Genomic DNA, 57,671 nt, shown 5'->3' on the forward strand with positions numbered 1-57,671 from the left:
TTCTTAAGCTTGCAGGTGTTTTGGATAACTTTATTGGATTTCCTCCTATTTTAATCTTTCCAGCAACAGGATGTGTAACTTCCCAAAACATTTCTCTATCTTCTGAAATATGGGGATCATTAACAACTTGGTCAACAGAGTATATAGGAGCACAGGGTATTTTGTTAGAAAGAAGCTCAGATACTACCATATTTACTTCTTTGTTTGATGCCCACTCCTCTACTATTTTTTTAATTTCAGCATGGTTCTTAACCCTATTGCTGTTAATATTAAACCTTTCATCTTTAGATAAATATTCTTTACCAATAAATTTACAATACCTCTCCCAAATATTGTCATTACCTACCCCTAAAACAAACCAACCATCTTTAGCTTTAAAAGAATCATAAGGATAGATAAACTCGTATCTATTTCCTTCGCGTTTTGGAATCCTCTTTTCTACAATGTATATTTGAGTTAGAGTTTCCATAGCAGAAACTACTGAATCTACTAGGGCAACATCAACTTTCTGTCCTTCTCCTGAAATATCTCTATACCGTAAGGCTGTTAATATTCCTATAGCAGAATTCAAAGCAGCAAGAATATCTGCAATCGCAGTTCCCGTTCTGGTAGGAGGACTATCGGGCCAACCGGTTACACTCATAATCCCTCCCATAGCTTGTCCAATAATATCGTATCCTGGTCTATCTTTATATCTACCAAAATGCCCAAATCCTGATATAGAAGCATAAATAATTTGTGGATTTATTTCTTTTAAATTTTCATATCCTAATCCTAATTGTTCCATTGTTGTAGGCCTAAAATTTTCAATAATAACGTCTACTTTTTTGATTAAATCTTTAAAAATCTCTTTGCTTTCACTCTTTTTTAGATCTAATGTTATGCTTTTTTTATTTCGATTTAGATTCATAAAATATCCGCTTTCCGAACCAATAAAAGGAGGATATTGTCTAGTGTCATCCCCCTTAACAGGAATTTCAAGTTTAATTACTTCTGCTCCTAAATCAGCAAGCAACATGGTACAAAAAGGACCAGCTAATACCCTAGTCAGATCTAATACTTTTATTCCTTCTAAAGCCATTAAATCTAATGGTGATTTCATTTCTATTATTTACCTCTCTATAGTTCTGATTTTTCTAAAATACCCTTATATCCATAAGCAATAATCCCTGAAGATCCATCTTCTTGTATTTTTCTAAACACAAGAGAAACTCTTTTACCAATTTCTAACTCGCTAAAATCACAGTCAACAACCTGGCACATTAATTTTATTCCATTATCCAGTTCAATGATTGCAATGGCAAAAGGCGAATAATCTTTGAACTCCGAAGAGGGCGTTCTAATAATGGTGAAGCTATAGATCTTACCTTCTTTAGGTAATTTAATTGGTATAAACTCTCTATATTTACAATTGGAACAAATAGGCCTTGGTGGAAAAAATATTTTCCCACAGTTTTTACATTTACTTGCCTCCAAACGGTAACGTTGAGGAAATTCTCTCCATGTTTTTGGTACTGTAATACTTGTACTCATCTTTACATCGCCTCCAATATATGAACTATTACGCTTCCACCAGAACCACCCAAATTATGAGTCAGCCCAATTTTAGCATTTTTTACCTGTCTTGCTGCTGCTTCTCCTCGAAGTTGAGTAACTACTTCAACTATTTGTGCTATTCCAGTTGCTCCCACAGGATGACCCTTTGATTTTAAGCCTCCACTTGGATTTACAGGTATTTTACCATCAATATCAGTTAAACCTTCTTCAACTGCTCTTCCTCCTTCACCTTTCTTGACAAATCCCAGATCCTCTATGGCACATATTTCAGCAATGGTAAAACAATCATGAATTTCAGCCAAATCAATATCTTCTGGTCCTATTTCTGCCATTTTATAAGCCTGCTTCCCTGCCTCTACAGTTGCTTTTAAGGTAGTTATATTTTCTCGGTCTGCTAAAGCAATTGTGTCAGTTGCATGACCCACTCCAATTATTTTAACTGGTTTATTAGTAAGTTCTTTAGCTCTTTCTGCAGGACAAATAATAACAGAAGCTGCTCCATCACTTATCGGAGAACAATCCAGTAATCTTAAGGGATCTGCTATTAATGTTGAATTAAGAACCTGTTCCAAAGTCACTTTAAAAGGAAATTGGGCATGAGGATTTTTTGCACCATTCTTATGATTTTTTACTGCTACTTTCGCAAGTTGTTCTCTAGTTGTGCCATATTCAAACATATGCCTTCTAGCTATTAATGCATAAAGTCCAGGGAATGTTACTCCATGAAAAGCTTCATACTCTCTATCTGCAGCAGCAGCCAAACCAAAAGTTGCTTCACCAGTATCAACATCAGTCATTTTCTCTACTCCTCCTGCCAAAACAATATCACTGAATCCTGACGCTACCTCAAGAAAAGCCTGTTTTAAAGCTAACGCACCTGAGGCACAGGCTGACTCTATTCTTGTTGTCGGTACGGAAGTACAACCCAAGTAATCTGCTAATAGAGAGCTTAAATGCTCTTGCCCTACAAAAAGACCACCTGAAAAATTTCCAATATACATAGAATCTATTTTATTAACACCACAATCATCAATTGCCATCAGGGCAGACTCTACAAAGATATCACGTAAAGATTTTTCCCATAGCTCTCCAAATTTTGTTATTCCTACTCCTATAATTGCTACATCTCTCATATAAAATCACCTTTTTATAAAAATTTATTCTTTGATCATCCTTCTATATCTAACATAAGTACCATAATCAATATAAATTTTATCTTCCAACATTTCTCTAACAGTAGGGGCTAAATGTCTCACCTTATCAATTTTCTCTTTTACTCGAATAATAAAAGAATCACTTCCTGCCCCGGATCCAAAAGAGGTAATTAAAATAAGATCTTCTGGTTTAGCTTCATCCAAGGTTGCTGCTAATCCCAAAAGAGAACAACCAGAATATGTATTTCCAACTTTTGGAGCAATTAGTCCAGGTTTCATCTGTTCCATACTAAAGCCTAATTCTTTGCCAGCTTTTAAAGGAAATTTTCCGTTAGGCTGATGAAATACTGCATAGGTAAAATCAGAAGGTTTTAATTGGGCTTTATTCATTATGCCTTTTGTTGCGCCTAGAACATGTTTAAAGTATGCTGGTTCTCCAGTAAATCTGCCTCCATGTTTAGGATAAAATTCACTGTCTCTCCTCCAAAAATCGGGAGTATCAGTAGTGTAAGAAAAAGTTTCTAGTATATCAGCTAATGTATCACTTTCTCCTATAATAAAAGCTGCTCCTCCGGCAGCAGCAGAATATTCCAAAGGCTCTTGAGGCGCACCTTGGGACGTATCTGCCCCGATTCCTAACCCGTACTTAATGAGCCCCGCTTTTACTAAACCATAACATACAAATATGGACTCACTCCCAGCCTTGCAAGCAAATTCATAATCTGCGGTGTGTACTTCTGGAACCGCTCCAATTACCTCAGCAATAATCGAACTGCTTGGTTTCACCGCATAGGGTGGTGATTCAGAACCAATATAAACTGCCCCAATTTCTTTTGGATTGATAAGAGCTCTCTTAAGTGCATTTTGTGCTTCTTCAACACCAATTGTCACCGAATCCTGATCTAAAAAAGGAACTGTTTTTTCTTCTAATAACAGTCCCTTTTTAAGTGCATCAGCGTCTTCTCCCCATACTTTTGCAATCTCTTCAACCTTAATCCTGTATTTTGGTATGTATGCACCATAACCGACAATGCCAATCATCATTCTTACTCCTTTAAAACTATAAATTTTATTGCACAATGTATTGATTAGATATCAATATCTGATATTATTTTTTGGAATATGATATCAAAATGCCTTCTGTCTCTTTCATATGCTTTCGTAAAGCTTGTACAGCTTTCTCAGGCTTCCCTGTTTTTAAAGCATCAATAATAGCTTGGTGTTCAATAGGAATTTCCTCTCTTCTGTGAGGAGCAGAAAAAATGGTAATTAATAAACCGAAAGATTTATACCATAAATTTTCTATAATATTACATAAGCATTTGTTGCGACAGATACAATAAATAGAAAAATGAAATATCTTATTTATATTCTGAATTATAAAAATATCACTCGGCTGTTTTTTTAACTCTAGATTTAACTCTTTTGAAATATTTTCGATATTTCTTAATTCTTCAATATTAATATTTTCACACGCACACCTAATTGCTTCGCTTTCTAATATCTTTCTGACATTATATATTTCTCTAATTTCATCCAAACTATAATCTTTGACTACAAACCCCCGTCTTGGTAATAATTCAATCAATCCTTCTGTCTCCAATCTTCTTATTGCTTCCCTTACAGGAGTCCGGCTAACATTTAATTCTTCAGATATCTTCCTGGTAGATAGTCTACTACCACGTTCAATTTTGCCATAGACAATTTCTTTCTTAATTTTTTCAGCAATGATATCAACCATGGGTTCAAATGTTATTGGTTTATCGATATCACTGCTATCAGCTGTTATTAAACTACTATTCATATATTTGATCTCTTTTCGTTATTTAAAATAATTTGATTATTATTCATCTGGGATATTGTATCCCAGTTAATAATATATTATAATTTTTAAAAGAAAAAAACAAGCTCTTAAAAAATATTTTTTAATATAAGTTCATATGAACTTATATTTATTAGTGATCTTTTATTATGAAAACACTTAGTCCTATTAGAAAGAATATTATTTTCTATAAAGCAGTATCAAAGGAAGAACCAGTTTCTAAGCCTATTTCAAAATGCAAGAAGAAAACAATATCTCTCCAATTTTTTTGCGAAAAAGATAAAAAATTTATTAAATCTGGTAAAATTTCACTTTTAAGAAAGAAAAAAATTTTAGAATTTTGTAAAGAAGCTTTCTTTAAAGGGGCTCTCCTTACTCAAGAAGATCTAGCTTTGTTACTATGTACAAGTATAAGTACAATAAAAAGAGATATATTTGATTTAAACCAAGAAGGATTTGCGATACCTACTAGAGGATTCATTAAAGATATAGGTAGAGGAATATCTTTTAAATCTAAAATAATAGAACTTCATAAAAAGGGTGTGAGCATTAATAAAATCGCTGCTATATTATGGCATAGTGAAATCATAATTAGACAAACTATCGATGAATATCAAAAAGTAGTTGACTTATATCATAGAAACATTCCAATAAAGAATATTCATATTCTTACTAATATTTCTATAAAGTTAATAAAGGAGTATTTGGAAATATAAATTTCTAAATATTAACACTTTACATTGGGTGTAAAAATAAACTATAAAGGCACATTTTCTTTAATTTTAAGTGAATCTCTCTTTATCAACATAATATGTAATAAAAACTTCTAGTTAATTTTATTTTCATTCGTAGTAATCTGTACTATTTCACCCGCCACATATCAAGGAGAAGATCTTTACTTCATCACCCTCGCATAGAATATAATCTTTATCCTGAGGGGTATTGTTGACCAGAAACACTATCCCTATTTTATTGGGAATGGCAAGATAGTCGTTGGTTAATTCTTGTAGCGTAGTGACTTTCTTTAAAATAATACTGCCGTCTCCCAATATCTTGCCCTTGGCATACTTTTTCAAGATAGTGTAAAGCTTAACCTTTACTTTCATTATGGTTAATACCCATTTTCTATTTACTCATACCAGATTTAATCCCAGTTCTCTTAGCTTTTCCTGCTTAGGTATACCAGTCTGGGAATCCCAGCCTCTGGCCTGGTAATATTCTTTTAGCATACCTTCATAATCCTTGATAGCACATTTCTCTTCCTTGTGATACAAACCAAACTGGGGAAGACTTTTTACTCTTTCATGAAGAAGATCATTCTTTCTACCTATACCCTCTCTAATATTGAATAACCTCTGTAAGTTGTTTACTCTTTCCCCAATCCTTAAGAGGTCTGCACCATTTAGCTGCCATCCGGTTAAAGCTGATAAAATTTTAGCATAATGTTCTAAGGTAATTCCGGCATACATAAAGAATTTACAGACACCAAGAACATCAGGCATAATCAAGCCATCCTGTAAAGTTTTGGTAATAGCCCCTTTGCCTTTCTCATCCCAGCGATCCAGTTGATTGGGATCCGGCACACCATAGGGAGTCATGCCCCAGGTGATTTTACCAGAATCGTAAGCCATACCCTCTAAGGGATGGATATGACACATTCCCCTGTTGGCAGTACCATAGGTAACGGCCAATAATTTACCGGAACGAGGATCATGGGCAGGGCCTTCCAATCCTTTACCATGCACGGCATATTCTTCTGCCTGGGGTCCAATTTTCTGTGCTGCCCTTGCTACACCATCTGCCAATAGATTTCCCAATCCCTCTCTTTGAACTATTTTATCCACCAGGATGGGTAGTACTTCAGGATTACCCCAGGACAAATCTAAACCATCAGCTTCTTCTTTTGAGATGAGTTTGTGCTCATAGCATTCCATAGCAAAGGCAATAACGGCACCTGCTGATATGGTATCAATCCCTAATTCATTGCATAGATAGGTACTATGAATAGCTGCATCCATATCCTGGTTGAAGACAAAGGCAGTAAAGGCACTGACTGATTCATATTCTGCCCCTTCATGCTGAGGAGTTTTGAACCTTCCTTCTTCCACTTTGGCCACCCTGCCACAGGCAATAGGACAACCCTTATAGCACATCTTGTTTTTAACAAAATTATTTTTTAGGTAATGGTCATAAAGCTTCTCAGCCTTACCCCAGCTGTTGGATTGCCAATTCTTGGTTGGCCAATCTCCGGCAGCATCATTACCAGCCATATCTCCTATAGTACCAAATTGCCTTAAACCTTTAACAAATTCACTCTCCTTTAATACCTTTCTTACTTCTTTTAAGGCGATGTTAAAATCTTCTGGATTTTTAGGTTGCAGTTTATCTGAACCCTTAACAGCAATAGCAATTAGGTTTTTAGACCCCATTACCGCTCCGGCACCACATCTTCCGGCAGCTCTATCCTCACTCATGATGGAGGCTATGCTAACCAAGTTTTCTCCAGCTATTCCTATACACATGATAGAGATATCCTGGTCTTCCAATTCTTCCCTGATTATTCTGGTTTTTTCCGATACCTTCTTACCTACCAGATGATTTGCATTTCTAAATTCTACCTGTTTATCATGGATAAAGAGATAAACTGGTTGGGAAGATTTGCCTTCTACAATAAGAAAATCATAGCTGGCCTTTTTTAATTCTGGACCAAAGTCTCCTCCACAGCGGGATTCACCCCAGGCCTTGGTCAGAGGGGATTTAAAACAGATTTCGATACTGCCACCCCCCGGAACCTGATAGGAGGTTAAAGGACCAGTGGCAAAGATGAGTTTATTTTCTGGACTTAAAGGATCAATGCCTTCATTTAATTCTTCGTAGAGTACCTTGGCTGCATAACCGACACCGCCGAGATAATTCTGTAGCACTTTTTCAGGAATCTTCTCCAATTTAAAGCTAGCATCACTGAGGGAGATTCGCAATTGATTACTGGAATAGTTTAAAATATTGTTCATAGTTTTTCTCCTTATTAATTATAAAATATTTTAAACAATAATTTCTAGTAATAATAGAATGAAATATAATACTCAGATTATTATAATTACCAAAGAAAATATACTTTATTTATCAACCATATTTTAAATTAAAAAATTAATAGTGTATTTTATAGATAATTTTTTACTATTAATAATTAACCTGACCATATGTTATTTTTTACTCTAAACCCCGAATCTTAAAGATGGTAAGTACATTGCAATCTGGGGGAATATCATGACAAGAATCAATGCTATCAATTGAATAAGAACAAAGGGAGTAACAGATTTATAGATTACTTCAGTAGTGATTCCTTCTGGAGCAATTCCTTTCATTAAAAAAAGGTTATAGCCAAATGGTGGAGTAATAAAAGCCATCTGACAGTTTATCACATAAAGAACACCAAACCACCTAATATCAAAACCTAATTTTAAAGCAATAGGAATATACACCGGAGCAACAATAATAAGCATTGCTGTATCATCTAAAACCATGCCTAAAAATATAAAGCTTATTTGCATTATTATCAAAGTAATCCATTTATTTCCACCAGCAAGGTTCAGCAAGCTTTCTACGCCTTTAACTGCTCCTACTGCATCAAAAACAGAACTAAAAAAGAAGGCAGCTGTTAGAATCCACATCACCATTGTCGTGGTATGCAAACAATCCTCCATTGATTCTTCAATAATATTCCAGTTCAATTTTTTATTAATGGCAGCACAAATTATTGCTCCTATTGCTCCAATCGCAGAGGATTCCACCAATGTGATTATACCCATAAAGAGAGTGCCAAGTACTAATAAAATGAGCAATAAAGCCGGAATAGCCCCTAATGCAGCAAAACACTTATCTTTAAGTGTAATTTTCTGATATTCTTCCAAAGACATAACTTCTGCTAATTCTGGTTTCTTTTTACATACAATTAAAATATATATAATATATAAAATAGTCAATAAAATACCTGGGCCTATACCTGCAAGCCATAAATATGCAATAGATGTTCTGGCAATAACTCCATAAAAAATAAATACTACGCTAGGTGGGATTAAAAAACCCAATGACCCTCCAGACATAATAGTGCCTACTGCCAATTTCTTATCATAGTTTCGTTTTAACATTTCTGGTAAGGCAACTGTAGTTCCAGTTACAGTACCAGCAATATTAGTACCTGACATTGCTGCAATAATAGCGCACATAATTACAGTTCCAATGGCTAAACTACCACGAATACGTCCTGACCATACATAGATTGCTTGGTATATTCGTTCTGCTACGCCTGATTTAGACAAAATTGAACCCATAAAAATAAAAGGAGGGATAGCCAGAAGAGAGTAAAAATCTATAAAAGTAGTACCCTTGCTGAAAGGCATGAAGGTAGCTCCTTCTCCCCATAGAAACAAAGCAACAATCGCTGCAACTGATCCAATAATTATAAAGATTTGCCTTCCCGTCAACAATAATAAAATCATTCCAAGAAACATAATCAGTGGTAGAAACAATGTACTCACAACTTAACCTCCTTATTCTTCTTACTACTGCTATTGATTACACCAGGCAACTCTTTATTGAATAAAACAAGAATATCTCTTATCAGAATACTAATTGCCTCCATCAGCAATAAAAAAGCTCCAAATGTAATTATTATTTTTATTGGTGCCAGTGGTGGCGCCCAGAGGGAGCGTGAAACCTCACTATTTCTAATCGAAAATAGAGTGTTACCAATTCCACCTTGAATAAATAGACCCAGATATAATGCTAATAGGGGAAAGGTGGCTATATCTGCAATCTTCTGTACTTTCCTAGGCCATTTGATATAGAGAAGATCCATCCGAACATGCTCTTCTTTAATAAGAGAATATGCTCCACCCAAAAAAAATAATGTACCAAACATATAACTGCTTAATTCAGAAGCCCAATCAGTCGGAGAGTTGAAGACATACCTTGATATTATTTCATATAGCATTACACCCAAGATAGCAAGGATAAGATATTTACATATCTTTCCCATCATTATTGAAAATTGATCTATAAGGTTTAATAATTTTGATAAAAATTTCAATATTTCTGCCTCCTCCGCTTCAATTTCTTAGCAACTTATAACAAAATAATTCTTTAAATTACTTTACTAAAATTGACTTGCTTCCTCTTTACTTGTATCTTACCGTGATTTCAGTAAAAACGAAGGGGAAAGCAAGTCAATTTTTTAATATTACTTTTTAAATTACTCTTAGGTATTGTTCTAATAACATAATTATTTTATTAATTTATTCTTATATAGCTTAATCGCTAATCAATTGATACTCTTTAATGATATTAACGATGCGAGCAGCTCTGTCACTTTTTGGTGCTATCTCTTCATCCCAATATTTAAAAGTTAATTCCCGTAACTGATTCCATTCTTCTGCAGGAATTGTTGTTGTTTTAAAATGCTTTAGGCTCTCCATTTCTCCCTCATAATAATAAGCCATAAGTCTACCACGTAAATCGTTTAATCCTGTAGTTATAGCCTTCTGCTGACCTGGAGATAGCGAATTCCATAATTTTTCATTCATAATCCAAGGATTAGTAAAAGCACCAGAAATAGGATTGGTTAAAAAATAGGGGCATACCTCATACCAGCTGTTTGTATATCCTTCAGTTGCACCTCCCCAAGCAATACCATCTATCATACCTGTCTCAGCTGACAAATATAAATCATCATATGTCAAGGTCACACTGGTAATGCCAACATCTTTAAAAATGCGGGCAACGTTTGGATCTCCACTTATTTTTAGTCCCTTAAGATCACTTATCGAATTTAATGGTTTCTTACTTATAATATTGAGCGGATCACAAATAGTATGTCCCACAACAACAATTCCACCCAAGGCTGCCCATGATTCACTAACAACTTCCTTCATGCCTCTCATTTCCCATAGTGTCAAACACTCCATTGCGTTATCCCACGCAAAGGGAGGAGCAGATTCGAATGCCACTACATCAATTGGGGCGCCCATATGTGCTCCCATACATGTTGCCATATCAACAGCCCCTGCCTGAACCGCTGGGATTGTTTGTTGCATAGATGTTAATTCCCCTGCAGTATAAGCTTTAATCTGTAAACTACCCTTGTGAATTTCATTAAAATCTTCTTCCCAATCTTTCAGTACATCACCATATTGCACTGGACCCCATAATGTTTGAGCTTTCAAAATCTTTTCCTGTGCCAATGTTAACATAGTTAAACATCCAAAAAACAACATAGTTATTAATAGCAAAATCAATATTTTCTTATTAATATACATATTAAAACCTCCAAATATTTTATTTATTGAAAATGTCATTCTTAATATTATGTACTAGATAGTAAGAAAAATGCTAGTTTTAAAATTTACCACTTCCCTCTAAAGCAACACCTCCTTTCAGTAAGAAATGAAAAAATAGAAAAAAATTTTTGTCTAAAGTATGTTTCAGTTATATTATTCTTTCATTTCATATTTTTATTTAACACTTAGTATTGTCTGAAAATCCTATTTCTAGTAAACTAACTACACAATTTCCTTGGGCTTTAATAATAATTCCTTAATTCTAAAAGAAATACAGTCAGTTTTTATTTATATATAATTCTATTGTTTATCGATTAAATATCTGATTTCGGGATATTCCATCACTTAAATTTGATTCCTGCAAATTACTTGAATCTAAAAATAAAAGGGGCTGTTCAAAGGCTTCCCGGACATCTTCCATAAACTTAGCAGCAGTTAATCCATCAATAACTCTATGATCATAGGTAAAATAGTAGGTCAGGATGGGACTAATAACAATTTTGCCTTCACGAACTACGACTCTGTCTGAAATACCACCAGTCCCGAGAATCGCTGACTCCGGTTGGTTAATTATGGGGGTCTCAAAACGATATCCTGCTCCACTAAAGGATCCTAAATTAGTAACTGTAAAAGTACCACCGGTTACATCCCTAAGTTGTAGCTTTTCTTCTTTTGCTTTTTTTATAAGTTCTTTTAATTCTATACTTAAAGAAGGTAATGATTTTTTATCTACATCCTTTATCACTGGAACAATTAAACCGTTTTCCAAAGATGTCGCAACTCCTATATTTATACTATCCCATAACTTGATCTCATTATCTATGAGACTAGCGTTGATAATTCGATGTTTCTTAAGTTGTTTTGCAACTAAATAAACGAATAAAACTGTATATGTAATCCTTGTGCCAATAATCTTTTCCTGTGCAAGCATATTTTTACGTAACTTTGTCATCTCTGTCATGTCAATCTCCCCCATAAGTGTAAGCTGTGCAGAGACGGATAAGCTTCTAACCATGTGTTCGGCTATCTGTTTTCTCATTTGGTTAAGGGGTATTATTTCTCCTACTTTCCTCCCATCATATAAATCCAGAATTTCTTTCTGTCCATCCTTATCATGAATTAATTTCTCAATATCATTTTTTATTATAATTCCTTCTGGCCCTGTACCGCTGATAGATGTAATATCTATTCCGTATTTCTTAGCAATCCTACGTGCAGCTGGTGAAATTCTTAATCTTTCTTTATCTTCTAAAGAAGATGGGATCAAAGAGCTATCTTTTTTCGTTTCTCTTTCTATCTTGTTCTCACTTTTGGAAGGCGATTCAACTATTGCTTCAGTTATTTTTTTATTCTTAATTTGCTGATATTCTTCTAAGGTTTCAGCAACAATACCAATAACTGTCCCTATGGGAACTTCTTGTCCTTCGCTCACTAAAATATGCACATATCCTGATATTTCTGCTTCTATAGTATAATTTATTTTTTCTGCTTCTATAGTTACAATTTCATTACCCGGTTTAACATGGTCTCCTTCTTTTATTATCCACTGAGCAACAAGAATAGGTGTGTTAGTCATTCCTCGTTTAGGTATTTTAATTTCTTTCATTAACAACTCTCCTTTTATATGAATTTATAACAATAGCTTAAATTATATTCTTTATCTTATATCGTTGAACCACCGTCAATACTCAAGGCTTCACCAGTAATATGATCAGAAACTGAAAGAAAAACTACTGCTTCAGCCATATCTTCAACTGTCTGCAATGCTCCTTGAGGATAATTTGTCTTTACAATTCTATAAAAACTTTGCTTTTCGGTTTCACCATTTTTTGCAAGCTTTTGACTTATTTCATTCCACATTTGCGTTTCAACAACACCAGGACAAATTGCATTAACAGTTATTTTTTCCTTAGCAAGTTCTATTGCTAACGCCTTAGTAAAACCAATAACGCCCCATTTTGATGCACAATAATGTGATAATCCAATTTCTCCTTTTTTCCCAGATTCTGATGAAAAATTAATAATTTTACCCTTGCCTTGCTTCCTCATCTGAGCAACTACAGCTTTATTGGTTATATATGTTCCCTTTAAATTCACCTCAATAATATGATCCCAATCTTGGAGAGTGAGGTTCTCGATGAGTCTAAAAGATATTACTCCTGCACAATTTACTAGAATATCAACAGTACTAAAATTTTTTACTGTTTCATCAATCATCTTTTTTACTTGTTCTTCTTTTGTTACGTCTGCTTCTATTGCCAGCGCCCTAAAGCCTTTTTCTATCAAAAATTTAACAATTTTCTTTGCGGCTGTATATCCTCCAATGTTTTTACTAAAATACTGGTTGCAATCTGATTTAACAATATCTACTCCCACAATTACAAGGTTGGCCCCTTCTCTTGCTAATCGCAGTGATACACCTTTACCAATCCCTGTTCCTCCTCCTGTTACTATGGCAGTTAAGTTCTTTAGTCTCATTATCTAATCCCCCTTATACCAATAAATGTGAATTTCATCATAATACATAAATATATATTTAATAATTTTCAAAAATAAGGTACTGCATAGATAATATAGACTATATTCATTTCATGATAGTTTCCACTCAATTTGTGAATATGAGAGAAAACTATCATGAAATTAGGTAATAAAATGATCATATTGTTTTTAATTTTTCTATCTATACAATATATCAACCAAGCTCAATTAAAGATTGTTTTCTAATCGAGTTGCTAAAATCGAGAAAACAGAATATGAACTATAGTAATTAATATTCATCCAGACAACAAGTGTAATTTTATTATTTTTTATATTATTGAATGTATAGCCTCAATAAGTTTGTTCTCATCTGGTAACCAGTATTTTTCAAGTGGCGGGCTAAATGGAATCGGGGTATTTGGTGCACACACTCTCTTAACTGGTGCATCAAGATATTCTATTGCTTGTTCAGCAATTATTGCCGCAATCTCACTAGCTGCACTTCCTATTTTTGGTTCTTCATCTAATATAACTATTTTCCCTGTTTTCTTAACTGATTCAATTATTGTTTTCTCATCGAGTGGTGCCATACATCTTGGATCAACTACTTCTAAACTAATATTTTCTTGTTTGAGTTTACCTGCAGCAGAAAGTGCTGTATGAACCATATTTCCTATGGCAACAACAGTCACATCATCACCTTCATTCCTGATTACTGCTTCTCCTAGTGGAATAGTGTAATCATTTTCTGGAACCTCACCTTTAAAACCACTAATAGTTAGAAATAAATTCTGGAAAAAAATAACAGGATTATCATCCCTAATTGCTGATTTTAATAACCCTTTAGCATCATAGGGAGTAGATGGTGAAACCATTTTTAATCCTGGTACACTCATTAACATTCCTTCTAAACAAACTGAATGCTGAGCTGCAGCATTCATCCCACCACCAGAAAGACACATAATTGTGACTGGCATCTTTGTTTTACCCCCGAACATATAACGCATCTTGGTAACTTGACTGAATATTTCATCCATAGGCACACCAAGAAAACTAGCAAACATGACATTAGCTATTGGCCTCATACCGGTCATCGCAGCTCCAATGGCACATCCTAAAAATGCAGTTTCAGAGATAGGCGTTTCCCTAATTCTTTCTGCACCAAATTTTGGCCATAATCCTTCAAATTCTTTTACTGATCCCTGCCAGTGTTCTCCTATGTCTTCCCCCATAATAAATATGGATGGATCTCTTTCCATCTCTTCTTTTAGTGCTTCAATTATCGCTTCCCTATAAGTTAATATTCTCATATTATATATCCCCCTTTTTTTTAAGCATAAACATCTTCTAACGTTTCTTCAGGTTCCGGATATGGACTTTCTTTTGCAAATTTAACAGCTTCTTCCACCTCATTTTTCATTTTTTGATTAATTCTTTCAGCTTCTTTTTCAGTTAAAATACCATCCTTAATTAGTCGTCTTTTTAATAATTCAATTGGTTCTTTTTTTAACCATGCTTCAATCTCAGATTTCTTTTTATAGGTTTCCGTATCACCCTCTTCATGACCAAAATGTCTATAGGTCTGAATTTCTATAAGTGATGGTCCTTTGCCCTTTCGAGCTCTATCTATTGCCTTTCCAACTTTTTCATATATTTCCAATACATCATTGCTATCAATAGTTTCTCCTGGAATTCCATATGCAATAGCTCTATCAGAAAGTTTTTTTAATCTAGTGGAATAAAAAATACTGGTAGCCTCCGCATAAAAATTATTTTCAATAATAATTACAATGGGTAGGTCCCATATGGCAGCTAAATTAATTCCTTCATGAAATCTTCCAGTATTTGATGCACCATCGCCAAGAAAACATAGAGTAACTTGGCCACTTTTTCTTAATTTTGCTGAAAGACCAGCACCGGTTGAAATTGTCACTGTGGAACCGACAATACCATGTGCACCCAACATATTAATATCCATATCAGCAAGGTGCATGGAACCACCTTTCCCCTTACAATAACCAGTCTTTTTCCCATATAATTCAGCCATCATAAAATTAATATTGCCACCTTTAGCAATCAAATGACCATGACCTCGATGGTGGCTTACAATATAGTCATCTTCTCTAAGGTTTGTAATACATCCAACTGCAATAGCTTCCTGACCTGCAGATAAATGAATAAAACCAGGAATATCCCCATCAGCAAACGATTTTTTTACTCTTGTTTCAAACTGCCTTATCAAAACCATTTTACTAAACATATCTAAAAGTTGTTCTTTGTTGAGTTTCATACATTTTGCCTCCTTAATATTCTTAGATAAAATAATCATTATTTTGCTATTTTTGACTCATAATACTATAATAAATTTTTATCGTATAAGTTTTACCTCCTTTCCAATCAGACTATTATCCTAACCAATTAGTTCATTCATCCAAAATTATTATTATATAGCTAATACAGAGAAAAAATTTGAAATTTTTTCTCTGTATTAGCTATATCTCATTTTAAGAATTTTGATTTTCAATCTACCTTCTCGTATCTATTGACACTTATTTATAATCATCTTTTTTCTCAATTAGATAAAAATAGAATTAAAAATCTTTTAATTTAGGTATTTTGTTCTTTATTTCCTCAGCAGCTTTATCGAGAGCAACCTTTGGTTCATATTGCCCGACAAGACATCCATTTATGTATCTTGCTAAAATATCATCAATAACTACAGCTTCAGGAAATCTTGGCTGGTCAAAGGCTGCCGGAAATAATTCACCTGTTAAGGGATCTGGTGTTTCAGCATACTCTTTAGGTAAACCCCATGCACTTCCTGGTTCTCTAAAAGCTTTTTTACCATCAAGCTCTAAAATTCTGGCATGGGTAATAAAATAGTGTGATGGTGCATAAGTAAGTTTATAAACTTTAGGATCTTGATATGCCGAATCAGATAAAGAGATACTCCCATTAGCCATTATTTCAGCCTGAACCTCTTTACGTTGGGTCCATTGCAAGAAAAGCCAAGCAGCTTCTTTATTTTTAGATGCTGATGGTATACACAAAGCCCAACCATTTAAATTGGTAGTTTTACGAGCAGCAATTGGCATACCACTATAAGCAACCTTTCCCACAACCCTCGATTGAGAAGGGTCTTCACTAATAGCATAGCAGGCATCTGCCCATAATAAAGTCTGCACAGCAAGCCCAGACTGCATAGCTGCTAATTGTTCATCCCAAGTGTAAGTATCGCTTCCAGGAGGACAGAAATTATCATACAAATCTTTATAGTAAATTAGGGCTCTTATTGCTTCTTCTGAGTTGATTACAACTGGCCCATAATCAAATCCTGTTGGTGCATCAATTATTTTTCCATTAAAGGCAGATAAAACATTTTTAAAATTAAATACAGTGGCAATATGCCTTTTACCACATAATGTAATTCCATATACATCATGATCCAGAATTTCATCTGCTAATTTTTCTCCCTTTTTCCTAGTAAAGAATTCAGATAAATCCCTTAGTTGATCCATGTTGATTGCTGGAACCGGTAATTCATAACCATATTTAGCTTTAAACTTTTCTCTCTCTTCTGGATGTTCAAAAAGATCAACTCTCCAATCATAGATCAGGGTATGAAAAGAGAATGGTAAGCCATATAACTTACCTTTATACTCAAAATTACCATTTAACCACTCTAGATTACTAATATCCATTCCGATATAAAAATTGGGACTTGTAATTTTTTTGTTATCTATAAAAGTTTCTACCGGTTCTAACCAACCATTTTCCGCATCTCTAGATACAGTACTATTGCTAGTCATAGTTATATCATAAATACCTGTTCCTGCTACATAGTCAGCTATAGCCTTTTCGTCTGCTTCATCCATGGCAAACATTTCAAATTCTACTTTTATACCGGTAAGTTCTGTAAACTCTACTGACTTCTGCTTTAAAGCATCTAGGGGGGGTAAGGCTTCTCCAATCATATGTAATGTTACCCCTTTATAAGGTTTTGCCGCTTCTACCAGCCATTCATCTTCTGGATTTTGAGCACTAGAAGACAAAGTAAACAATAAAAAAGATACAATTAAAAATAGAGTAATAATATTAACTTTTTTCATTTTTTTCTCCTTTTATTTAGATTAAAATTAAACAGATAATTTTCACTTTAAATTATGAGTATATTTCTACAATGTTAATCAAGCTTACTATTTTTTAGAAAAAAAATAAATATTTTTTAATATTTATCTCACCTCCCTTTTTAAAGCAACTGCATTAAAAAAGTCAATTTTATGCCCTATTTCTATTTTTTCATAAGTTTTATGGCCATATTCTTTTTTCTGTACCTTCATCAAATATAAGTATATTATCCATATTAAAATGTAAATTAACTTTCTTATTAATTTTTACGTCAAGCTCTTGATCTGATTTGATTTTAAAAGAAAATCCATTTAATTTTATTGAGTAGATAAAGCTATCACCAAAATATTCAATCAATTTAATTTCCCCAATACCAATATTTGAATATTTATTTATATCTACTTCTCTTATTATGGAAATATCAATTGGTCTAATTCCCACAATTACCTGAGATCCTATATTTTTTGTACATAATTGTTCTTTAGCATTATCAGGTAAAACCAGAGGCGTTCCATTTATATTGATTAGTATATTCTCATCTTTAGAATACAATTCTCCTGGAAAGGTATTTATTGCAGGTTCACCAAATAATCTGGCAACAAATAAATTATTAGGGTATTTATAAATTTTTTCAGGAGTATCTAATTGCTGTAAAATACCATGATTAATAATTGCAATTCTATCCCCTAAAGCAACGGCTTCAAGCTGATCAGGGGTTGCATATAGGGTTGTTATTCTTTTTTGTCTTTGAAATCCTTTTAAAATAGCTCTAGTTAAATGCTTTAGCTTTGCATCTAAATGAGCAATTGCTTCATCAAGAAGGTAAACTTCGGGCTTTCTAATTAATGCTCTAGCTAAAGCAACCCTTTGTCTTTGACCTCCTGAAAGCTGGGTAATACTCCTGTTAAGCAGCTCTTTTATTTGAAATTGAATTGCTATTTCATTCACAAGCATATCAATTTCCTCTTTGGAAAATTTATCTTTTCTTATAGGAGACTTCAATGAAAAACAAATATTTTCATATACATTTAAATGTGGATATAATGAGTAATTTTCAAAGGCATAAGCAATGTTTCTATGTCTTGGCTCAACATTATTGATAACTTTATCATTAAGATATATAAAACCTTTTGTTGGTTCCTCTAAGCCTGCTATTAAATTCATAATTGTTGTTTTTCCAGCACCGGAAGGTCCTAGAATAACGAAAAATTCACCATCATTACACGTAAAAGTTAAATCATTAATTACATTATTTTCCCCAAATGTTTTGGTAACTTCTTCTAACATAATTTTGGCCATTTTTTTAAACACTCACATTTCTATTCAGATTTATTCCAGTATTCTGATCAAAAAGATGAATATTATCTTCAATAAATTTTAAATATATCTTAGTATTTAACTCTGGCTTAAATGTTCCATCGGTTTTCACTAGAAGGTAAAAATCTCCTATTTTAACATTAATAACAAACTTTCCTTCGGACCTAGGTTCTATAAAATTAACTTCACCTTCAATTGTATTATCCTCTTTATTGGTGTTAAAACACCTAATATCCCCAGGTCTAATACCGAGCTTTACAATCTTTTTCCCATTCAAACTACTGTTATATTTTTTAAATACTGAAGCATATTTTTCAGGAAAATTTATTTTTTTACTAAATACTTCTAACTTTAAAAAATTATTTTCAGTTAATATTGAGGCATTTAATAAATTCATAGGGGGTTCGCCAATAAACCCAGCTACAAATTCGTTTACTGGATTACCATAACACTCTTTTGGTGTTCCTACTTGTTGAATTTTCCCAAAATTCATTATACAGATCCTCTCTGCCATGCTCATAGCTTCTGCCTGATCATGAGTCACATAAATTGTTGTAACTTTTAAATCATTATGTATACGTAATAATTCTGTTCTCATAGATTCCTTCAATTTTGCTTCTAGATGAGATATTGGTTCATCTAAGAGAAATACCGCTGGTCTCCTTATTAATGCTCTTGCTACTCCTACTCTTTGTTGTTGACCACCGCTTAAAAATCTAACATTGTTATTTAATATATCAGTAAGTTGCATGAATTTTGCAATCTCTTTGACTCGCTTATCAATTTCTTCTGAAGGAATTTTTCTGATTTTTAAGGGAAAGGCAATATTTTTGTACACATTTAAATGAGTATAGAGAGCATAATTTTCAAAAGCTAGTGCAATATTACGTTCGGCAGGAGGAAGATCGGTTACCCTAATATCATCGAAATAAATATCTCCCTTTGTTATCTCTTCTAGACCAGCAATCATTCTTAAAGTGGAAGATTTGCCACAACCAGATGGTCCTAATAAAGCAAAGAACTCTTTGTCTTTTATTTCAAGATTAAGATCTTCAACCGCATTAACATCTCCATATTTCTTACATAAATTTTTTAATATTACCTTTGGCACCTTCTATCTCCTCTGTTTTTCTTAAATTAGATCTTCTGTATTTATATCTTGAAATTATGTAAATAATTACGATGCTTGAAACAATCCAGGCACCCCACAAAGGAATGAAAGATTCAAAAAACTTTAACCAAAACAAAATAATGAGTATAGGACATAGTATTGAATAAAAAACAACATCTCCAAATTCCATAAATACTGCCTCCTATTTTACTAAACATGATTTATTAACCTTTTACTGCTCCTAAAGTTAATCCCTGTACTAAATAACGTTGTAAGAATACAGCCATTAATATTACTGGAATAGCAACAACAGCAGAAACTGCGCAGAGTTGCCCCCAGTAAGTTCCTAAGGCAGTTACCAGACCTGGGAATGCTGAAGGTAATGTTCTTGCTGCCCTTCCTCCCAATATCAAGGCAAATAAAAATTCATTCCAGGAATAAATAAAAGCTAGAAATGCAGTAGATGCTATTGCAGGTTTAGCAATAGGCAAAATAACCTTGGTAAAGACTTGCCATTCTGAATAACCATCTACTAACGCTGCCCGATCAATTTCTTTAGGAATCGCATCAAATAAGCTCTTCATTAGATAAATTACCAGAGCTAAGTTAAATGTTGTGTGAGCTAAAATAACACCAGGAATTGTCCCCAAAATATTTAAGTTTTTAAACCAAATATAGAGAGGTAGCGCTACTGCAACACCTGGACACATTCTGGTAGTTAATATATAAAAATACAGATGTTTCGCTCCTAATATATAATAGCGAGAAAAGGAATAAGCAGCTGGAACTCCTGTAATTAAGCATAATATAACATTAGCAATACCAATAATTAAAGAATTCCTTAAATAGATTGAAAATCCTCCAGATGAACCAAAAGCATCCTTGAAATTAGCTAGTGTGGGCTTAAAAAATAAACTTATGGTGGGACTCATAATATCCATCCTATCTTTAAAAGCAGACATGACAATCCATAAAAATGGTATAACGCTTATCAAGGCTACTATAATAACTAATATAGTTCCTATGATATTTATTAATTTAAGATTTTTTTTATTATTTTTTTTCTGCTTTTTAGTAGTCATAAATATCACCTCGTTTATTATAAACCTATCTTCTTCTATTGCATGGCTTCATTTTTAGAAGTAACCATTTTAACAAAAATCAAACATACTAAAAAACTTACAATGTATAAAAGCATGACCACAGCAGATCCATATCCTAAATTCCAATATTTAAAATTTATTTTATATGCAAAAAAATTTGAATTCTCTGTTGTACTACCAGGTCCTCCTCCCGTCATGATAAGTATAGTATCAAATATTTTAAATAAATCAGTAAACCTCAAGAGTATGGCAATAACAAAAATTGGTTTCAATAATGGTAATTTAATATTCCAAAGAGTTTGCCAGGAAGATGCGCCATCAACTGCAGCTGCCTCAAATGGTTCTTTGGGTAAAGATAATAAACCAGCGGTAAAAATCAAGATAATAAATGGGGTATATTGCCAAATATCAATTGCCATAATAGTAAAAGGGGCTAGTTTAGGATTTCCTAGAATGGAACCCTTTATAATACCTAAATTTCTTAAAGTAATTCCAATTAAACCAAAATCAGGATTTAAAGTTAAATGTCCAATAAGCCCAACAACTATTGGAGAAATGATCATGGGAATAAGTATAATTGGTAAAGTCCACTTTTTAAGTGTCATCTGTGATGATAGACATAAAGATACTAGAAATCCCAACAAAAATTCAATTGGTAGGCAGATTAATATTATTTTGGCAGTCAACCAAATACTATCAATAAACTCAGAATCATGTAATGCTGTTCTATAATTATCCAAACCTATATATTCCCCGGTAGCAGAAGGATCTATATAATTTATATTTCTAAAACTATAGCTACCCATTATTAACCAGGGTATTAAAGATACCAATATCAATAAAATTATTGTTGGCCAGAACCATTTGTATCCTTTCCATGAAGCTTTTCTAAGACCAAAACCTATTTGGGCGTCATTTATATATCGATCACTCAAAATATTCCTCCTATTTAGATATATAATTTTCTAATTTTTAAACCATTTCTTATTTTTATACAAATCTATATACCATTAACCACTCAGCTTATAAATGATAATAATACCCAAACAATCTTTTTCTTAAATCATATCTTTATCTTTATCAAATTACCTTCTTTATTCTCAGCTCTTTTATCTCCTCTTCAGACATTCCCAAGATTTTTTTCAACACTTCTTCAGTATGTTCTCCCATCATCGGAGCAGGATTGATTGAATTATTATCATTTTTTGATAGTCTAATAGGAGAGTTTGCAACCAATACCTTTCCTGCTTTGGGATGGTTCATCTCTACTAACATATTTCTCAATTTAATATTGGGATCCTGGACAATTTTATCTATTGTATTAACTTCAGCAGATGGAACTCCAGCTTTAGTCAATAATTCCACTATTTCTCTGGAAGATTTTTTCTTAGTCCAAGTTGTTAAAAGGGAATTTAATTGTTTGGAGTTCTTACTACGGTTATCATTAGTGATATAAAGCGGATTATTGATTAATTCTTCCATATTAATAGCCTTACAAAGCTTTTCCCAGAGAGCATCGTTTCCTGCTCCAATTACCACCCATCCATCATTCGTTTCATAGGCATCATAGGGAGCTATAGAAGCATGTCCATTACCAAGGCGTGTGGCTATTTCACCAGTAGCAGTATAGCGGACTACTGCGTTTTCTAATACTGAGAAGACTGAGTCCACCATGCTAATATCAATATATTGACCTTCTTTTATAATATTCCTATGGTGTAGTGCGGCTAAGATACCAATGGTAGCGAAGGAACCCGAAAAGATATCTGCAACAGACGTCCCTACCCGAGTTGGAGGCCCATCAGGATAACCTGTAATTGACATAATACCCCCAATAGATTGAGCTATGGTATCATATCCAGCTCTTTGCTGATCAAAACTATAATGCCCAAAACAACAGATTGAGGCATAAATAACCAGTGGATTTATTTTCTTTAATACCTCATAATCCAAATTCAACTTTTCCATTGTATTAGCCCGATAATTTTCAGTAATTACATCAGCCTTTTTCACTAGTTTTTTAAATATTTCTTTACCCTCTTCCTGTTTCAAATCCAAAGTGACACTTTTTTTATTACGATTGACACTCATAAAATAGGCACTTTCACCATTAATAAAAGGACCAAAATAGCGAGAATCATCTCCAATTCCTGGTCTTTCAATCTTAATAACTTCGGCTCCTAAATCAGCAAGCTGCATGGTGCAGGTAGGCATGGCTAATACATGACTTAAATCTATGACTCTAATTCCTTCTAATGGTTTCCTCATTATAACTTTATATCCTTTCTATTACATAATTGATAGTGATGATGATGTTGATTAAATGGTAGAGAGTCCAAGTTCTTTTATCTTATCCACTTTTGGGACGCCACTATCATCCCATTCTCTAATCTGATAATATTCTTTCAACATTAGATCTAATTCAGGTAATACACCAGCTGCTAAGCCATCATTTCTAGTAAGATGTAACAACCGTGAGGGAATGGTATCATCTTTTCTAGTAATACCCAGTTCTACATTATATAAGCGTTTAAGATTATGCAACCTTTGCCCAATTATCATTAATTCTTTTTGATCCATATCCCATCCGGTGACTCTATTAATCCATTCACAGACAATTTTAGGTCCAATCCTACCAGCAAGCAGGAATTTACAGAGACCAAGCGCATTAAACACATTCATGTAATCCTGTAGCTTTACCACTAAATCAGCTTTACCTTCACTACTATGTGGATCTAACTTGTGTTGTTCATCAAATCCTAGCTCGGGTGCTGGTATACCAGACTCAATCATATAACTTAATGATTCAAGATGGCATCCTCCACGATTAGCCGTAGCATAACTTAAGGCCATACCGGTATAAGCACGTGGATCATGCATGGGAATTTCTAAACCTTTTGTATGAATAGCGTAATTTGAGCTGTTATCCTTGAGTTGATATGATAAAGCCTTTACTCCCTGCCCGATAAGTTTTCCTAACTTTTCATTCTTAGCTACCTGATGGGTAATCTTAATAAAAGCTTCTGGATTTGACCACCTTAATTCTATTGCATGTAAGTCTCTCTTTTTTAAAAGACCTTTTTCATAAGCCTCAATAGCAAAAGCAATGGTCACACCCAGTGATATGGTGTCAATACCATAGCGATTACAGAGATCATTCATAAGTACAATGCTATTTAGATCTTCGTTTAGCAAATTTGAACCAAAAGCACTAAAGGTTTCATACTCTGGACCATGTATTATTTCTTTATTAAAATTTACTTCCTTACCGCAAGAAATGGGACAGGCAAAGCAAGCATAATGTTTTTTAAAAATAGTATTAGCAATGATTTGTCCGGTGGTTTTACCAGCTCCTTCCCAACGGCTTTGAGCAAAGTTTTTAATAGGTAAATCACCGGTATATTCTCTTGCTTCAACTGAACCACCAGTCCCAAAATCATGTAAACCTTGGGTATATTTTCGAACAGATGGAGTTGCTTCCTGTATAATCCTCGTCAATCCTTCTTTATCATTTATATCAATAGATTTTTTCTCCATCTTTACTGCAATAGCTTTAAGATTCTTTGATCCCATTACTGCTCCTAAACCACCTCTACCAGCTAGACGTGAATGTGGGGCATCAATTACAATTGACGAAATAGAAATCATCTTTTCCCCTGCTTGTCCAATGGAAGCAATCTGTACCTGGGGATAAATTTTTTTAATATTCTTTGAGGTTTCATAGGTATCTAATCCCCATAATTGACGGGCATCTTCAAAAGTTACTCCATCTTTATCAATCAGAAGATATATTGGATGAATCGCTCTGCCTTTAATAACTATACCTCCATAACCATTCTTCTTTAAGGTTGCTCCCCAATGACCGCCAACTATTGCCTCATTCCATATGCCAGTAAGAGGGGAACGTCCGCAGATAGAGGTTTTGCTAGCCGTTGGAATGGGAATACCTGTCAAGAGACCAGGGAAGAAAAGGAGAGGATTATCAGGATGTAAAGGTGGGATATTTAAATCTAAATGTTGATAGAGATATTTGGCAGCAATACCACTACCACCCAAATATTTTCTCCATTCATTTTCATTTAATTCAAGTTCATGAAAATGTTGCTCAGTCAAATCTATTTCTAATATTCTTCTGCTTATCATAATTATCTCCAATGCGCAAAATTAAAAAGATTTTTCATATATTTTTATAATATCTTCCTTGGAGGGTTTTCGTGCTGTATTATAGGGACTACCGCTGGCTAGTGCATCAGTAGCCATTTTATCCAGTCGTTTCATAAAGGTATTTTTATCTATACCCAAACCTGAAATACTAGGGATCTCAACGTCTTCACATAACTTTTTAATTAATATTAAACCTTCTTTGGCAAAGTCAAGATCTGATAGATTACTATCTTTCACTCCCATTGCCTTTGCTATATTTGCAAACCTCTCTGGCAAGCCCATAATTGCATATTCCAAACAAGCAGGTAGAAGCACTGCATTTGATATACCATGTGGTATATGAAACAATGCTCCCAGTGGGCGCGACATTCCATGAACAATAGTAACAGAAGAATTATTAAAAGCCATACCAGCTTCCATAGCCGCAAGCATCATCTCACTTCTAGCTTCTTCATCATCACCATTAGCCCATGCTCTTCTTAAATACTTGGAAATTCTCTTGATTGATGACAAGGCGAAATTATCTGCCAAAGGCTGGTGACGTCTTGATGTATAAGCTTCAATTGCATGTGTTAATGCATCAATTCCTGTGGCAGCAGTAATGTTTGGAGGGACTGACATAGTGAGAGCAGGATCGTTAATGGCTATTTTTGGAATTAAATACTCACTTCCGATAAGCATTTTCACATCTTTTTTTGTATCAGTTATTATAGTAAACTGAGTAACTTCAGAACCAGTGCCAGAGGTAGTAGGAATTGCCACTATGGGAGGTCCATTTTGTTTCACTTTTCCTAGCCCCATATAATCCTGAATCTCACCTGGGTTGCTCACCATAAGACTGATAGCTTTGGCTGTATCTATAGGACTTCCACCACCCAGAGCAATTACAAAATCACAATAGTTCTCTTTAAAAAGATTTGTTCCTTTTTCTACATAATAATCGGTAGGTTCAGTATTGACTTCGTTAAATAAAGATATTTCAAGCTTTTGTTTTTTCATATAATTAACTACTCTGTCAGCATAACCTATATCAGTCATGATTTTATCTGTAATTACTAATGGCTTATTGCCTATCTTCGCTAATTTGTCACAAGCACCTTCTAATGTTCCTAAACCATAATAGATCATTTGTGGAATTAAAAATCTATAACTGTCCATAGAGATCCTCCTCTCTTCCTCTCTTTATAATACTAACCATAATTGGAATAAGATGAGTAAATTTTAAGTTTATTTTTGAATTATCAAGTAATTTACTTTTTAATAGGTATACTTCTTTTATAAAATAATATTGTATTTGATTATTTTCAAATGTTTAGATAATGTATAATCAATAAATACTTATATTGCTCTTCCTTCTCTCATTTTTCCATGATAAGAATTTGATATTCCATTCGTTACTATAATTTAATCTTTTGGTTGATAACCTAGTGAAACTGATATTTTCTCAGCCGCTTCTTTCACTAAACTTATAAATAATGGAATTTTCTTTTCAGTAAAACGTTCAGTGGGACCTGAAATAGTTAGCGAAGCAACTATCTTATTCGCATAATCAAAAATGGGAGCGCCGATAGTTGTTGCACCCATTACCCTTTCTCCAACAGCAATTGCATAACCTTTTTCTCGAATTCCTTTAAGGTTTTCTAACAGTTTTTCTGGATCAGTAATAGTATTTTTTGTATAAGGAATCAACTGTTCTTCCTTTAAAAATTTTTTAATTTCTTCGTCTGGCAAATTAGCTAATATAACCTTGCCAGAACCACCAGTATACAAAGGTAGGCTTTCACCTAATCTTATTATTCTTCTAACCTCATGGGAGCTTTCAACCCTTTCAACGCTAATTCTCCGTCTACCCAAAATAACATTTAAATAAATACATTCTTTTGTTTTTTTAGCAAGATTCTCCATTATGGGAAGGGCGTATTTTCTGAGCTCCATTTGCTGTTGGACAATGCTTCCCCATCTAAATAAGGACATACCAAGACTATATTTTTGATTATCCGGATTTTTAACTACTACTCCTTCACTCGCTAAAGTTACTAAAATACGATGGATAGTACTTTTATGTAATTTTAATCTATGGCTTAATTCAGTAACTCTAAGCTCTTTTTCTTCAAGTGTAAATGAATTAAGTATTTGTATCGCTCTTTTTATTGACTCAATGTAATAATCTGATTCATTTTTCATCAGTATTTGTCACCTGTTCAATCTTTCTTACTTTTGTCTTGTTGTATGAAACACTGTTTCATTATATTATTTTAATTTTAACATATAAAATAGTTTTGTCAAAAATTTTTTACTATTAACATCTGAAATTTAATATATACTGCCTCAATAACTCAGTTACTTTCTCCAGCTTCTCATAGGGGATCATATAGCCTAATCTACCATGTCTTCTAAAGTGGTTATGATCAACTGAGAAATTGCCCAAATTGTAGATGGGATCACAGACAGGATCAAATGAATTAGGATAGAAGAATTCATTCTTCCTAATCTTCCAGAAGGCCTCTAACTTACCGTTGGTCTTAAGATCTATAGGATCTGAGATGTTTAATGATCTTCTACTGATGCTCGCCTAAGGGATAGCGTTTTTTGATCCGATCCATAATAATGGGTGATAGCGTCTTATCCAGGTAGTAGGGCTTAAAGAGCAAGGCTAGCTCATAACAGTTGGATCCAAACCTCTATAGGCCTTCATGATATTGCGTTCAATCGGTTTGGGTATTCTCCGGGCACCAGTAGGGGCAGGAAGCAGAGATGTGTCTTGTTTATTACCTTCCAGCCATTTGCGGTAATAACGTATGAGTTCTTTATTGTTGATATGATGGGCTCTACAGAGATCTTTGACTTATGGAAAGGAACCGGATGAGGTCTTCTTTAGAATTTTTTATATTCCACTAAAATAGGTCTCCACCTCTTGATGATAATCCTCTGGTTAAAGTTCATGCTTAACTATTCTTTTGGTAGTGAAATCTAACCAAAAAAGTTACTTAATTACTGAGCATGAATAAGTTTCTGTGTCTGTATTATGATAGGCATTTTATATTTTTTAATTTAAAAATTAGAAATACTTGTTTACCTTTTTGTAAGTTCATTCTTTTAAATAGATGGTAAGGCAATTCTGACAATAATGTTATACTCCCTACTTTTACTTTTATCCTTGCAGTTTCATTACTTATATTAAAATCAATAATATTCCCCTTAAATCTATTTATATTAGGACCGGGAGGGAGAGATTCAGAAATATATATGTCCTGAGGTAATAGAGCAATTTTGTTTACCTTTTTATTATCATTAGGAATGACCACAGATAAACCTTGACAATCTGCCATTGCTATTCCATTACCTAAATTAATAAGGTTATTACAACAAAAGATGTTGGGCCTGCCAATAAATTCGGATACATTCTCGTTCATGGGAGAAAAAAATATTTCTTCCGATTTTCCAATCTGTTCTATATTGCCTTGGTGCATAATTGCTATTCTATCAGCAACTTCTTCTGCTTCCTTTAAGCTATGGGTTACATAGACAGTTGTAATTCCTAATTTTTTTTGTATTTGCTTTAATTCTATTCGGAAATATTTCGATGATTGCAGATCAATTTTATTTAATGGCTCATCTAAGAGCAATACCCCTGGATTAAAAGCTAAAGCTCTTGCCAGAGCCACTCGCTGTTTTTCTCCCCCGCTTAACTGTTTGGGATAACGATTTGCTAAACCTTCAATCCTTAACATTTCTAATAATTCTTCAACTCTACTTTTTATATCGTTATGTGATTTTTTTTCAATCTTTAAGCTATAAGCAATATTAGAAAAAACATTCAGATGGGGAAATAGGTGTAAATCCTGAAATAGGTAGCCTATCTTTCTATTCTTAACATTTAATTTATCAATTTTTTCTTTACCAAAAAAAACCGTACCCTGATAATCTATAAGACCTGCAATAATATTTAACAAAGTACTCTTTCCGGCACCATTAGAACCTAGTAAAACAAATAATTCTTTATCCCATATCTTCAAGTTAATATTTTTACAGATATAATTTGAAATGTTTTTCAATTCAATATCTGGCATAAATCATCTCCACTTACTTGTAAATATCATTTCTAAAAATATAAAGAACCTTTCAAATAGAAAACACATCATAGCCAGGATTATTAAACAGACAATAATAATATCTATTCGCATCAAACTCTCCGCACGCATCATTAAAGCACCTATCCCCGTTGGAATGGCAACCATTTCAGCAGCAATAATTACTCGCCAAGCCATTCCGGATTCTAACCTTAGCCCGGTAAAAATATTTGGTAAGGCCAAAGGAATAACCACGGAAAATAGTATTTTCTTATCAGAAGCCCCTAGGGTTTTGGCAACTCGGATATAATTTTTATCTACTGTTTTAATGCCAGTTGAAGTATTATAGAGAATAGGGAAAAATGAACAAATAAATATAATAGTAATAGGCAATATCTCACCTATTCCTAACCATAACATCAAAAGGGGTAGCCAACCTAAGGCCGGAATAGGGTATACCAGGCTTATAATAGGACTTAATGTTCTATCAAGTAAATAATTCCAGCCGGTTAAAATACCAAAAACAATTCCAGCAACAGTACCTAAAGAAAATCCAATCAAAACACGCGAAAGACTACTTATAAAACTTTTTCCTAAAATCCCGCTTACAGTAAGGTTATAAAACTCAGAAACTACCATAGAAAAAGGGGGGAGAAAAAATTTTCCAGATATTAAATGCATTCTTGCCATTAATTCCCATAATATTAAAAAAATAATTATCGGGAAAATTCCCAATATAGATTTAAATACTTTTGAAAAAATCATTCACTCAAAAACCTCAAATCTAATATTTCATCAACCTTAAATACATCTCTTATATAACCTAATTCTGCAACGAAATTTATTGTATCCTGAACGGTTGCAGAATCAATATCCATATTATAATCTAATCTATGCATTGATTTTAATAAAGTATCAGTACTAAATTCAACCATACTCATATCTATATCCTTTATCTGAGCTGGTAAGGTATATTCACCATCCAGGGATAACTGATGGGCGACTATCTCAGCTGCCTTCTCTGGATTTTGATTAATCCAATCCGTCGCTTTTTTGGTTACCTTTACTAATTTTCTGACTATTTCAGGATAATCTTCCAGTAATTCTGTTTTGACTACCAAAACACTTCCCTGCATTTTAGGCCACACCTCTTGGCTCATCAACAACATATGGTAATTAAAATTTTCTGCCATAGTAGCCCATTGTTCGGGAAGAAAAGCAGCATCCAGTCTTCCCATCTGAAGAGCTAAAAGCTGTTTTGGTGGATTCATCCTCTGAATATTGTTTAATACCTTATCTTTGTTCAAATTATATTTATTAATTGTCTTATGAAGAAGTACATCTACGGCTCCTCCCTCTGTAACACATCCGATTCGCATTCCATCTTTTTCAAGGTCTTGCACACTCTTAACTTTATTACTGTCAACAACTAATCCATATCCATATTTATGCGTTCCTGCCACAATCTTTATAGGTACTTTCGCATTGGCATAGGCATTGATTGCCGGAACCAGACAAATATAGGCTGCTTGAATATCTCCCCGCCCCAAGGCAGAAGCCAATGCCATGCCCGTAACATAGTTTTCATATGAATCAATATTTAAGCCTTCTTCCTCAAACCATCCTTGATATTGACTGACATAGGCAGAAGCAGCATGATCCATAAATTCTACTGCCATTCCGATGGGCACGCTTTCTTTTCCTGCACAAGAGCTGGTAATAAAAAAGCAACTAAAAATAAATAATACATTTATAATCAACAAGATTACTTTCTTCATAATTCAATAATTCCTTTCATTATATTTTTCCTCTTAAATCTTGAGCAGCTTAACCTCTCTCCAATTCACTTGTTAAATATTTACCCCTTAGGTACTACATAATGTATAGACAAATCCTCCTTTACTTATTCTTAATGACTGCAAAAGCAGCACTGTTTATAACTCATAAGATAAGCAATCCCACTTATGGTTACTCCATAAAAAATAATGGGTTTTCTATCTAAGAGAGTTGTTAAAGTATTATTTACTACAGTAGTTCCGGTAGCTATAATAATATCTGACCAACATACTATCTCTTCTGTATGAGAAGCATCCTCTATGGTAACGCCATTTTTTTTAAGACCTATATTGTCCTTATCCAAATCTACTACCCTAATCTCGAAATCTGTTAACAGTGATTCAACTATCGCTGGTTGCAATCCAATAAACGCAATTTTAGGATTACCATAATTTACCAAAATATAATCTTTAAAACGAGCAGCGCATTCTGTGGGTTCCTTATCCTTACAATGAATAGTATTTTCGATATACCCTAAATAACGTAATACAGCATTAATACTGGAGACCAAAACAGCTCTTTGAAAATTGTCAATAAGCGGCAATAGGAAAATCTCCCTTAAAGTCCCCTTGAAATTACCGGGCATATCAGTATAGGCTTGCCCCATACTCCCTCTAAAATCGGCTTGCAACATCATTTCTTTCCCTTTTAATAAAGGAAAATCTTTCCTTTCTGGATTTCCTATGGCTTCCCCAGGATTAAGAGGCCTTACCTTTAACACATTTATTTCAGATGACCATAAATCATCATCTAATATAATTTTATAAAATTTTTCTTTAACTGTTTTTAATAAATCCATAATTTCAAATTCCTTTTTAATACTTATTATCAGGTAGGTTAATTTACTTTCCAAAATAGCAAAATGGGTAATGACAGGTAGTACAAGTAGAGCAAAAACCACCTTCGCCCATTTTTACAAAGTCTTTTTTAGATAATATTTCACCTGCGAATATCCTTGGTAAAACAATATCTAAAATGGTATTCGCATAAAATAAGGAAGCACCCGGAATACCTATCAATATTATTTTCCCTAAATAAGCTAACAAAAACATATTACCCGGCTGTACTGGAACACCATAAGTAACAATCCTTGCTCCGCTATCCTTTATAGCGCCGGGTGTCAGATCATCAGGATCCACAGACATACCACCGCTTAAAGCAATCAAATCAATATCTTTTTTAGTAAAAAATCTTATAGCTCCTATAATCTCCTCTTTTTTATCTTCACAGAAAATTTGTTGCTGTACATCTGCTCCAAAGTGAGAAAATTTCTTCCTTAACAGTGGTCCGAATCCGTCTTCAATCAGTCCCTTATAGACCTCGTTACCGGTAGTAATAATACCCACTCTTAAAGGCTTATATTGTTGCACTAAAAAAACTGCTCCTTCTTGCTGACCTAATAATTCTACTTTCTTGATACTTTTTTCCGAAATAGAAAGTGGAACAATCCGCACACCTGCTAATCCTTGACTTTTTTCCACCGCAAAATTATTGGGTAAACTGGCAATGGTAATATTTTTGATAGAATTTATCTGATAGAGTAGTTTACTTCTAACCTTAAATAATCCTTTAGTCTGTGATTTTAAAGTAATTTTTCCTTCTACAGGCTCTTGAAAGGTAATATTTTCTCCGGATACTGCTTTAGATATTCTTAAAGCAGCTTCATTTTCATGAATTTCTCCTGGTTTAGGATGCCAGATATAGAGATGTTCTTTGCCAATTTTTCTTAATTCACCAATATCTTCCTCTCTAATAATATGACCTTTGCAAAAAAGGGGGCCTTTAAATTTTCCGGGAACAATCTGAGTTATATCATGGCATAATTTCATTCCAATCGCTTTTTCTATGGGCACTTTCTTCATTCAGATTTCCTTTCTAACAGACTTTAGATTTTTAAATTTTCTATATTTTTAGGTTTTGTGGAGAACTATTAATAAATATTTACCCTCCAGAGAGTAACTATTCAAAATTTATTAACTATTAATTATACTTTCATAAGTATAACGATAAGAAAAAATTATTTTGTTTTAAATACATCTTGATAAATGGCATTCATATTCTTTTCTGCCTGTTCGTAAAAATTTTTATATTTTTCCTGTAAAATCCTTGCCTCTTCAGTTAATTCTGAACCTCCCCCACTTTCTCCACCTACCTTTCTTTTTAACAGCTTAAAACCCAATTTTTTTTCTAAACTTCTAATTAAATTCCAGGCTTTGGAATAAGACATCTTAATCTCAAAAGCTGCTTGCCTTAACGACCCAGTCCTTTCTATTCGTTTTAAGATATCAGAAGGCCCATCACCAAAAACCTTGCCTTTTTCATTTTCCAACCAAATCTTATAATGAAGTTTCATCACTTAATTATCACCATATCTTATTCTTAATTATAAATAAATCCCAATTTCTATAAATAAATTGTTTTATAATCAACAAAATTATTACTAACTAAATTGCTATCTCTTTTTTAGGACTTTCCTCTTTTGACCTTTATTACTTCTGCTATAATACTTATGGCTATTTCTTCTGGAGTTTGGGCACCTATTCTTAAACCAATAGGAGCAAATACCTTATCTATCTTCTCCTGATTAACTCCCTTTTCCTTTAAATGCTGAAAAATAATAGTATTTTTTTGCTTGCTGCCAATCATTCCTATATATTTAGGTTGATAGTTGATAACTGAAAGTAAAGCCTCTTCATCTTTGAGATGTCCTCTGGTTAAAATTACCACATAGACAGAGTTAAAACTTTTAATTTCCTTAAGAGCCTGACTAGGTCCTGATATGATAATCTGATCAGCTTCTGGAAACCTTTCTTTATTAGCAAATTCCTTTCTTTCATCAATAATGGTCACTCGAAAACCAATCATTTTAGCAAATTTAGATAATACCATAGCAATATGCCCGGCGCCAAATATAACCATTTCCTCTTGAGGGGTAAATACATCAATAAACAATTTTAGACTACCTCCACAAATCATCCAATCTTCTAAGGAAGCCTCTTCTTTGGTCAGCTGATAAGTTAAAAACTTAGCTTTTTCTGCTTTTAAAGCAAGTTTTGCCTCTTCAATAACCTTGGCTTCCACTGATCCACCTCCAATAGTACCGGCAATTAAACCATCCTTATTTACCACCATCTTAGAACCCAGCTTCCCGGGAGATGAACCGCTAACATCAACTATAATCACTAGAGCAATACTTTCTTTATTCCGAACACCTTTTATTACTTCTTCTAAAATAGAAATCATTTCCCCTCTTTTTTAAAAAATTTTTTACCTGAATTGCTTAAATAACTACAAATAGCTTCTAGCGCTCCTCCTCCTATAGAAAGAGCTTTATCAGAGACTGTAAAACAGTACTCCCTTATCCCTCTATGATCAATGTCTCCCACTTTCATTCCCTTAGTTACCTGTGTATTGGGATAAATAAGGCCACGTAATACACCAGATAATTGTGCTCTTAGGGGAATACCATTAACTGTAGCAATTATATCATTTATTTGCACTAAATCTCCTATCTCATGTTCCGGGATAATTTGCCCTTCATCTGGAGATCTTAAAAGACGCTTTTCAGATTCTCCTTCTATTTCGCCAGGTATCCCGGTATCTGGCAAAGCTCCTCCTTGGCATATTACTCTTCCTAAATAATGACCTCTCTTGGTTTCTATAACTGCATCTACATCAATGCCGGCTTGAAATCCCGGTCCTATGCCGATGACCAGTGCTGCCTGATCTTTGCTGGTTCCTAAATTGCGTTTAGCCATGATAGCATCTATTAAAATAAGAGGATGGTAGTATTCAATGGCTTTTCCTAAGGGATCAATTAAAATAGCTATTTTTTTACTATTTACAATTTCATCAGCTTGGTCATAAGTCTCGGCCAACACTCCTGTAATATTATCTATGCTACAGGAACCATGGAAAACTGCATTGGCAAAAGAAACCGGTAAGCGAATAGCCAAGGGATGCATTATTTCCAATATGATTATCTTAAACCCAGCATGGAATAAACGAACAGCTATCCCGGAAGCTAAATCCCCTCCTCCTCTAATTATGATTAATTCATTCTTGATATTCATCTCTCTTACACCATTTTTCTGGTATTTTCAAATAAGTTTTGGCTTTTATATAATCTTCTTCCTTATCAATATCAAATAAAATTGCATTATCTTTCATAGCAACTCTTTTCACCTTATCAGGATATGCTCTAATTAATATCCTTCCCCCTATGTCACCGGTTATTTTCATAAAATCTTCTTTCCAGGCTATATCAAAAAGAACTGGATTCCCAGAATTGCCCTGATAATAAGGAACAATTATCTCTTTGTTCCCCTTCTGGAAAGCCTTGATTAACAAATTGATAATATTAGAATTAATAAAAGGCTGATCACCTAACATTACACAAAAACCGTCAATATTCTGATGGTTATCTAATTCAGCCATGGCTTTTTGAAGGGAGGTACTCATCCCGTCTTTATAATCGGGATTAGAAACAACAGTTACCCTGTATTTTGTTCCTCTTTCTGTAATCTTCTGATCATCCGGTTGCACCACTAGAATAATTTTCCCTAATTTAGATTTTACTGCTGCTTCCAATACCCAGTCAATAACAGTCTTTGTACCTAAAGGTAACATTAGTTTGTGCTGGACAAATCTTTTCCCCTCTCCGGCAGCCAAAATTATACCAGCAATCATGTTATTTTACCACTAACCACTTTTAAAATTGAACTATCCTTCTGTAAGGTATCTCCTATTATAATAGCATTAATACGGGCTTGGTTATTCATCATAACTTGAAAAGCCACTTCTGTAGCAATGCTATCCTTTTCCCGATTGTTGACCTTATTAAGGAAAAGATATCGTCGAGCAAATTTAGGTGAATTTTTAAATAAACCAGCAGGATGGTTAATAAGGGCTACTATCACCTCGGTATTAATTTTTTTACCCCATTTTAAACCGGTTAAACTACTAAAAATAGATGATCGAAAAACATTTTCTTCCCCCAGCCGCAAACCAACAGCCTCTATTCCTATCACTCCCACTAAATCGGTAGTCATTTTAGGAACTACCGGCTCATAATAGGTGGGGGCCTTAATTGGTCTTCCTCTTGCCCCATCAGCCTCTACTATAAAAAAATCTGCTAATCCTTCTCGCCACCAGTAATTCAGATAAGAACGTTTCGGGCCTGTAAATTTCTCTCTCCCGTTTTCTATTAACCGCTGGTTTAGAAGTATTATTATTCCATTTTTATCCTGCTGAAAATAACTTTTAATATTTTCTTCCATTACCTGGGCATTGAAAGATTCAATGACTTGCCCTTCCTCTAAAAAAAGATTTAACTGGTCAGTGAACATTTTAGTGGTAGTAGTTAAAATAATTCTTTTCTTCTTTTCACGTAATTCCTCAGTTAAAATTTGAAGGATAGAACTCTTGCCACCCGCACCAACTAAAGATATGAAAGCCTTATCTTTTAATTTCAGAGCCTCACTTATCAGCATCTTCTTAACACCATAAGAATCTTATTAATTCAAATCAATCTTAAAAATAGTAAATCACTTAAATAATACAGAATTGCATTAAAATTCATCACTAATGTAAAATTATTCTTTTAATCAATTATACATAACAATCTGTATAATTTTTAATCTTTTTGAAGATAACCAACTATTTTTGACAGTTCATTTTATGGGCAGCAGAATTAATCGCTTTAATTATCTTTTTATAACCAGTACATCGGCATAAATTGCCCGATATAGCTATTTTGATCTCCTCTTCTGTGGGATTAGGATTTTTGTCTAATAACGCTTTGGCAGAGAGAATCATGCCAGGAGTACAAAAACCGCATTGTGAGGCACCTTCCTCCATAAAACTTTCTTGGAGAGGATGAAGTTTACCATTCTTTGCTAATCCTTCAATAGTAGTTATATTTTTACCGTTAACCTCTGCTGCCAGTACTAAGCAGGAATTAACGGCTAATCCATCAATAAGCACCGTACAAGCTCCGCATTCTCCAGTATCACATCCCCTCTTAGTACCAGTAAGACCTACTTCATTTCTAAGCAAATCTAATAATAAGGTATTTGGTTTCACCTTAAGTTCATAATGGTCACCATTTATGTTTACTTTTATATTTACCAAATGAGCCATAATCTTCTCCTTTGCTACTCTTCTATTTTCTTTAGAGCTTGGGTCAAGGCACGTCTTACATGAACCTTAACCATCTCTTTCCGATACTCTGCCCGAGAACGAGGCAGGCTTTCATGGGAAGCTATCTCAGCTGCTTGTTTAATAATATCGGCATCTACTCTTTTACCTTTTAGAAAATCTTCTGCTTTTTCTGCTCTCATAGGGGTAGGAGCTACAGAGCCTAATCCAATTCTTATATGGGTACATATTTTCTCTTCCATGTTATTTACAGTAAGTACTACACCTACTCCAACTAAGGTTTCGTCCTCTGCAGTTATTTTAGAATGCCATAGATATACTCCCCTACTATTGGGAGGTAAATCTGGTATTTGTATTTCAGTAATTAATTCTGCTCCCTGAAGAATATTTTTAAAGGGGGCAGTAAAAAAGTTTTGAATTGGAAGCAATCTTTCCCCGGCAGCACTTACTAATTTTAATCTGGCTTCTAAAGCAAGCAAGGCAGGGGGTGTGTCTGCAGAGGGGGAAGAGGTAGCAATATTACCAACAATAGTACCCCTGTTACGAGTCTGCACAGAACCTACTGCCAGAGAAGCCTCTTTCAGCAAACTAAACTTTTCTGGTAATAGCTGTGAACTGGATAAAATACCATGGGTTACTGTAGCGCCAATTCTCAAACCCTCTCCTTCCTTATAGTCAATATTATTCAGCTCTGAAATATTCTTTAAATCTATCACATATTCTGGAGTTAACTTTCTTTGTTTCATCTGAACTAAAAGATCAGTCCCTCCTGAAAATACTTTGGCTCTCTCTTTATATTGTGCTAAAAGAGAGACTGCTTCAGATAAAGTAGAAGGTGCGAAATACTCAAAATTATTAATCTTTTTTAACCTTATCATATTATTTTCCCTTCCTCCCTTTCATATTGTGTGTTACCTTCCTGAAATTTAAAACCATTTATCTCTTAACAATACCAGACTCTGTTTCTGTTTCCTTTTCCCTTTTTATTGGGCAGGAAATATTATGAATAAACTCTATCATAATATTTGGTATGTTTTAGATTATTTAAAATTCTATTTTTTATAATGAATTTCCCTTTAAAGCCTTTAGTATTTTATCTGGTGTAACCGGTAAAGTTTTAATTCTAACTCCCACCGCATTATAAATAGCATTTAAAATAGCGGGGGTAATGATACTACAAGCCGGCTCACCAATTCCTTTAGCTCCATAAGGCCCTAATCCTCCACCTGATTCCAGAACAATGGTTTTCACTTCCGGGACATCAAGTGATGAGGGAATACGGTATTCGGCAAAAGAAAGAGTCTTGGGGAATCCTTTTTCTAATTCATAATTTTCGAATAGTGCGTATCCCATTCCATAGATGGAGCCACCTTCCATCTGTCCTTCCACAGCTGCCAGATTTAGTGCTTTACCAATATCATAACAGGTAACAATTTTGGTAACCTTGACCTGTCCGGTCTCTATGTCCACTGCTACCTCTGCCCCTTGGGAACCAAAAGTAAAATCGGGAAAGGTGGTACCTCTCATGTTGGATAAATCAGGAACAGTGGTAAAGGGGGCATTAAATTGAGCCTCACAAAATAGTTCTATCCCTGCTCCATCACAAGTTCTTATCACCTTACCCAAAGGAACATATTGGGAAGGATCATAAGTAACAATCACATTTTCCTCGATAATATCTAAATTATCCTGATTAACATTTAAAATCTCGGCTGCTTTTTTCAAAATTCTACTTCTAACTTCACGGGCTGCCTTCAGAGTAGCATTTCCAGACATATAACACTGCCTGGTCGCAGTAGTGGTTCCAGCCAGAGGAGTTAAAGCGGTATCACTATGATATATTCTTATCTTAGACATGGGAACACCCAGCTCTTCAGCAGCAATCTGACAGAGCAAAGAAATCTGGCCGCCACCCAAATCAGGTATACCGGATCTAATCAGGACACTGCCATCAGATTCCAGTTTTACATAGCTTCGGGAGGTATCATGCAGGAAGGTCATCCGACCATAGCTCATCAATCCAATGGCTAATCCTTGACCAATTTTGATATTTGCATCTTTACTTATCGCAGGTTTTCCCAGTGCCTCCCAGGCTTTTTCTGCCGCTTCAGGAAGGGCAACATGGGTATTAAAAACCTGACCGGTGGTAGAAAGAGCCTTCCCGGTAGTAAGACAATTTCTACGTCTGATTTCCAAAGGATCGATATTTAATTTATGAGCTAACTCATCCATGATACTTTCATAAGCAACATTAGGTTGTGGGGCTCCAAATCCTCTATTAGCACTGGTAAAAGTATTATTAGTTAAGACACAATTAGCTTTTACTTTAACATTAGGAATAACATAGGGACCAGCAGCATTAACTGTGGCATAGAGAGTAACCCAGGGACTTAAATAAGGATAACCTCCTGAATCGGAAATTAAATATGCTTCTAAAGCAACTAACTTGCCGTCTTTTTTTGCGCCAACCTTATAATGCATAACAAAAGGGTGTCTTTTACTATGACACATAAAAGTTTCATCACGGTTATAAACCAACCTTACCGGCTTTTTAGTATACCAGGTTAGCAGGGCTAAATAAGACTCCACAGTAATATCCTCTTTGCCACCAAATCCCCCACCCATCAGGGTACCTATATAACGGACTTTATTATGAGGTATACCTAAAACATCAGCAACATCTCTGAAGTGTTCTATAACCTGAGAACTTACCCGAAGACATAATACCCCATAATCATCTATCCAACCAATACCGGATTCTGGTTCCATAAAAGCATGGTCTTGAAAGGTAACCTTATAGGTATCTTCAATGATTACATCAGCCTCAGCAAAGCCTTTTTCAACATCTCCCTGCGCACAACCGAATTCTCCAATTATATTGCTATTATTCTCTCCCACCAGATAAGCATCTAGTTTCATAGCCTCTACCGGATCAAAAACTCCAGGTAATGGTTTATAATCTACCTTAATTAAATCTAAGGCCTGTTCTGCAATTTCCTCTGTTTCGGCAGCAACCAGAGCAACTGCTTCTCCCATAAATCTAACCTTTTTGTCTGCCAGCACACGATATAATCCTTCAAATCCTTTACCTACTTCGGTACTCTGACCAAATCTAGTAACGGTCTCATTATGAGGAACATCCTTAGCCGTTAAAACAGCGTGTACTCCTTCTAATTTTTTTGCCACAGTAGTATCAATCGAGATGATTTCTGCTGCCGGATATATGCTTCTCAGAACTTTACCATACAACATGCCCGGTAAAGAAAAATCATCAGCATATTTGAGACTGCCAGTTACTTTTGATCTGGCATCATAACGTGGAATTGGCTGACCAATTATCTTTAATTTAGACATAACATTCACCTTCTTCTTTTTCTTATTCTACCTCTTTCCCTTACTGGTGAGGATAGTGTAATTAATCAGTTAATCAATCTGTTAACTTCTTTGGTTAGAGGCACATTCTTTTATGGCCTTGATAATCTGGGTATAGCCTGTACATCTACAGATATTTCCTCTCATATAATCCCTGATCTCTGCTTCGGTAGGATCAGGATTTTCTTTCAAGAGTGCTATGGCAGTCAGGATCATGCCTGGTGTACAAAAACCACATTGTACTGCTGCATTTTTAAGAAAAGCTACCTGCATGGGGTGAAGTTCATTACCCTTAGCCAATCCTTCAATAGTAGTAATTTCTTTGCCATCAACTGTAGCAGCCAGAGTTAAACAGGCTAATACCGGTTCATTATTTAAAAAAACAGTACAGGCACCACATTCACCTATACCACAACCATACTTTGTTCCGGTGAGGTATAGTTCATCTTTTAAGAGATTAATCAATAGGTCATTGGATTGAACAGATACTTCTTTTTGTTGACCATTAATAGTAAATTGAATAGGAATCTTTTTCAAGGTATCACTCACCTCCATCTTGGGAATCAAACAGGTTTTCAGAATTTGTTCTTGCCCAGGCTAACTTTAAGGTATCAGAAAGCATCTCGCGAGACATAAGAATTCGGTACTCAGCAGTAGAACGAATATCACTAATGGGCTTGATCTCTGAGGTTACCGCCTGGGCTGCTTGAGCGATCAGCTCTTCGGTAATGATCTCGCCTGCTAAGAGCTTCTCAGTCTTGCTTGCTCGGACTGCAGTTGCTGCTACCGAACCAAATACTATTTTGCAACTCTCGCACTTTTGACCATTTCTCTGGAGGGAAACTGCGATATTGATTTTAGCCAGATCGGCCTTCACCCGGCTCTTCTTGAGAAAGGCACTGCCGGCATTGGACTTCACTTCCGGTACCTCGATTCGGGTAATTAATTCATCCGGTTTTAGAATAGTCTTGCCAGGTCCGGTAAAGAATTCTTCTAACAAGACAGTCCGCTTAGATTGTTTGCTCTCAATAATAACCTTGGCACCAAAGGCTATCAGCGGTGGGACCGTATCAGCTGCCGGAGAGGCATTCCCGATATTGCCGGCAACAGTCGCCATATTTCTAATAGCCGGAGCAGCAATGGACTGGATTCCCTCAGAAAGAGCAGTGTATTCTGTTCTTACCTTATCTTCTCTTAACAGGTAGGCAAGGGGAATGGTTGCTCCTATGGTCAGTCCCTGTATGGTATCGATAAAATTGAGCTCTGGTATATCCTTAATATTCATGAGATAATCAACATTCATAGCTATGGTCTTCATCTTAACTAACAGGTCAGTCCCTCCAGCTAAGACTTTAATATTTTTATCTTGATACCTGCTAAGTAAATCTAAAGCCTCAGTTAAAGTTTTGGGGGCTAGATATTCAAATTTATGGGCTAATATTCTGGTATTGAACTGCATTTAATCATCCCTCCTATCTCTCTTTTCTTGTAAAGCCTTCAACATAACCTCTGGTGTGATGGGAAGTTTGGTAAAGCGAATACCTACTGCATCATACACTGCATTGCCGAAAGAGGAGGCTACTGCACTTAAGGCTGCCTCTCCGATTCCCTTGGCCCCAAAAGGACCGGTGGGCTCATAGGTATGAGCATGGTCCACAATAATTTCATCTATATAGGGCATATCAGTGGCAAGAGGTATCTTAGAGTCGGTAAGCAGACCATTGCATCCTAATTTACCGGTCAGAGGATCATAGGGGATGGACTCTAATTTCCCCAAACCGATACCTAAGGTATAGGCTCCCAATATCTGACCTTTCCATAGTTCTGGATTAATAATAGTACCTGAATCACCAAACATCACCACTTTTGGTATGGCAATATCTCCTGTTTGGGTATTTACTTCTACCTCGGTAAAATAGGTAATAAAACAGGGGGGGCAATTTTTCTGTCTCAAGGTGGAGGTATAAGAGAAGGTAGCAACACTGTTGATACGGGCATGATCGGCAATTTGAGCAATAGTCTTATATTTCTCCGGTAAATCTTTAGGATAGATTATTCCCTGCCCTAATTTGTCACTAAGTGCTAAAACCAGGTTTTCCGGTCTATCTTCAAAAAGAGTAGCTGCATAGTCTAACAGCATTTCTTTTACTTTTTCGGCGACAAATTTAATGGCGGCACATCCACAATAAATACCTCTGGTAGCATGGGTATTGACATCGAAGACTGTGGTCCGGGTATCTACCCCATTGTCAATGCTGACCTTTTCAAAGGGTACTTTCAAAACCTCTGCGGCAACTTTGGCTCCGGCCTCCCAGGTGCCCCCTCCGTGATCCATCAGCGCAGTAATAACATCGACTGAGCCATCCTCGTTGATTTTCACTGTTGCCCCGGAATAGTCGATTACTTCCCCTGCCTTAGGGCCACCGGTACCTGAGGTATGAAATCCTCTGGCGACTCCGATACCTCGTCTGATAGGACCTTTTTGAGCATGCAATTCCTTTCTGCGCTCCCATTGAATCAGTTCGGCACCTTTGACCAGCATCTCCTCCACTCCGCAGCTTCTGATGATAGATCTGACAGTGGGTCCCTGCCCCCAGAATTCATCTCCTTTGCCCACATAGTTTTGCAGGCGGAATTGTATGGGATCGATTCCTAACTTCTCAGCCAGGATATCCATCATGTTCTCTACCGGGAAATTGACCTGAGGACTGCCGTAGCCACGTCTGGCACAGGCTGGACCTTTATTGCTATAGTAAGCCTTCCCTTCGTATTTTAGTCTCTTCCATTTATAAAGAGAGGCAAACCAGCCAGCTACACAACCCAGATAGGGATAAGCCTGAATATTGTGACCCCCGACCTCGAGCCACACCTGACAGTGGGCAGCAGTTAAGGTACCATCTTTCTTAGCTCCCACTTTAAGACGGGTTCTCAAAGGATAGCTGGAATGGTCATACATATCCTCTTCACGGGTGGTCACCAGTTTGACTGGCCGTCTGGCCTTTAAAGCGAGTGCCACACAGATGGGAGTAATGGAATTCATTTGAATGCTGGAGCCAAAGGAACCACCTAAGGTGGTACGTTTTACATTGATACGACTTAAGGGAATGGAAAAAATCTGTCCCAAAAGAATACGTACATTGTGAATACCCTGGGTAGTAGTCCAGAGGGTAAATCCTCCATTGGCTTCCGGCTGGCAGACTGCTGATTTCGTCTCCAATTGCATATGGTAGACTCTTTGAACTTCAAAGGTTTCCTCAGCAATAATATCAGCCTGTCTTAATCCTTCCTCAATATCGCCTACCTCAATGTTGCGTTCACAGGCCAGGTTACCGGTAATCTTTACCTTGTCATCACCCAAGTAGACCTGCTCGTAGATAGCAGGGGCAGCAGGTGCCATGGCATCATCTAGGGTGACCAGGGGCTCCCACTTTTCACCCCAGACTACCTTGATCTTCTTTAGGGCGGCAAAGGCCTTCTCTTCTGTCTCGGCAGCACAGGCAGCTATCGCCTCACCGACATGACGTACCTTGTCTTTGGGTAGAACGGTTCTATCACGATAGGTCTTAGCAGGGATACTGACAATCCGCTCATTGTAGAGGACCTCAGGTACATCCTGCGGTCCGATACAGATGGCGCCCATTTGCTCTGCTTCTGAATAATCTACCTCTTTAATCTCAGCATGGGCATAGGGACTACGCAGCACTACCGCATAGAGCTGACCGGGGATATTAATATCACAGGAATATTTTTCTTCTCCGGTTACCTTGCCGATATTCTTGATATCATAATCCTTGCCTAATATATCAAATTTATGTTCGATCTCATCTAACAATAAAAACACCTTCCTTTCTATAAAATTATTCGAGCATCAACTACCTGTACACCTTTTTCATAAACCAAGATAGGATTTAAATCAATTTCCTGAATTTCAGGATTTTCCATTACTAAAGTAGATAACCTAATTAAAACCTCTTTGATTGCGCTAAGATCTTTGGGAGGTTCTCCTCTTACTCCTTTTAAGATAGAATATCCCTTGATCTCAGAGATCATCTCCTCGGCATCCCTCTCTTTAATGGGAAGGATACGAAAGGAGATATCCTTTAATACCTCTACAAAGATGCCACCAAGTCCGAACATAATAACAGGGCCAAAATGGGGATCTTGCATCATTCCAATAATTACCTCTGTGGATGCCGGACACATCTGGTAGGTGATTATTCCATTTATCTGTGCCTTATTATTATATTCTTTTACCTTAGATAGAATATCCTGATAAGCTTTACGGGCATGTTCTTCATCCGGTATGCCAATTTTCACCCCTCCTGCCTCGGACTTATGAATGATATCGGGAGAGACAATCTTCATAACTACCGGATAGCCAAGGAATTCATTTATTTCTTTAATATCCTGTTCACTTTTTATTAATCTAAAGGCAGGTACAGTGATACCGTATTCCTCTAATAGTTCTTTTGCTTCTGTTTCCAGCAGAGGCCTGTGCTCGCCTTTAGCTTTTTCAATAAGTCTGTGCATTATTGCTCCTTTAATTTATTATCAACATTTAAGTTCAGCTAATTAATTTTATTCTCATTATCCAATTTTTTCAACTTCATTGTATATTGGTAGATTTTTTGAATTACTTTAGCACATCTTTCTCCAGTATTATAATTAGGAATACCATAATGTTCTAATATTGCAATCGCTTCTTTAACTAATCTCCCAGCCATAAAATTAGCAAAAATAGGAATTTTAATTTCTTCTTTTATTTTTCCCAATGCAGTGGCAATAACAGTAGAATCCATGAAAGAGGTAGGCACAAATATAGCAATAATGGCATCATATTCTGGGGCAATTTTTTTACTTACTTGGCAAAAATTATCAGCTTCACCATAGGCAAGCAGATCAAAGGGATTACCTAAGGAGACATGGGGAGGAAGAATCTTTTTCAGGTTGTTTCTCAAAACTGCTGATGGCTCAGTAACAATTAAACCTAATTCTTCCAGTTTATCAACTGCTAATACTGCCGGACCTCCGGAATTAGTAATAATTCCAATTCTATTGCCTTCGATTTTCGTATAGTAATTTAATGCTCGGCACAGATCAAACATTTCCTCGACACCTTCTACTCGTAAAATGCCAGCCTGGTGAAAGGCGGTTTCATAAATTTGGTCTTCCCCAGCTAAGGAGCCGGTATGAGAAGAGGTGGCTCGCATGCCAGCCTTACTTCTTCCAGCTTTAATGGCAACTATCGGTTTTGTAGAAACAGTTTTACCAACCTGGTATAAAAATTCTCTGCCCTTAATTAATCCTTCCATATATAGAGCAATAACTTTGGTCTGAGGATCGTTTTTAAAGTAGGCAATTAAATCTATCTCGTCTACATCACACCTATTTCCAAAACTGACAAATTTAGAAAAACCAAAATTTAACTCTTCAGCCATCATTAAAACAGCCCCACCTAAGGCACCGCTTTGAGTTATGAAGGCAGTGTGACCTGGTAAAGCACGTACTTCAATACTGGCAAAAAAATTATTTTCCGTATTCATTATTCCTGCACAGTTAGGACCAATAATTCTCATCTTATATTTTTCAGCAATCCTTTTTATCTTTTTCTCTTCTGCTATGTTACCTACTTCAGAAAATCCTGCAGATATAACAACGATCCTTTTAGTACCTTTTTTGCCTAAATCTTCCAGTAGAGGAGGAATATATTGACCAGGTATGGCTATTATTGCTAAATCAATCTCTAAATCCCGATAATCAGAATATATTTTTACTTGGAAAATTTCTCCGGTACTACCTGGACTTATCGGGTAAATTGCTCCCTCAAATCCTCCTTCAACCATATTTTTTACTATTTCATAGCCTGTTTTACCCTCTTTCATAGAAGCAAATACTGCTACAGAAGAGGGATAAAAGATATTTTTCATATTAATGATCCTTCTGCCATTCTATATCCTTCCAGAAAAGCATCTGTATTCTTTTTTATCTCATGAGGAATATTCTTTTTTAAAACTTCAATCATTAGCTCTTTTTTAAAAGAAGAAACAAAAGAAACAGCCCCCAACATAACGATATTTTCTGCAATAGGAAGTCCAATCTGTAATGCAATATGGGCAGCATCTATATTGATTAATATAGCTTTCAACTTTTTGAAAACCTCTTCAATCTCTTGCCAGGAAGGATATGTTTCCGGATTTATCATAATATCTATGGGATAGACCTTGCTCTTATTTAAAATGACTGTACCCCCTGGTTTAATAAATTCTGCAGCCTTTAAGGCCTCGGACATTTCCAGAGCAGCAACAACATCTGCAGAATAGGGAGGTATTCTTGAACTAAATGCATCACCTATTCTAACTTCACAATGAACTGCTCCACCTCTTTGAGCCATGCCAACTTGTTTAAAAAACTTCACTTTTTGTCCTTCTTCCATAGCATATGCTGCAATGATTTGCCCTAATCTGATTACTCCCTGACCTCCGACACCAACTAAATATAAATTATTCAACATCTTCCATCACCTCTATTGCCCCTGTTGGACAGGTATACTGACATAATCCACAACCAAAGCAATCAGCAGTAATCTCCATAAAAGCTTTGCTATTTTTAGTTTTGGGATGAAAGATCATTGCTGGACAAGCTAATTGATTTAAACAAATTCGGCAACCAGTACATTCACTTATATCAACCTTGAACTTATTAAGTTTCACTCTTCTTCTATTTGCCTGCAGGGCACATTCCCGACGAGAGATTACCACTGAAACACCAGGATATTCTATTGCTTCTTCAATAACTTTTATAGATTCCTCAGGATTATAAGGATCGATAATATTAATTTTTTCTACTCCACAACCCTGGCAGACATTCACAATATCCACTCTTTTGGTATCAGTCTCATTCAAATAAACAGTTCCAGGATTTTCTTCAAAACCGGTCATGGCAGTCCATCCATTATCCAAGATGATTACAGCTAAAGGAACCTTTTGATACACTGCATTAATCAAGGGAGGGATACCAGCATGAAAAAAGGTAGAATCACCTATCGTAGCAATAACAGGTTTTTTTATACCAGCCCACTTAAACCCTTGTGCCATACCGATACTGGCACCCATAGCCACTTCAGTCCAGCAGCTTTCAAAGGGTTTATTCATTCCTAAGATAGTACAGCCAATATCTCCCGTAATAATGATTTCATCTTTTTTATACCTTAAATTTTTAATAGCTTTATTGAGGGCATAATAAGTCCCTCGATGGGGGCAGCCGGTACAAAAAGAGATGGGGCGCTTAACCTGTAATTTTTTGGTATCCTCAATTATTTCCTGATTATTTTCTATGGCAAACTTTTTCTGGTAAAGTGATTCCAGACCTTTCTTGATATCGGTAAAGGAATAGTCTCCTATCAATGATAAGGTCTTATCAAGTTTACCCATAATTTCTACTTTTTTACCTATTTGGAAAGCTAATCTTATTACTTCTGTTTCTATGAGTGGCTCTAATTCTTCCAAAACTAATAACCGGTCAACAGTTTTTAAAAATTCCTTAATTCTATCCTCAGGTAGGGGGTGCACTAGTCCAATCTTTAGCCAGGATATTTCTATTTGAAATCTCCTTAATACCTCACGCAGAGTTCCCTCCACCGCTCCACTATAAATCACTCCATATTTAGTATTACCAAAGTGGGTTTCATTTACCTTAATTCCCGATTCAGTAATATAAGAATCACCAATTTTGAGGGATTCAGCTAACCTATCAAGTGCATCCCGATGTTGTGCCATACATAGAGCTGCGCCTGCTTTTGTATATTTGGTTATATCATGTTCAAAATGAGCTTCTCTTTTTTCCAGCTCTACTTTTTTACCTATTACTATATCAGAGGCAGTATGAGAAATATCTGTGGTTGATCTTAGTAGAACAGGTCCCTGTATTTTTTCAGAAACGTCAAAAGCTGCTTTAACATAATCCAAGCATTCCTGCTGAGAAGCAACATCAAGCATAGGTACGATCATTGATTTAGCATAATATCTGGAATCCTGCTCTGCCATTCCGGCATGTACTCCCGGATCATCAGCCACAAAAATGACTAATCCACTGTTACAACCACTATAAGCAACATTGGCTATAGAATCTGAGGCTACATTCAATCCAGACATTTTCATAGTAACCAAAGCTCTCTTTCCTGCCCAGGCAGCACCCGCGGCTATTTCAAAAGCTACTTTTTCATTTACACTCCACTCAATATGGAAATCTAATTCTTTTCTTTTCGCCATTAGGTTTAAAATGACTTCTGTTGAAGGGGTACCGGGGTAGCCAGCAACCACTTCCACCCCTGCTGCAATTGCTCCCTCAGCAATGGCTTCATTACCAGTAAGTAATTTTTTCAAACCTATTTCTCCTTTCTACTCTTCTACTCTATCTTATTATTTCAGTTAAAACCTGAATAAATTTTTCATTTTCAAAATGAGTGCCAATAGTCACCCGAATAAAAGTAGGAGTCCCATATATTTTTCCAGGTCTAATGATAACTCCTTTTCTTAAACACTTTTCAAAAAATAATTGACTATCTTCTTTCAAATCAATGAAGATGAAATTTGTTTCGGTGGGAAGGTAGAATAAATTGAGTTTATCTAACTCTTGGTAGAGATATTGCTTACCTTCCTTGTTTACTTTTAAAACCTGCTGATAATGGATCTCATCATCTAAGGAGGCCAGAGCAGCAACTTGAGCCAGCCGATTAGTAGTAAAAGGATTAACTACCCTTCTTAGGTAGCCAATTAATTCGGGCTTGGCAATGCCATAACCTATTCTAACTCCAGCTATTCCTGCTATTTTGGAGAAGGTACGCAGGATGATTACGTTCTTCCCATCTAAAACATAAGAAAGACTATCAGGATAGTCTTTATCTTCTACATAGTCATAATAAGCTTCATCAAAAATCACAATGACATCTTCAGGAATCTGTCTTATCATCTTTTCCACTGAATTGGTCTTTACAATTGTGCCGGTTGGGTTATTGGGATTACAAAGATAAATCATTTTAGTTTTCCCAGTAATTCTTTCAGTTATTCCCTCTAAGTCAAAACAGAAATCTTTTAATCCAACTGTAACGAACTCTCCACCCATTATTTTGGTAATAGTTTCATAGGCTGGGAAAGTGGTTTCACTTGTTATTACTTCATCACCCTGGTTAATAAAAGCCATGCCAGTAAGGTCAATAATATTATCCGCTCCATTACCAACAATAATAAAATCTTCACTGATATTCAATTTCTTTGCTAATTTCTCTCTTAATACTCTGCTGGTACCTTCAGGATAAAAATTAATATTTTTAATTTCTCTTTCGATTGCCTCTACCGCTAAAGGTGATGGTCCTAGGGATGTTTCATTGGAAGCCAGCTTCACTACTTCTTTCAACCCTAATTCTCTTTGTACCTCTTCAATAGGTTTGCCTGGAATATAAGGTTTTAAGTCCAGGATACCTTTTCTAGTAAGATGCTTTGCTTCTAACATTTCTTTCTCCTCTTTTTTATGCTTTTTTTTATTTATATTAGCCATGGATACAAGTATAATAAAAATTGGTAAAGATCTTAATATTTAAAATCAAAAAAATAAGGTAGTATTTTGTTTTTATTCTTTCCTAATATTTTTTATTTATTAAATTTATTCTATGAGGAAAACCATGTTTGACCAGGCTATTTGTTAATTATTAACACTGTTAACACTTTTGAAAATAAGCAAATATTAAGATAACTCTAGAAGTCTAGCGGGATTAATTTTAGTCATTATTTCTATTTCCTTTTTACTTATACCATAATGCATCATTATATTTATGAATAAACGCATTCCTTCAATAGGATGAGGATTGGCAAATTGTCCCAAATCTGTTGACATAACACAGTGTTCAGCTCCTATTTTTTTAATTGCTTCTGCCATAAACTCATGGTTAAATTTTGGATTACGTTGTAAAGGAACAATGGGAATAAAACAGTGTTCTATAATTGCTCCCATATCTGATAGTCTTTTTTGATCTTCAATTGTAATACTTAAGATATCTAGTTCAGGGTGAGTTATTAGTATTTTCTCTACACCTCTTTCTTTTGCAGTTTTTACCAAAACATAAGTCTCTTCCAAAGAAAGATGACACGTCCCTAAAATAACATTTTCCTTTGCAATAAGATCTAAAATATCGAGAATTTCAGGAATTAATTTTTTATTTGAGTCTAAAATATTAATCCCCTCTACCCTCTTTCCCGATCTATGTATATTTTTAATTAGTTCTAAATCTGGATAGCCATCTATGCCAAAAAAATCAATATGATTTTTTGAATGAATACTTGGCATCCATACCTCTTTCGCATTCCACGACAATGCAACCTCTACTGCTTCTGGATTAATTCCACCAACTGAGTAATTCAACACAATCCCACCAAATACTTCAAGTTCAGGAGCAGTTTCTCTTACATATAACATCCTATCTGAATTAATTACACCATGAGATTTAAACAATAGCGCTTTATATCCAATATCTTGAGCTTGTCTAGCCAATTCAATTTCATTAAAAGGTCTTTTGAATATATCAGGAGCAGCATGTACATGAAGATCGATGACTCCTTTCATAATTTCCTTGTCATTTTCAGGCAAACTGATGCTCATTTTATCCTCCAAATTTTAATATTATAATCATATTTATTTTTAATAGAAATGATAAACACATAGTTGCAAATAAAAAATTTAATGAGCTTATTTAATTCATTAATCTTTTATTACTTAAAATTTTTTATATCCATCAGATTTATTTTAATATCAAGTATCAATTCCAAATATTTTTAAAGCTTTTTTAAAGCTACAGACTAATTTAAAAATAAATTTTTCCTAACATTCTTTTACTATAAATAATCAGTCTTTGCGTGAAATTTTATAAAAAGCCAAATAAGTTAGGAAGCCATAGTGTTAAAAAAGGAGTAAAAGATATCAAGAAAAGAATGCCAATCTCTATCAATAAAAAAAGTAATATTTCTTTGCTCAGGCTTACTATCTGTACTTTAGCAATGGAACTTGCTATAAACAAAACTTGTCCCACTGGTGGCGTAAGTAGGCCCAGAGTAGCACCAAGAATAAATATCACTCCGAAATGTATTGGATGCAATCCAAATCTAACTGATAAGGGTGCTAATATAGGGGCAAATATTAATATGAGAGGTGGGGTATCAATAAAAGTACCCAATATTAAAATAAGTATATTTACTAAAATTATAAAAGTGAGAGGTGTACAAAAACTAAATAATCTTCCAAATATTACTCCTACCTTATTTATTGCTAATACCCAAGAAAATAGATTAGATGTAGCAACTATTATCATTACAACAGAAGTTGTTATAGCTGACTTTAGTAGCATTTTAGGAACATCAGATATTTTAATTGTTCGAAGAAAAAACACACTCAGTACAAATGCGTAGGCAGCAGCTACAGCGGAAGCCTCAGTTGGAGTAAAAATACCACCTAAAATACCACCTAAAATTATAATAGGCATAAATAATGCTGGTATTGTATTCTTAAAACTAATGAGTATCTTTTTGATACTCATTTTTTCACTTTTTGGATATTTCCTTTTTAAGGAAATATAGTAAACTGTAGCCATCAAACCAAATCCAAGTAATAGTCCGGGAACAACTCCTGCCAAAAATAGACCACCTATAGATGTTCCAGTTGCAATACAGTATAAAACTGCTGGATTACTTGGTGGTATTATTGGACCAATAAGAGCTGACGCACTAGTAATAGCGGCAGAGAACTCTTTATCATAACCATTTTTTACCATCATGGATATCTCCACAGAACCGAGAGCAGTGACATCTCCTATAGCTGTTCCAGTCATTCCTCCAAATATCATACTTGCTATGACATTGGCTAATGCTAAACCTCCTCTGACAAAACCAATTAAAGCAACTGCAAATTCAAGAAGAGCATCGGTTATTTTTCCGTTGGTCATAAACTCACCTGAAAGTATAAAAAATGGAATACAAAGCAAAGTATAGGCATCTAAACCATAAAATATTTTCATTGATAGAACTTCCATAGAGGTCCCCATCATTAATATAGGAATTGAACCAGCTATACCTAAAGTAAATGCGATTGGTACATTCAATAATAGAATAATTATAAATACTAAAAACATTATTAAAATAAATATCATTTATATTTGCGCTCCTTCATAAGTCTTTCATTCATAGAAGTCTTAAATATTGATTCTATTTCTACCAGAGTGTGTATAGCTAATATACCGAATCCAATCGGAATAGAAACAAATATAAGGTACATTGGTATTCCACTAACAGCACTAGTTTGATATTTTTGAAATAAAAATAAACTTGAACTAATCCCATTCCATATTACGATAATAAAAAAAATTAGCATCATCATTCGAGTTGTTAACTTAATCCAACTATTTGTTCTTTTTTTGATGAACGGTAGTTCTAGTGCAACATGAGATCCTTCAATCTCGGCAATACCAATCCCAATCATAATGATCCATATGAATAAATATCTAGCTATTTCTTCACTCCAAGAGAAAGAAAAATGGAAAATGAAACGATTAGCTATGGTTATCAATACCAGTACAAACATTATTATCATTAAGATTACCACAAAAATTCTGGAAATCTTATCTAAATAGTAACTAATTCTTTCAATCCAAACTTCATATTTCATAATCATTGAAATACCCTCCTTCATTGCAATTACTTACCCAGTAAACCATTGTAAACACCTATTATAATTTGTTAAATATAAATTTCTTCAATAGCACTAGCACTATCATTATTAGTTTTTACTGTAATAAATTAATGTCTTCATCATAATTCATCAACATTATTAGAAGGAATCCCACTTACCCTAATGGATATAGCCCTCTTTAACAACAGTTAGCTTAGTAAAATTCGTAAGAAGAGGTTGATTTTGTATTTTAACTTTGTTTTATTATCTTTTATGAGATAGCAAAACACTAAACTAGAGATATTAGTAAGATTATTTCTAATATTGAGCAATAAATATTCTTTTTTTATCAATATGGAGTATTCTTTTCTTTAAAATATATTTTTCCATTGTTAGCTTACTAATCTGAGCTTTTAATTACCCAATCAGGGATCTAAATGAAATGCAGGGATAGAAACAATTTACTCTTTTAGTTTCTATTAATTTCTATCCCTTTAAAACATATTATTATTCTTCAACTAAAGATTTTTCTACTTCCTTCACCGCATTTAGAACTTCATTAACCCATTCTTCTCCAATTTGAGATTTTATAAAATCAACCATGGGAGTTCTAGTTACTTCGATAAATTCCTCTAACTCTTCTTGTGTTGGGTAGTAGATTTCCATACCTTTTTCTGTAAAAGATTTTGCCCATAAAGTATTACCAAGTTCTAAAAAACCTCTGTAAGCCATAGCAGATGCCATTGCAGCATCTTGAATAATTTTTTGGTATTCAGGTGTAAGAGACTGATAAAAATTCTCATTAATCTGAAGGGGGTACCAACGGAATTCGTGAGCGTCTACAGTAAGATATTTTTGTACTTCGTATAATTTTGCTACATCTATAAAGTTAAATGGATTCTCTTGTCCATCTGCTACTCCTTGCTGAAGCGCCATATAAAGTTCACCCCAACTTATTACAACAACATGCCCTCCTAAAGATTCAACAAGTTTTACTTTATCTGAGCTTGCCATAATCCTCATCTTCATGCCTTTAAAATCAGCTGGAACATGAATTGGCTTAGTATTATTTGTCCAATGTACAAATCCAGCATGAGACCAAGATAAAATTCGCAAACCAGTTCTTTCTAACCACAATTTTTCAAATTTTTCCCCGATTGGCCCCTCTATAACTTTATATGCAACCTTTGGGGATGTGAACAAGTATGGTATAGTAAACGCCATATACTCAGGTACCAAGGATGGTAAATTTGGAGACGGCACTTGAACCATTTGAATTAATCCTCTTTCTGCACTTTGAAGTAATTCTGCATCTGTGCCTAATTGTTTATCGGGGAAAATATCTACCATTATATCACCATTGGTTTGGTTTTCTACTATCCTTTTGAAAACGATAGCTTGTATATGTGCACTACCATAATTTCCATCTGTATATTCAAAGTCTATGTTACTTACAGGATCATTATGTGCATATTGTATTGTTATTTTTTCTGCATATACGCTTTCGAATGGTAAAATTATTAGGATTATTGAAATAATTAACAATAAGATACTAAATGTATATTTTTTTATCATTTTTTTCTCCTCAAAAGATCTATAATTCTTTAATTATTAAGGGTATTTAACAAACAAAATTGATTTAGAGCTTATCCTTTTTACAAAACATTATATTATTTTACTTATAAATTGTAATAATTTTTAATGTTTTTACCTCCTTTCTAATATTTTTACCACATATTATTATTAGTACTATTCTGCACATTTTCTTCCCTATTGAATAAAGCTGTTAAAATTAATTCTTAATAGGAAGGAAAACAGCACATATGGCCAAAGATGAACGTATTTTTCAGTTACAATATAATGTATTGCAACATGGATATAAAAAAAGATATCATCAATACCTGTAAACTATTCAACTTAACCAGTACTATCTATTATGAGTGTTAAGATGATCTGGATAAGTTTATCTATTATTACAATTTTAAAAGAACGAATCAGGGTTACCGTTAAAGGGAAGGTTACCTATCAGAAATTCTTAGATGGTAAGTGTAAATTAACTTTATTGGAACCCGGATAAATATTATCTTATTGCTATAGGGAAAAAACAGCAATGTGTAATCATACATATAATGAAATTAATACACTTAAAACTAATTAAAAATTACTATTTTCTTTTATAAGTATCGCGGAAGTCATTTTTATTTTCAATAATATGATATTGCGACTATAAAATAACTATGACTCTTTAAGAGCTAAATCAACTGCACTTGTTGCATGGATCATAGTAGTATCAAACAAAAGTAGTGAAGTATCTTCTTGTTTTATTAATAGCGGTATCTCGGTACAACCTAAAATAATTCCCTCAACTCCATTGCTACCCAATTTTTCTATTATCTGTATAAACCTATTTTTAGAAGATTGTTTTAGAATATGGAAATCCAGTTCATTATAAATGACATTGTGAATAAAGGTTCTGTCATATATCTCAGGTATTTTCACTTCTAATCCTTGGTTTTTCAAACGGTCAATGTAAAAATCTTCTTCCATAGTAAACTTTGTGCCTAAAAGTCCAACTCTTTTCAATCCTTTTTCTTTAATACTTGAAACTAATGCATCAACAATATCCAATATTGGAATATTAATGCAGTCTTGAATTTCTTTGACAGTTTTATGCATTGTGTTTGAGCATATTACAAGAAAGTCCGCTCCACTCTTTTCTAATCTTTTAGCAGCATCTGTCATCAAATCTGTAAGTTTCCCCCATTCTCCTAAATCACGAAGGATTAAAATGGGATCAAGATCAACAGAATACATAATACATTGGCATGAATGCTGTCCACCTTTCTTTTTAGCAACTAACTCATTGATAATCCTATAGTATTCAGCTGAAGATTGCCAACTCATTCCACCAATTAATCCAATTGTTTTCATAAAAATACTCCTAATTATAAAAGATTCCTTATTTCAAGGTATACGAACTTGTCAAATTTATAGAACATCCAACCTAAATCTTTTTCTACCTCTTTATTAAATTTCCTTATATAAGCTTTCTTTAAAATATTTTATTCAATTGTTAGTTGAAGGAATGTTCTATTCCCTTATGGAACTTGATAAATCCCTAAGCTAATAATTTTATCTGAAAATATTTTATCAATTCTGCATCCCCAAAATATTGTTTCTATTGCCATTATTGAAATTATTCTGCAAATAGCCTTCTATACTATTTTTAACCAATCTGTTACTTCCAATTAAAGTTACTATATCACATCAGTCAAACTGGATTTTTTAATTATTACGGATCTATCTAATGAAATAGTTGTTCCTCTATTCATTTTTTTATTACATATAATTCTGAAGAAAAGTTCCTAACAACCTACATGTTATATTCAATTAAAAATATAGTAATACACGTATTGGTAAGACTTTTTAATTATTCCATCATATCTCTACTTTCCTGTATATTCATCCCTGCTGTTGGCTTGTATAGCAAAATTCATGAGTGCTTTGTACCCCGAGTCCTCACAATTTTTTCTCTCATCTAAATCCCACATAGAAGAATAATTGCTGGTTTGTTTGTATAATATTCAAGCCTAAATCTTTTAATTATTTGTTAGTTTTCTGAGCTAAATTAATTTTTTCTTTTATAAATAAAAAAAGGGGCAGTAATATAATAATTTATCACTGCTCCCTATTAACTAATAACTTTGAGCTTTCTATTTTATTAATTATACCACTATTTCCCCCTATGTAAAGTTTTTTTAATAAAATTTAAATATAAAAATAGGTAATGGTAAAAGAAACTTGCACTTAGAACCTTGAAAAACTGTTGATAAATCAGTATAAAGAGAGTATGAAAACATGTCCTCGATGCGACAGTAAAAAATTCTGGTCTCTTTCCAGTGGTCAGATCCATTGTAGCAAGTGTGGACTAACTATAAAAACATCTAAAAACATCTGGAGCAAGACCCGGATTTCGCCTTATTGGAAAGGCAGATTAGTCAATTATTTTTTGTTTGGTGTGCCTCCTTATCGTCTAATATTTCAGATTTCTGGTAAGATTGAAATGTATGAAACCATGTTTGGTAGTAGAAGACCAGGTAAATATAGCTGGGGTACAACCAGTAAAGCATAGTCTTTATTATTTATCATGATACGATAAAGTCCTTACTTGTTCCATATCTTCTCGTTCTAAGGAGACGATGTAGCCTTACATTAGCAAGTATACTAAAGCAGATATATACTGATTGCTGGTTTGCCTATGCCTTTTTACCTATAAGAGGTAATCAAGTGGTAGTATTAAAAGACAAAGGTGTCCCAAAAGGTGGAAACTATATCGAAGGAATGAAAGGATTTTGGT

The 57,671-nt window shown here is 34.6% G+C and carries 53 protein-coding genes; 3 read left to right on the forward strand and 50 right to left on the reverse strand.

The genetic code is table 11. From position 1 onward, the window contains the following. The 5 genes from PHD84_02365 to PHD84_02385 all read right to left on the reverse strand — a co-directional run. The coding region (locus PHD84_02365; protein ID MDD5636646.1) for a CoA transferase at positions 1-1,102 on the reverse strand (1,102 nt) is incomplete at its 3' end. 17 nt (positions 1,103-1,119) lie between these two features. Next, positions 1,120-1,533 (reverse strand): Zn-ribbon domain-containing OB-fold protein, encoded by a 414-nt coding sequence (locus PHD84_02370; protein ID MDD5636647.1) that lies wholly within the window; start codon positions 1,531-1,533, stop codon positions 1,120-1,122. A 2-nt stretch (positions 1,534-1,535) separates the two neighbouring features. Further along, entirely contained in the window at positions 1,536-2,690 is a 1,155-nt protein-coding gene (locus PHD84_02375; protein MDD5636648.1) for a thiolase domain-containing protein, read from the reverse strand. Positions 2,691-2,714: 24 nt separating this feature from the next. Next, positions 2,715-3,755 (reverse strand): hydroxymethylglutaryl-CoA synthase, encoded by a 1,041-nt coding sequence (locus tag PHD84_02380; protein ID MDD5636649.1) that lies wholly within the window; start codon positions 3,753-3,755, stop codon positions 2,715-2,717. Between the two features lie 64 nt (positions 3,756-3,819). Further along, positions 3,820-4,515, reverse strand: a complete 696-nt coding sequence (locus PHD84_02385; protein ID MDD5636650.1) for a GntR family transcriptional regulator — start codon at positions 4,513-4,515, stop codon at positions 3,820-3,822. Positions 4,516-4,682: 167 nt separating this feature from the next. Between PHD84_02385 and PHD84_02390 the strand changes: the two genes are divergently transcribed. After that, positions 4,683-5,249, forward strand: a complete 567-nt coding sequence (locus PHD84_02390; GenBank protein MDD5636651.1) for a DUF1670 domain-containing protein — start codon at positions 4,683-4,685, stop codon at positions 5,247-5,249. Positions 5,250-5,399: 150 nt separating this feature from the next. On the opposite strand, the gene PHD84_02395 is transcribed toward PHD84_02390, so the two are convergent. The 44 genes from PHD84_02395 to PHD84_02610 all read right to left on the reverse strand — a co-directional run bounded on the left by PHD84_02395 (position 5,400) and on the right by PHD84_02610 (position 54,889). Next, on the reverse strand, positions 5,400-5,639 hold the full coding sequence (locus PHD84_02395; GenBank protein ID MDD5636652.1) for a MoaD/ThiS family protein: 240 nt from the start codon (positions 5,637-5,639) through the stop codon (positions 5,400-5,402). A 27-nt stretch (positions 5,640-5,666) separates the two neighbouring features. Next, positions 5,667-7,544, reverse strand: coding sequence for an aldehyde ferredoxin oxidoreductase family protein (locus PHD84_02400; GenBank protein MDD5636653.1), 1,878 nt, complete (start codon positions 7,542-7,544; stop codon positions 5,667-5,669). A 204-nt stretch (positions 7,545-7,748) separates the two neighbouring features. Next, complete coding sequence (locus PHD84_02405) at positions 7,749-9,071, reverse strand: TRAP transporter large permease subunit (GenBank protein ID MDD5636654.1); 1,323 nt, start codon at positions 9,069-9,071, stop codon at positions 7,749-7,751. Beyond that, positions 9,068-9,622: a TRAP transporter small permease subunit gene (locus PHD84_02410; GenBank protein ID MDD5636655.1), complete on the reverse strand. Its 555-nt coding sequence runs from the start codon at positions 9,620-9,622 to the stop codon at positions 9,068-9,070. Before PHD84_02410 ends, PHD84_02405 begins: the two co-directional genes overlap by 4 nt. Before the next feature lie 220 nt (positions 9,623-9,842). Further along, positions 9,843-10,847: a TRAP transporter substrate-binding protein DctP gene (gene dctP, locus PHD84_02415; protein ID MDD5636656.1), complete on the reverse strand. Its 1,005-nt coding sequence runs from the start codon at positions 10,845-10,847 to the stop codon at positions 9,843-9,845. Positions 10,848-11,175: 328 nt separating this feature from the next. Then, on the reverse strand, positions 11,176-12,474 hold the full coding sequence (locus PHD84_02420) for a dihydrolipoamide acetyltransferase family protein (protein MDD5636657.1): 1,299 nt from the start codon (positions 12,472-12,474) through the stop codon (positions 11,176-11,178). Positions 12,475-12,530: 56 nt separating this feature from the next. Further along, positions 12,531-13,346, reverse strand: a complete 816-nt coding sequence (locus tag PHD84_02425) for an SDR family NAD(P)-dependent oxidoreductase (GenBank protein ID MDD5636658.1) — start codon at positions 13,344-13,346, stop codon at positions 12,531-12,533. 329 nt (positions 13,347-13,675) lie between these two features. After that, entirely contained in the window at positions 13,676-14,656 is a 981-nt protein-coding gene (locus PHD84_02430) for an alpha-ketoacid dehydrogenase subunit beta (GenBank protein MDD5636659.1), read from the reverse strand. Positions 14,657-14,676: 20 nt separating this feature from the next. Next, positions 14,677-15,636, reverse strand: a complete 960-nt coding sequence (locus PHD84_02435; GenBank protein MDD5636660.1) for a thiamine pyrophosphate-dependent dehydrogenase E1 component subunit alpha — start codon at positions 15,634-15,636, stop codon at positions 14,677-14,679. Positions 15,637-15,937: 301 nt separating this feature from the next. Then, on the reverse strand, positions 15,938-17,455 hold the full coding sequence (locus PHD84_02440; GenBank protein MDD5636661.1) for an extracellular solute-binding protein: 1,518 nt from the start codon (positions 17,453-17,455) through the stop codon (positions 15,938-15,940). Between the two features lie 199 nt (positions 17,456-17,654). Further along, on the reverse strand, positions 17,655-18,773 hold the full coding sequence (locus PHD84_02445; GenBank protein MDD5636662.1) for an ABC transporter ATP-binding protein: 1,119 nt from the start codon (positions 18,771-18,773) through the stop codon (positions 17,655-17,657). Between the two features lie 4 nt (positions 18,774-18,777). Next, positions 18,778-19,902 carry an ABC transporter ATP-binding protein gene (locus PHD84_02450; GenBank protein ID MDD5636663.1) on the reverse strand — a complete coding sequence of 375 codons (1,125 nt, stop codon included), beginning with the start codon at positions 19,900-19,902 and terminating at the stop codon, positions 18,778-18,780. Further along, entirely contained in the window at positions 19,871-20,092 is a 222-nt protein-coding gene (locus PHD84_02455) for a hypothetical protein (GenBank protein ID MDD5636664.1), read from the reverse strand. The genes PHD84_02450 and PHD84_02455 overlap by 32 nt, the downstream gene beginning before the upstream one ends. Before the next feature lie 34 nt (positions 20,093-20,126). Beyond that, on the reverse strand, positions 20,127-20,984 hold the full coding sequence (locus PHD84_02460) for a carbohydrate ABC transporter permease (protein MDD5636665.1): 858 nt from the start codon (positions 20,982-20,984) through the stop codon (positions 20,127-20,129). Between the two features lie 35 nt (positions 20,985-21,019). Beyond that, complete coding sequence (locus PHD84_02465; protein ID MDD5636666.1) at positions 21,020-21,940, reverse strand: sugar ABC transporter permease; 921 nt, start codon at positions 21,938-21,940, stop codon at positions 21,020-21,022. A gap of 145 nt (positions 21,941-22,085) precedes the next feature. After that, positions 22,086-23,273, reverse strand: coding sequence for a CaiB/BaiF CoA-transferase family protein (locus tag PHD84_02470; GenBank protein ID MDD5636667.1), 1,188 nt, complete (start codon positions 23,271-23,273; stop codon positions 22,086-22,088). Positions 23,274-23,324: 51 nt separating this feature from the next. After that, the gene (locus PHD84_02475; protein MDD5636668.1) at positions 23,325-25,148 is read right to left on the reverse strand and encodes an aldehyde ferredoxin oxidoreductase family protein; all 1,824 of its coding nucleotides are present in this window, start codon (positions 25,146-25,148) and stop codon (positions 23,325-23,327) included. 21 nt (positions 25,149-25,169) lie between these two features. Beyond that, positions 25,170-26,327: an iron-containing alcohol dehydrogenase gene (locus PHD84_02480; GenBank protein ID MDD5636669.1), complete on the reverse strand. Its 1,158-nt coding sequence runs from the start codon at positions 26,325-26,327 to the stop codon at positions 25,170-25,172. A 246-nt stretch (positions 26,328-26,573) separates the two neighbouring features. Beyond that, a complete protein-coding gene (locus PHD84_02485) occupies positions 26,574-27,353 on the reverse strand; it encodes an IclR family transcriptional regulator (protein MDD5636670.1) in 780 nt (259 codons plus the stop codon). Between the two features lie 839 nt (positions 27,354-28,192). Continuing rightward, positions 28,193-29,239, reverse strand: coding sequence for an ABC transporter ATP-binding protein (locus tag PHD84_02490; GenBank protein MDD5636671.1), 1,047 nt, complete (start codon positions 29,237-29,239; stop codon positions 28,193-28,195). A gap of 3 nt (positions 29,240-29,242) precedes the next feature. After that, positions 29,243-30,004 carry an ABC transporter permease gene (locus PHD84_02495; protein MDD5636672.1) on the reverse strand — a complete coding sequence of 254 codons (762 nt, stop codon included), beginning with the start codon at positions 30,002-30,004 and terminating at the stop codon, positions 29,243-29,245. Further along, entirely contained in the window at positions 30,001-31,017 is a 1,017-nt protein-coding gene (locus PHD84_02500) for an ABC transporter substrate-binding protein (GenBank protein ID MDD5636673.1), read from the reverse strand. The genes PHD84_02495 and PHD84_02500 overlap by 4 nt, the downstream gene beginning before the upstream one ends. 131 nt (positions 31,018-31,148) lie before the next feature. Then, positions 31,149-31,874, reverse strand: coding sequence for a DUF364 domain-containing protein (locus tag PHD84_02505; GenBank protein MDD5636674.1), 726 nt, complete (start codon positions 31,872-31,874; stop codon positions 31,149-31,151). Positions 31,875-31,917: 43 nt separating this feature from the next. Continuing rightward, positions 31,918-32,937: a molybdopterin-binding protein gene (locus tag PHD84_02510; GenBank protein MDD5636675.1), complete on the reverse strand. Its 1,020-nt coding sequence runs from the start codon at positions 32,935-32,937 to the stop codon at positions 31,918-31,920. A 155-nt stretch (positions 32,938-33,092) separates the two neighbouring features. Next, entirely contained in the window at positions 33,093-33,428 is a 336-nt protein-coding gene (locus PHD84_02515) for a LysR family transcriptional regulator (protein MDD5636676.1), read from the reverse strand. A 110-nt stretch (positions 33,429-33,538) separates the two neighbouring features. After that, the gene (locus PHD84_02520) at positions 33,539-34,318 is read right to left on the reverse strand and encodes an XdhC/CoxI family protein (protein ID MDD5636677.1); all 780 of its coding nucleotides are present in this window, start codon (positions 34,316-34,318) and stop codon (positions 33,539-33,541) included. Next, positions 34,315-35,148, reverse strand: a complete 834-nt coding sequence (gene yqeB, locus PHD84_02525) for a selenium-dependent molybdenum cofactor biosynthesis protein YqeB (GenBank protein MDD5636678.1) — start codon at positions 35,146-35,148, stop codon at positions 34,315-34,317. Before yqeB ends, PHD84_02520 begins: the two co-directional genes overlap by 4 nt. After that, positions 35,132-35,764, reverse strand: coding sequence for a nucleotidyltransferase family protein (locus PHD84_02530; protein MDD5636679.1), 633 nt, complete (start codon positions 35,762-35,764; stop codon positions 35,132-35,134). Before PHD84_02530 ends, yqeB begins: the two co-directional genes overlap by 17 nt. Next, positions 35,761-36,567: a selenium cofactor biosynthesis protein YqeC gene (yqeC, locus tag PHD84_02535; protein ID MDD5636680.1), complete on the reverse strand. Its 807-nt coding sequence runs from the start codon at positions 36,565-36,567 to the stop codon at positions 35,761-35,763. Before yqeC ends, PHD84_02530 begins: the two co-directional genes overlap by 4 nt. Before the next feature lie 166 nt (positions 36,568-36,733). Next, the gene (locus PHD84_02540; protein MDD5636681.1) at positions 36,734-37,216 is read right to left on the reverse strand and encodes a (2Fe-2S)-binding protein; all 483 of its coding nucleotides are present in this window, start codon (positions 37,214-37,216) and stop codon (positions 36,734-36,736) included. A 14-nt stretch (positions 37,217-37,230) separates the two neighbouring features. After that, positions 37,231-38,112, reverse strand: a complete 882-nt coding sequence (locus PHD84_02545; GenBank protein MDD5636682.1) for a xanthine dehydrogenase family protein subunit M — start codon at positions 38,110-38,112, stop codon at positions 37,231-37,233. Between the two features lie 181 nt (positions 38,113-38,293). Continuing rightward, entirely contained in the window at positions 38,294-40,588 is a 2,295-nt protein-coding gene (locus PHD84_02550; protein ID MDD5636683.1) for a xanthine dehydrogenase family protein molybdopterin-binding subunit, read from the reverse strand. Positions 40,589-40,669: 81 nt separating this feature from the next. Then, on the reverse strand, positions 40,670-41,143 hold the full coding sequence (locus PHD84_02555) for a (2Fe-2S)-binding protein (GenBank protein ID MDD5636684.1): 474 nt from the start codon (positions 41,141-41,143) through the stop codon (positions 40,670-40,672). Between the two features lie 4 nt (positions 41,144-41,147). Beyond that, positions 41,148-42,065: a xanthine dehydrogenase family protein subunit M gene (locus PHD84_02560; protein MDD5636685.1), complete on the reverse strand. Its 918-nt coding sequence runs from the start codon at positions 42,063-42,065 to the stop codon at positions 41,148-41,150. After that, positions 42,066-44,438 (reverse strand): molybdopterin-dependent oxidoreductase, encoded by a 2,373-nt coding sequence (locus PHD84_02565; GenBank protein ID MDD5636686.1) that lies wholly within the window; start codon positions 44,436-44,438, stop codon positions 42,066-42,068. 17 nt (positions 44,439-44,455) lie between these two features. Continuing rightward, the gene (locus PHD84_02570; protein ID MDD5636687.1) at positions 44,456-45,136 is read right to left on the reverse strand and encodes an acetate--CoA ligase family protein; all 681 of its coding nucleotides are present in this window, start codon (positions 45,134-45,136) and stop codon (positions 44,456-44,458) included. Between the two features lie 38 nt (positions 45,137-45,174). Beyond that, entirely contained in the window at positions 45,175-46,533 is a 1,359-nt protein-coding gene (locus PHD84_02575; protein MDD5636688.1) for a CoA-binding protein, read from the reverse strand. Beyond that, positions 46,530-47,117: a 2-oxoacid:acceptor oxidoreductase family protein gene (locus PHD84_02580; protein MDD5636689.1), complete on the reverse strand. Its 588-nt coding sequence runs from the start codon at positions 47,115-47,117 to the stop codon at positions 46,530-46,532. Before PHD84_02580 ends, PHD84_02575 begins: the two co-directional genes overlap by 4 nt. Next, positions 47,107-48,987 (reverse strand): thiamine pyrophosphate-dependent enzyme, encoded by a 1,881-nt coding sequence (locus tag PHD84_02585; protein MDD5636690.1) that lies wholly within the window; start codon positions 48,985-48,987, stop codon positions 47,107-47,109. The genes PHD84_02580 and PHD84_02585 overlap by 11 nt, the downstream gene beginning before the upstream one ends. 28 nt (positions 48,988-49,015) lie before the next feature. Continuing rightward, positions 49,016-50,113, reverse strand: coding sequence for a histidinol-phosphate transaminase (gene hisC, locus PHD84_02590; protein ID MDD5636691.1), 1,098 nt, complete (start codon positions 50,111-50,113; stop codon positions 49,016-49,018). A gap of 231 nt (positions 50,114-50,344) precedes the next feature. Beyond that, positions 50,345-51,256, reverse strand: coding sequence for a DUF6282 family protein (locus PHD84_02595; GenBank protein ID MDD5636692.1), 912 nt, complete (start codon positions 51,254-51,256; stop codon positions 50,345-50,347). 262 nt (positions 51,257-51,518) lie between these two features. Beyond that, complete coding sequence (locus PHD84_02600; protein MDD5636693.1) at positions 51,519-52,796, reverse strand: TRAP transporter large permease; 1,278 nt, start codon at positions 52,794-52,796, stop codon at positions 51,519-51,521. Beyond that, positions 52,793-53,317, reverse strand: coding sequence for a TRAP transporter small permease subunit (locus PHD84_02605; GenBank protein MDD5636694.1), 525 nt, complete (start codon positions 53,315-53,317; stop codon positions 52,793-52,795). Before PHD84_02605 ends, PHD84_02600 begins: the two co-directional genes overlap by 4 nt. A 504-nt stretch (positions 53,318-53,821) precedes the next feature. Then, complete coding sequence (locus tag PHD84_02610; protein MDD5636695.1) at positions 53,822-54,889, reverse strand: DctP family TRAP transporter solute-binding subunit; 1,068 nt, start codon at positions 54,887-54,889, stop codon at positions 53,822-53,824. Between the two features lie 373 nt (positions 54,890-55,262). Here PHD84_02610 and PHD84_02615 point away from each other — a divergent pair, with 373 nt between their 5' ends. Beyond that, on the forward strand, positions 55,263-55,391 hold the full coding sequence (locus PHD84_02615; protein MDD5636696.1) for a hypothetical protein: 129 nt from the start codon (positions 55,263-55,265) through the stop codon (positions 55,389-55,391). Between the two features lie 158 nt (positions 55,392-55,549). Here the strand turns inward: PHD84_02615 and PHD84_02620 are convergent, their stop codons facing one another. After that, complete coding sequence (locus tag PHD84_02620; protein ID MDD5636697.1) at positions 55,550-56,245, reverse strand: aspartate/glutamate racemase family protein; 696 nt, start codon at positions 56,243-56,245, stop codon at positions 55,550-55,552. 919 nt (positions 56,246-57,164) lie between these two features. Between PHD84_02620 and PHD84_02625 the strand changes: the two genes are divergently transcribed. Further along, on the forward strand, positions 57,165-57,446 hold the full coding sequence (locus PHD84_02625; protein MDD5636698.1) for a hypothetical protein: 282 nt from the start codon (positions 57,165-57,167) through the stop codon (positions 57,444-57,446). Positions 57,447-57,671 lie beyond the last annotated feature (225 nt).

Source organism: Atribacterota bacterium, from assembly GCA_028717805.1.
Taxonomy (GTDB): Bacteria; Atribacterota; Phoenicimicrobiia; order Phoenicimicrobiales; family Stramentimicrobiaceae; genus Stramentimicrobium.

What these genes read in the sequence shown, in the direction of transcription:
- PHD84_02370 (MDD5636647.1), bottom strand. Translation starts at nt 1,533, where the DNA reads ATGAGTACAAGTATTACAGTACCAAAAACATGGAGAGAATTTCCTCAA.
- PHD84_02375 (MDD5636648.1), bottom strand. Translation starts at nt 2,690, where the DNA reads ATGAGAGATGTAGCAATTATAGGAGTAGGAATAACAAAATTTGGAGAG.
- PHD84_02380 (MDD5636649.1), bottom strand. Translation starts at nt 3,755, where the DNA reads ATGATGATTGGCATTGTCGGTTATGGTGCATACATACCAAAATACAGG.
- PHD84_02385 (MDD5636650.1), bottom strand. Translation starts at nt 4,515, where the DNA reads ATGAATAGTAGTTTAATAACAGCTGATAGCAGTGATATCGATAAACCA.
- PHD84_02390 (MDD5636651.1), top strand. Translation starts at nt 4,683, where the DNA reads ATGAAAACACTTAGTCCTATTAGAAAGAATATTATTTTCTATAAAGCA.
- PHD84_02395 (MDD5636652.1), bottom strand. Translation starts at nt 5,639, where the DNA reads ATGAAAGTAAAGGTTAAGCTTTACACTATCTTGAAAAAGTATGCCAAG.
- PHD84_02400 (MDD5636653.1), bottom strand. Translation starts at nt 7,544, where the DNA reads ATGAACAATATTTTAAACTATTCCAGTAATCAATTGCGAATCTCCCTC.
- dctP (MDD5636656.1), bottom strand. Translation starts at nt 10,847, where the DNA reads ATGTATATTAATAAGAAAATATTGATTTTGCTATTAATAACTATGTTG.
- PHD84_02420 (MDD5636657.1), bottom strand. Translation starts at nt 12,474, where the DNA reads ATGAAAGAAATTAAAATACCTAAACGAGGAATGACTAACACACCTATT.
- PHD84_02425 (MDD5636658.1), bottom strand. Translation starts at nt 13,346, where the DNA reads ATGAGACTAAAGAACTTAACTGCCATAGTAACAGGAGGAGGAACAGGG.
- PHD84_02430 (MDD5636659.1), bottom strand. Translation starts at nt 14,656, where the DNA reads ATGAGAATATTAACTTATAGGGAAGCGATAATTGAAGCACTAAAAGAA.
- PHD84_02435 (MDD5636660.1), bottom strand. Translation starts at nt 15,636, where the DNA reads ATGAAACTCAACAAAGAACAACTTTTAGATATGTTTAGTAAAATGGTT.
- PHD84_02440 (MDD5636661.1), bottom strand. Translation starts at nt 17,455, where the DNA reads ATGAAAAAAGTTAATATTATTACTCTATTTTTAATTGTATCTTTTTTA.
- PHD84_02445 (MDD5636662.1), bottom strand. Translation starts at nt 18,773, where the DNA reads ATGGCCAAAATTATGTTAGAAGAAGTTACCAAAACATTTGGGGAAAAT.
- PHD84_02455 (MDD5636664.1), bottom strand. Translation starts at nt 20,092, where the DNA reads ATGGAATTTGGAGATGTTGTTTTTTATTCAATACTATGTCCTATACTC.
- PHD84_02460 (MDD5636665.1), bottom strand. Translation starts at nt 20,984, where the DNA reads ATGACTACTAAAAAGCAGAAAAAAAATAATAAAAAAAATCTTAAATTA.
- PHD84_02470 (MDD5636667.1), bottom strand. Translation starts at nt 23,273, where the DNA reads ATGAGGAAACCATTAGAAGGAATTAGAGTCATAGATTTAAGTCATGTA.
- PHD84_02475 (MDD5636668.1), bottom strand. Translation starts at nt 25,148, where the DNA reads ATGATAAGCAGAAGAATATTAGAAATAGATTTGACTGAGCAACATTTT.
- PHD84_02480 (MDD5636669.1), bottom strand. Translation starts at nt 26,327, where the DNA reads ATGGACAGTTATAGATTTTTAATTCCACAAATGATCTATTATGGTTTA.
- PHD84_02485 (MDD5636670.1), bottom strand. Translation starts at nt 27,353, where the DNA reads ATGAAAAATGAATCAGATTATTACATTGAGTCAATAAAAAGAGCGATA.
- PHD84_02490 (MDD5636671.1), bottom strand. Translation starts at nt 29,239, where the DNA reads ATGCCAGATATTGAATTGAAAAACATTTCAAATTATATCTGTAAAAAT.
- PHD84_02495 (MDD5636672.1), bottom strand. Translation starts at nt 30,004, where the DNA reads ATGATTTTTTCAAAAGTATTTAAATCTATATTGGGAATTTTCCCGATA.
- PHD84_02500 (MDD5636673.1), bottom strand. Translation starts at nt 31,017, where the DNA reads ATGAAGAAAGTAATCTTGTTGATTATAAATGTATTATTTATTTTTAGT.
- PHD84_02505 (MDD5636674.1), bottom strand. Translation starts at nt 31,874, where the DNA reads ATGGATTTATTAAAAACAGTTAAAGAAAAATTTTATAAAATTATATTA.
- PHD84_02510 (MDD5636675.1), bottom strand. Translation starts at nt 32,937, where the DNA reads ATGAAGAAAGTGCCCATAGAAAAAGCGATTGGAATGAAATTATGCCAT.
- PHD84_02515 (MDD5636676.1), bottom strand. Translation starts at nt 33,428, where the DNA reads ATGAAACTTCATTATAAGATTTGGTTGGAAAATGAAAAAGGCAAGGTT.
- PHD84_02520 (MDD5636677.1), bottom strand. Translation starts at nt 34,318, where the DNA reads ATGATTTCTATTTTAGAAGAAGTAATAAAAGGTGTTCGGAATAAAGAA.
- yqeB (MDD5636678.1), bottom strand. Translation starts at nt 35,148, where the DNA reads ATGAATATCAAGAATGAATTAATCATAATTAGAGGAGGAGGGGATTTA.
- PHD84_02530 (MDD5636679.1), bottom strand. Translation starts at nt 35,764, where the DNA reads ATGATTGCTGGTATAATTTTGGCTGCCGGAGAGGGGAAAAGATTTGTC.
- yqeC (MDD5636680.1), bottom strand. Translation starts at nt 36,567, where the DNA reads ATGCTGATAAGTGAGGCTCTGAAATTAAAAGATAAGGCTTTCATATCT.
- PHD84_02540 (MDD5636681.1), bottom strand. Translation starts at nt 37,216, where the DNA reads ATGGCTCATTTGGTAAATATAAAAGTAAACATAAATGGTGACCATTAT.
- PHD84_02545 (MDD5636682.1), bottom strand. Translation starts at nt 38,112, where the DNA reads ATGATAAGGTTAAAAAAGATTAATAATTTTGAGTATTTCGCACCTTCT.
- PHD84_02550 (MDD5636683.1), bottom strand. Translation starts at nt 40,588, where the DNA reads ATGTCTAAATTAAAGATAATTGGTCAGCCAATTCCACGTTATGATGCC.
- PHD84_02560 (MDD5636685.1), bottom strand. Translation starts at nt 42,065, where the DNA reads ATGCAGTTCAATACCAGAATATTAGCCCATAAATTTGAATATCTAGCC.
- PHD84_02570 (MDD5636687.1), bottom strand. Translation starts at nt 45,136, where the DNA reads ATGCACAGACTTATTGAAAAAGCTAAAGGCGAGCACAGGCCTCTGCTG.
- PHD84_02575 (MDD5636688.1), bottom strand. Translation starts at nt 46,533, where the DNA reads ATGAAAAATATCTTTTATCCCTCTTCTGTAGCAGTATTTGCTTCTATG.
- PHD84_02580 (MDD5636689.1), bottom strand. Translation starts at nt 47,117, where the DNA reads ATGTTGAATAATTTATATTTAGTTGGTGTCGGAGGTCAGGGAGTAATC.
- hisC (MDD5636691.1), bottom strand. Translation starts at nt 50,113, where the DNA reads ATGTTAGAAGCAAAGCATCTTACTAGAAAAGGTATCCTGGACTTAAAA.
- PHD84_02595 (MDD5636692.1), bottom strand. Translation starts at nt 51,256, where the DNA reads ATGAGCATCAGTTTGCCTGAAAATGACAAGGAAATTATGAAAGGAGTC.
- PHD84_02600 (MDD5636693.1), bottom strand. Translation starts at nt 52,796, where the DNA reads ATGATATTTATTTTAATAATGTTTTTAGTATTTATAATTATTCTATTA.
- PHD84_02605 (MDD5636694.1), bottom strand. Translation starts at nt 53,317, where the DNA reads ATGATTATGAAATATGAAGTTTGGATTGAAAGAATTAGTTACTATTTA.
- PHD84_02610 (MDD5636695.1), bottom strand. Translation starts at nt 54,889, where the DNA reads ATGATAAAAAAATATACATTTAGTATCTTATTGTTAATTATTTCAATA.
- PHD84_02615 (MDD5636696.1), top strand. Translation starts at nt 55,263, where the DNA reads ATGATCTGGATAAGTTTATCTATTATTACAATTTTAAAAGAACGAATC.
- PHD84_02620 (MDD5636697.1), bottom strand. Translation starts at nt 56,245, where the DNA reads ATGAAAACAATTGGATTAATTGGTGGAATGAGTTGGCAATCTTCAGCT.
- PHD84_02625 (MDD5636698.1), top strand. Translation starts at nt 57,165, where the DNA reads ATGAAAACATGTCCTCGATGCGACAGTAAAAAATTCTGGTCTCTTTCC.